Source organism: Pseudomonas sp. S07E 245 (assembly GCF_019599025.1).
Classification (GTDB): domain Bacteria; phylum Pseudomonadota; class Gammaproteobacteria; order Pseudomonadales; family Pseudomonadaceae; genus Aquipseudomonas; species Aquipseudomonas shirazensis.
In genome coordinates, this window is record NZ_CP080625.1 from 796,947 (window position 1) to 845,000 (window position 48,054).

General features: G+C 61.1%; 43 protein-coding genes, 1 rRNA gene and 1 pseudogene (2 of these 45 running past the window's edge). 24 read left to right on the forward strand and 21 right to left on the reverse strand.

From position 1 onward, the window contains the following. From K3F44_RS03640 to gloB, 7 genes are all read right to left on the reverse strand, one after another. On the reverse strand, positions 1-825 hold the 5' portion of the coding sequence (locus K3F44_RS03640) for an ABC transporter ATP-binding protein (RefSeq protein WP_220633356.1). Its footprint begins 786 nt before the window's first position; 825 of the gene's 1,611 nt are visible here — the first part of the coding sequence; its start codon is at positions 823-825; the stop codon falls past the left edge of the window. 1 nt (position 826) lies between these two features. After that, positions 827-1,846: an ABC transporter permease gene (locus K3F44_RS03645; RefSeq protein WP_101318217.1), complete on the reverse strand. Its 1,020-nt coding sequence runs from the start codon at positions 1,844-1,846 to the stop codon at positions 827-829. 3 nt (positions 1,847-1,849) lie between these two features. Beyond that, entirely contained in the window at positions 1,850-2,923 is a 1,074-nt protein-coding gene (locus K3F44_RS03650; protein ID WP_220633357.1) for a microcin C ABC transporter permease YejB, read from the reverse strand. Between the two features lies 1 nt (position 2,924). After that, positions 2,925-4,772 carry an extracellular solute-binding protein gene (locus K3F44_RS03655; RefSeq protein WP_220633358.1) on the reverse strand — a complete coding sequence of 616 codons (1,848 nt, stop codon included), beginning with the start codon at positions 4,770-4,772 and terminating at the stop codon, positions 2,925-2,927. Further along, positions 4,769-6,598, reverse strand: coding sequence for an extracellular solute-binding protein (locus K3F44_RS03660; RefSeq protein WP_101318223.1), 1,830 nt, complete (start codon positions 6,596-6,598; stop codon positions 4,769-4,771). The genes K3F44_RS03655 and K3F44_RS03660 overlap by 4 nt, the downstream gene beginning before the upstream one ends. Positions 6,599-6,720: 122 nt before the next feature. Next, the gene (locus K3F44_RS03665; protein WP_220633359.1) at positions 6,721-8,151 is read right to left on the reverse strand and encodes a lytic transglycosylase domain-containing protein; all 1,431 of its coding nucleotides are present in this window, start codon (positions 8,149-8,151) and stop codon (positions 6,721-6,723) included. Between the two features lie 100 nt (positions 8,152-8,251). After that, the gene (gloB, locus tag K3F44_RS03670; protein WP_220633360.1) at positions 8,252-9,031 is read right to left on the reverse strand and encodes a hydroxyacylglutathione hydrolase; all 780 of its coding nucleotides are present in this window, start codon (positions 9,029-9,031) and stop codon (positions 8,252-8,254) included. An 84-nt stretch (positions 9,032-9,115) separates the two neighbouring features. Here gloB and K3F44_RS03675 point away from each other — a divergent pair, with 84 nt between their 5' ends. Genes K3F44_RS03675 through dnaQ form a run of 3 tightly spaced genes read left to right on the forward strand, consistent with a single transcriptional unit; the run spans position 9,116 to position 11,170 of the window. Beyond that, positions 9,116-9,892 carry a class I SAM-dependent methyltransferase gene (locus tag K3F44_RS03675; protein WP_101318228.1) on the forward strand — a complete coding sequence of 259 codons (777 nt, stop codon included), beginning with the start codon at positions 9,116-9,118 and terminating at the stop codon, positions 9,890-9,892. Positions 9,893-9,915: 23 nt separating this feature from the next. Further along, the gene (rnhA, locus tag K3F44_RS03680; protein WP_101318230.1) at positions 9,916-10,368 is read left to right on the forward strand and encodes a ribonuclease HI; all 453 of its coding nucleotides are present in this window, start codon (positions 9,916-9,918) and stop codon (positions 10,366-10,368) included. Between the two features lie 58 nt (positions 10,369-10,426). After that, positions 10,427-11,170, forward strand: coding sequence for a DNA polymerase III subunit epsilon (gene dnaQ, locus K3F44_RS03685; protein ID WP_224785558.1), 744 nt, complete (start codon positions 10,427-10,429; stop codon positions 11,168-11,170). Between the two features lie 51 nt (positions 11,171-11,221). Here dnaQ and K3F44_RS03690 read toward each other — a convergent pair whose 3' ends face one another. Further along, on the reverse strand, positions 11,222-11,440 hold the full coding sequence (locus tag K3F44_RS03690; protein ID WP_101318276.1) for a hypothetical protein: 219 nt from the start codon (positions 11,438-11,440) through the stop codon (positions 11,222-11,224). Positions 11,441-11,597: 157 nt separating this feature from the next. Here K3F44_RS03690 and K3F44_RS03695 point away from each other — a divergent pair, with 157 nt between their 5' ends. After that, positions 11,598-12,158 (forward strand): NADPH-dependent FMN reductase, encoded by a 561-nt coding sequence (locus tag K3F44_RS03695; protein WP_101318278.1) that lies wholly within the window; start codon positions 11,598-11,600, stop codon positions 12,156-12,158. An 8-nt stretch (positions 12,159-12,166) separates the two neighbouring features. Here K3F44_RS03695 and phnX read toward each other — a convergent pair whose 3' ends face one another. Together phnX and K3F44_RS03705 are read right to left on the reverse strand one after the other, a co-directional pair. Continuing rightward, entirely contained in the window at positions 12,167-12,994 is an 828-nt protein-coding gene (phnX, locus tag K3F44_RS03700) for a phosphonoacetaldehyde hydrolase (RefSeq protein WP_101318280.1), read from the reverse strand. Between the two features lies 1 nt (position 12,995). Beyond that, entirely contained in the window at positions 12,996-14,126 is a 1,131-nt protein-coding gene (locus K3F44_RS03705; RefSeq protein ID WP_150569668.1) for a 2-aminoethylphosphonate--pyruvate transaminase, read from the reverse strand. A gap of 112 nt (positions 14,127-14,238) precedes the next feature. Here K3F44_RS03705 and K3F44_RS03710 point away from each other — a divergent pair, with 112 nt between their 5' ends. From K3F44_RS03710 to K3F44_RS03785, 16 genes are all read left to right on the forward strand, one after another. Then, positions 14,239-15,108 (forward strand): LysR substrate-binding domain-containing protein, encoded by an 870-nt coding sequence (locus K3F44_RS03710; protein ID WP_188035682.1) that lies wholly within the window; start codon positions 14,239-14,241, stop codon positions 15,106-15,108. Between the two features lie 96 nt (positions 15,109-15,204). Further along, entirely contained in the window at positions 15,205-16,227 is a 1,023-nt protein-coding gene (locus K3F44_RS03715) for an AraC family transcriptional regulator (RefSeq protein WP_150569666.1), read from the forward strand. Between the two features lie 439 nt (positions 16,228-16,666). Next, positions 16,667-21,205: an NEL-type E3 ubiquitin ligase domain-containing protein gene (locus K3F44_RS03720; RefSeq protein ID WP_220633361.1), complete on the forward strand. Its 4,539-nt coding sequence runs from the start codon at positions 16,667-16,669 to the stop codon at positions 21,203-21,205. A 169-nt stretch (positions 21,206-21,374) separates the two neighbouring features. Next, positions 21,375-22,142: an SDR family NAD(P)-dependent oxidoreductase gene (locus K3F44_RS03725; protein ID WP_150569664.1), complete on the forward strand. Its 768-nt coding sequence runs from the start codon at positions 21,375-21,377 to the stop codon at positions 22,140-22,142. A gap of 12 nt (positions 22,143-22,154) precedes the next feature. Next, the gene (locus tag K3F44_RS03730; RefSeq protein WP_181108347.1) at positions 22,155-23,348 is read left to right on the forward strand and encodes an acetyl-CoA C-acyltransferase; all 1,194 of its coding nucleotides are present in this window, start codon (positions 22,155-22,157) and stop codon (positions 23,346-23,348) included. An 8-nt stretch (positions 23,349-23,356) separates the two neighbouring features. After that, positions 23,357-24,484, forward strand: a complete 1,128-nt coding sequence (locus K3F44_RS03735) for an acyl-CoA dehydrogenase (protein WP_101318294.1) — start codon at positions 23,357-23,359, stop codon at positions 24,482-24,484. Positions 24,485-24,497: 13 nt separating this feature from the next. After that, positions 24,498-25,271 carry an enoyl-CoA hydratase gene (locus K3F44_RS03740; protein WP_101318296.1) on the forward strand — a complete coding sequence of 258 codons (774 nt, stop codon included), beginning with the start codon at positions 24,498-24,500 and terminating at the stop codon, positions 25,269-25,271. Positions 25,272-25,460: 189 nt separating this feature from the next. Continuing rightward, positions 25,461-26,981: an aldehyde dehydrogenase family protein gene (locus tag K3F44_RS03745; RefSeq protein ID WP_150569662.1), complete on the forward strand. Its 1,521-nt coding sequence runs from the start codon at positions 25,461-25,463 to the stop codon at positions 26,979-26,981. A 102-nt stretch (positions 26,982-27,083) separates the two neighbouring features. Further along, complete coding sequence (gene pqqA, locus K3F44_RS03750) at positions 27,084-27,155, forward strand: pyrroloquinoline quinone precursor peptide PqqA (protein ID WP_009394664.1); 72 nt, start codon at positions 27,084-27,086, stop codon at positions 27,153-27,155. A 128-nt stretch (positions 27,156-27,283) separates the two neighbouring features. Then, positions 27,284-28,447, forward strand: coding sequence for an alcohol dehydrogenase-like regulatory protein ErcA (ercA, locus tag K3F44_RS03755; protein ID WP_150569661.1), 1,164 nt, complete (start codon positions 27,284-27,286; stop codon positions 28,445-28,447). Then, positions 28,431-30,098: a NahK/ErcS family hybrid sensor histidine kinase/response regulator gene (locus K3F44_RS03760; RefSeq protein ID WP_103436797.1), complete on the forward strand. Its 1,668-nt coding sequence runs from the start codon at positions 28,431-28,433 to the stop codon at positions 30,096-30,098. The genes ercA and K3F44_RS03760 overlap by 17 nt, the downstream gene beginning before the upstream one ends. 207 nt (positions 30,099-30,305) lie before the next feature. Next, complete coding sequence (locus tag K3F44_RS03765) at positions 30,306-30,710, forward strand: TraR/DksA family transcriptional regulator (RefSeq protein WP_101318304.1); 405 nt, start codon at positions 30,306-30,308, stop codon at positions 30,708-30,710. Positions 30,711-31,287: 577 nt separating this feature from the next. Further along, positions 31,288-32,514: a methyl-accepting chemotaxis protein gene (locus tag K3F44_RS03770; protein WP_409077665.1), complete on the forward strand. Its 1,227-nt coding sequence runs from the start codon at positions 31,288-31,290 to the stop codon at positions 32,512-32,514. A gap of 117 nt (positions 32,515-32,631) precedes the next feature. Next, positions 32,632-32,826 (forward strand): hypothetical protein, encoded by a 195-nt coding sequence (locus tag K3F44_RS03775; RefSeq protein WP_150569658.1) that lies wholly within the window; start codon positions 32,632-32,634, stop codon positions 32,824-32,826. A 509-nt stretch (positions 32,827-33,335) separates the two neighbouring features. Continuing rightward, complete coding sequence (locus K3F44_RS03780) at positions 33,336-33,803, forward strand: hypothetical protein (RefSeq protein WP_150569657.1); 468 nt, start codon at positions 33,336-33,338, stop codon at positions 33,801-33,803. Further along, entirely contained in the window at positions 33,800-34,009 is a 210-nt protein-coding gene (locus K3F44_RS03785; protein ID WP_101318310.1) for a hypothetical protein, read from the forward strand. Before K3F44_RS03780 ends, K3F44_RS03785 begins: the two co-directional genes overlap by 4 nt. Positions 34,010-34,033: 24 nt before the next feature. On the opposite strand, the gene K3F44_RS03790 is transcribed toward K3F44_RS03785, so the two are convergent. The 7 genes from K3F44_RS03790 to K3F44_RS03820 form a co-directional block, all read right to left on the reverse strand. Then, positions 34,034-34,399: a Na+/H+ antiporter subunit G gene (locus tag K3F44_RS03790; protein ID WP_220633363.1), complete on the reverse strand. Its 366-nt coding sequence runs from the start codon at positions 34,397-34,399 to the stop codon at positions 34,034-34,036. Further along, a complete protein-coding gene (locus K3F44_RS03795) occupies positions 34,396-34,674 on the reverse strand; it encodes a K+/H+ antiporter subunit F (RefSeq protein ID WP_220633364.1) in 279 nt (92 codons plus the stop codon). Before K3F44_RS03795 ends, K3F44_RS03790 begins: the two co-directional genes overlap by 4 nt. Further along, on the reverse strand, positions 34,671-35,159 hold the full coding sequence (locus K3F44_RS03800) for a Na+/H+ antiporter subunit E (protein WP_150569654.1): 489 nt from the start codon (positions 35,157-35,159) through the stop codon (positions 34,671-34,673). The genes K3F44_RS03795 and K3F44_RS03800 overlap by 4 nt, the downstream gene beginning before the upstream one ends. Next, positions 35,156-36,835, reverse strand: coding sequence for a monovalent cation/H+ antiporter subunit D (locus K3F44_RS03805; protein WP_103436804.1), 1,680 nt, complete (start codon positions 36,833-36,835; stop codon positions 35,156-35,158). Before K3F44_RS03805 ends, K3F44_RS03800 begins: the two co-directional genes overlap by 4 nt. Continuing rightward, a complete protein-coding gene (locus tag K3F44_RS03810; RefSeq protein WP_043213881.1) occupies positions 36,832-37,176 on the reverse strand; it encodes a Na+/H+ antiporter subunit C in 345 nt (114 codons plus the stop codon). The genes K3F44_RS03805 and K3F44_RS03810 overlap by 4 nt, the downstream gene beginning before the upstream one ends. Beyond that, a complete protein-coding gene (locus K3F44_RS03815; protein ID WP_150569652.1) occupies positions 37,176-40,091 on the reverse strand; it encodes a monovalent cation/H+ antiporter subunit A in 2,916 nt (971 codons plus the stop codon). The genes K3F44_RS03810 and K3F44_RS03815 overlap by 1 nt, the downstream gene beginning before the upstream one ends. 150 nt (positions 40,092-40,241) lie before the next feature. Then, positions 40,242-41,186, reverse strand: coding sequence for a DMT family transporter (locus tag K3F44_RS03820; RefSeq protein ID WP_220633365.1), 945 nt, complete (start codon positions 41,184-41,186; stop codon positions 40,242-40,244). A gap of 81 nt (positions 41,187-41,267) precedes the next feature. Here K3F44_RS03820 and K3F44_RS03825 point away from each other — a divergent pair, with 81 nt between their 5' ends. Then, positions 41,268-41,831, forward strand: a complete 564-nt coding sequence (locus tag K3F44_RS03825) for a helix-turn-helix domain-containing protein (protein WP_150569826.1) — start codon at positions 41,268-41,270, stop codon at positions 41,829-41,831. A gap of 3 nt (positions 41,832-41,834) precedes the next feature. Here the strand turns inward: K3F44_RS03825 and K3F44_RS03830 are convergent, their stop codons facing one another. Beyond that, the gene (locus K3F44_RS03830; protein ID WP_220633366.1) at positions 41,835-42,392 is read right to left on the reverse strand and encodes a cysteine hydrolase family protein; all 558 of its coding nucleotides are present in this window, start codon (positions 42,390-42,392) and stop codon (positions 41,835-41,837) included. A gap of 75 nt (positions 42,393-42,467) precedes the next feature. Continuing rightward, positions 42,468-42,911: pseudogene (gene soxR / locus K3F44_RS03835) on the reverse strand (redox-sensitive transcriptional activator SoxR); the annotation flags it as partial. 151 nt (positions 42,912-43,062) lie between these two features. Between soxR and K3F44_RS03840 the strand changes: the two are divergent. Continuing rightward, on the forward strand, positions 43,063-43,404 hold the full coding sequence (locus tag K3F44_RS03840) for an antibiotic biosynthesis monooxygenase (RefSeq protein ID WP_401180122.1): 342 nt from the start codon (positions 43,063-43,065) through the stop codon (positions 43,402-43,404). A 97-nt stretch (positions 43,405-43,501) separates the two neighbouring features. Beyond that, complete coding sequence (locus tag K3F44_RS03845) at positions 43,502-45,310, forward strand: aminopeptidase P family protein (RefSeq protein ID WP_220633368.1); 1,809 nt, start codon at positions 43,502-43,504, stop codon at positions 45,308-45,310. Positions 45,311-45,361: 51 nt separating this feature from the next. On the opposite strand, the gene K3F44_RS03850 is transcribed toward K3F44_RS03845, so the two are convergent. Both K3F44_RS03850 and rhtA read right to left on the reverse strand, forming a co-directional pair. Next, complete coding sequence (locus tag K3F44_RS03850; protein WP_101318332.1) at positions 45,362-45,643, reverse strand: hypothetical protein; 282 nt, start codon at positions 45,641-45,643, stop codon at positions 45,362-45,364. Positions 45,644-45,830: 187 nt separating this feature from the next. After that, complete coding sequence (gene rhtA / locus K3F44_RS03855; RefSeq protein WP_101318334.1) at positions 45,831-46,718, reverse strand: threonine/homoserine exporter RhtA; 888 nt, start codon at positions 46,716-46,718, stop codon at positions 45,831-45,833. A gap of 594 nt (positions 46,719-47,312) precedes the next feature. On the opposite strand from rhtA, the gene K3F44_RS03860 reads away from it, so the two are divergent. Further along, positions 47,313-48,054, forward strand: a 16S ribosomal RNA gene (locus K3F44_RS03860); it runs 795 nt beyond the window's last position.

Consider the following 48,054-nt stretch of genomic DNA (forward strand, 5'->3'; position numbering starts at 1 on the left):
CAGCGGCGCCCCAAGCGGGTTGGCCGCAGGCTGGCCGCTGGGTTCGGCGTTGATCAACATCTGCGTATAGGGATGCTGCGGGGCGGTGAACAGCGTCGTGCACTCGGCCTGCTCGACGATCTTGCCTTGCTGCATCACGCAAACACGGTGGGCGATGCGCCTTACCAGGTTGAGGTCATGGCTGATCAGCAGCAGGGCCATGCCCAGTCGTGCCTGCAGCTCTTTGAGCAGATCAAGAATCTTCAGCTGTACGGTGACGTCGAGCGCAGTGGTCGGTTCATCGGCGATCAGCAGTTCCGGCTCGTTGGCCAGGGCCATGGCAATCATCACCCGCTGGCGCTGGCCGCCGGACAACTCATGCGGCAGCGCCTTGAGGCGCTTGTGCGGTTCAGGGATGCCGACCAGGCCGAGCAGTTCCAAGGTGCGCGCCGTCGCCTGCTTGCCGGTTAAACCCTTGTGCAGGAGCAGGATCTCGTTGATCTGCTTCTCGATACAGTGCAGCGGGTTGAGCGAGGTCATCGGCTCCTGGAAGATCATTGCGATGCGGTTGCCACGGATGCGCTGCATTGGCTTTTCGCCAAGCTTGAGCATGTCCTTGCCGCCATACTCGATGCTGCCACTGGGGTGGCGCGCAAGTGGGTAGGGCAACAGGCGCAGGATCGAGTGGGCAGTGACCGACTTGCCCGAGCCGCTTTCGCCGACCAAGGCCAGTGTCTCGCCCTTGCGGATGTCGAAACTGATGCCATCGACCACGCGGTTGACCTGGTCACCGCTGAGGAACTCGACCGCAAGATCACGGACTTCGATCAGGTTAGGTTCGCTCATGTCATTTCCTCGGGTCGAAGGCGTCGCGGGCGGATTCGCCGATAAACACCAGCAGGCTGAGCATCACGGCCAGCACGGCGAAGGCACTGATGCCCAGCCATGGTGCCTGCAGGTTGGATTTGCCCTGGGCAACCAGCTCACCCAACGACGGTGAACCGGCGGGCAGGCCAAAGCCGAGGAAGTCCAGCGCGGTCAGGGTACCGATGGCGCCGGTGAGGATGAACGGCATGAAGGTCATGGTCGAGATCATTGCGTTGGGCAGAATGTGCCGGTACATGATCGCGCCGTTGCGCATGCCCAGGGCGCGCGCCGCGCGCACATACTCCAGGTTACGCCCACGCAGGAATTCGGCGCGGACTACATCGACCAGGCTCATCCACGAGAACAGCAACATGATCCCCAGCAGCCACCAGAAGTTGGGCTGGACGAAACTGGCCAGAATGATCAGCAGGTACAGCACCGGCAAGCCTGACCATATCTCCAGGAAGCGCTGGCCGGCAAGGTCGACCCAGCCACCATAAAAGCCCTGCAGAGCCCCGGCAATGACGCCGATGATCGAGCTGAGGATGGTCAGGGTCAGGGCAAACAATACCGAAACGCGGAAGCCGTAGATCACCCGCGCCATGACATCGCGGCCCTGGTCATCGGTGCCCAGCCAGTTGTCCGCCGAGGGCGGCGCGGGCGCCGGTACCTTCAAGTCGTAGTTGATGCTCTGGTAGCTGAACGGGATCGGCGCCCACAGCACAAAACTGTCTTTCTTCTCCAGAAGATCGCGGATGTAAGGGCTCTTGTAGTTGGCTTCGAGCGGGAATTCACCGCCAAAGGTGGTCTCGGGGTAGCGCTTGAACGCCGGGAAGTACCACTCGCCGTCGTAGCGCACGGCAATCGGTTTGTCGTTGGCGATCAGCTCGGCGCCAAGGCTCAGGCCGAACAGGATCAGGAACAGCCACAGCGACCACCAGCCTCGGCGGTTGGCCTTGAAGCGCTCGAAGCGCCGTCGATTGAGCGGGGACAGGGCCATTGGTCAATTCTCCCGGCTGGCGAAGTCGATGCGCGGATCGACCAGGGTGTAGGTCAGGTCGCCGATCAGTTTCACCACCAGCCCGAGCAGGGTGAAGATGAACAGGGTGCCGAAGACCACCGGGTAATCGCGGTTGATCGCCGCTTCGAAACTCATCAGGCCAAGGCCGTCGAGTGAGAAGATCACCTCGATCAGCAACGAGCCGGTGAAGAAGATGCCGATGAATGCCGAAGGGAAGCCGGCGATCACCAGCAGCATGGCGTTACGGAACACATGCCCGTAGAGCACCCGCTGCCGGCTCAGGCCTTTGGCTTTGGCGGTGACCACATACTGCTTGTTGATCTCATCGAGGAAGCTGTTTTTGGTCAGTAGGGTCATGGTGGCGAAGTTGCCGATCACCAGTGCAGTGATCGGCAGCACCAGGTGCCAGAAGTAATCGAGGATCTTGCCAGTGGTGGACAGCTCGTCGAAGTTGTTCGAGGTCAGCCCGCGTAACGGGAACCAGTCGAAGTAACTGCCGCCGGCGAACAGCACGATCAGCAGAATGGCGAACAGAAACGCCGGGATGGCATAGCCGACCACGATCGCCGAGCTGGTCCAGACATCGAAGTGGCTGCCGTGGCGCACCGCCTTGGCGATCCCCAGCGGGATCGACACCAGGTACATGATCAGCGTGCTCCACAGCCCGAGCGAGATCGACACCGGCATCTTTTCGGCAATCAGGTCGATGACCTTGGCATCACGGAAGAAGCTGTCGCCGAAGTCGAGCTGGGCATAGTTCTTGACCATGATCCACAAACGCTCCGGGGCGGACTTGTCGAAGCCATACATGTGTTCGATTTCAGCGATCAGCACCGGGTCCAGGCCCTGTGCGCCGCGGTAGTTGGAGCCGGCCACCGAGACTTCGGCGCCGCCGCCGGCGATGCGGCTGGTCGCGCCGTCAAAGCCTTCGAGTTTGGCGATCATCTGCTCGACCGGGCCGCCGGGCGCGGCCTGGACGATGATGAAGTTGATCACCAGGATGCCGAACAGGGTCGGGATGATCAGCAGCAAGCGCCGCAGGATATAGGCGAGCATGTCAGTTGGCCTCGCTCGGCGTGGTCTCTGGCGCAGGCTGCGTGGTCACGGCCGGTTTCACATCAGGCTTGATCCACCAGGTGTCGATGCCGACATCGTACTTGGGCGAGACCTTGGGGTGGCCGATGTGGTTCCAGTAGGCCACCCGCCAGGTCTTGATGTGCCAGTTGGGGATCACGTAGTAGCCCCACTGCAACACGCGGTCGAGGGCGCGGGCGTGGTTGATCAGGCTCTGACGTGAGTCGGCGTTGATCAGTTGCTCGACCAGTTGGTCAATGGCCGGGTCGCGCAGGCCGATGAAGTTGCGGCTACCGGGGTTGTCGGCGGCGCCCGAAGTCCAGAACTCGCGCTGTTCGTTACCCGGCGAGCTGGACTGGGGGAAGCCGCTGACGATCATGTCGAAGTCGCGCGAACGCAGACGGTTGATGTACTGCGGCACCTCGACCCGGCGCAGGGTCAGCTCGATGCCGAGGTCTGCCAGGTTGCGTTTGAACGGCAACAGCACGCGTTCAAACTCCGTCTGTGCGAGCAGAAACTCGATCACCACCGGCTTGCCCTGGGCGTCGACCATCTTGTCGTCGACGATTTTCCAGCCCGCTTCCTGCAGAAACTTGTAGGCCTGACGTTGCTGCTCGCGGATCATGCCGCTGCCGTCGCTGACCGGATTCTTGAACACCTCGGTAAAGGCCTGCTCGGGAATCTTGCCGCGCAGCGGCTCGAGGATCTTCAGTTCATCCGGAGTGGCCGGCTGGTTGGCCGCCATGTCGGAGTTCTCGAAGTAACTGCTGGTGCGGGTGTAGGCACCGTTGAACAGCTGCTTGTTGGTCCACTCGTAGTCGAGCAGCAGGCTCAGCGCCTTGCGCACGCGCACGTCCTGGAACATTGGCTTGCGCAGGTTGAAGACAAAGCCCTGCATACCGGTCGGGTTGCCGTTGGGCAGCTCTTCCTTGATCAGGCGGCCTTCGCGTACGGCGGGCACGTTGTAGGCGTTTGCCCAGTTCTTTGCCGCCATCTCCAGGTTGTAGTCGAACTGGCCGGCCTTGAGCGCTTCAAGGGCAACGGTGCTGTCGCGGTAATAGTCAAAGGTCATGACGTCGAAATTGAACATGCCGCGGTTGATCGGCAGGTCCTTGGCCCAGTAGTCCTTGACCCGCTCGAAACGCACCGAGCGACCGGCCTTGACCTCGGCAACCCGGTAGGGACCGCTGCCCAAAGGAATTTCCAGGTTGCCACGGTTGAATTCGCGGTTTTCGTACCAGTGCTTTGGCAGTACCGGCAGTTGGCCAAGGATCAGCGGCAACTCACGGTTGTTCTTGTGCTTGAACTTGAACAGCACTTTCAGCGGGTCTTCGGCAATGACCTCGGCGACGTCACCGTAGTACACCTTGTACAGCGGGGCGCCTTGGCTGACCAACGTGTTGAAGGTCCAGACCACGTCATCGGCACGCATGGGGTGGCCGTCATGGAAACGTGCTTCCGGGCGCAGGTAGAAGCGCACCCAGCTGTTGTCCGGGGCCTTCTCTATCTTGCCGGCAACCAGGCCGTACTCGGTAAACGGCTCGTCCAGGCTCTGGCGCATCAGCGTGTCGTAGATGCTGCCGACGTTTTCTGCAGCCACGCCTTTGTTGATGAACGGGTTGAGGCTGTCGAAACCGCCGAAGCCGGACTGGCGAAAGGTGCCGCCTTTGGGCGCATCTGGGTTGACGTAGTCGAAGTGTTTGAAGCTGGCCGGATACTTGGGCGGCTCGTCATACAGGGTCAAGGCGTGCTGCGGGGCAGCCAGCACGGGAAGGCTCAGGCAGGCTAGCAGCAGGCTGCCGGCCAGTTGGCGCAGGCGGTGCGGCATCATTTGGCTTTCTCCGAAGTCTTGAGCCACCAGCTGTTCAGGCCCAGGGTGTAGGGCGGCGTGGTGACGAAGGCGAACCGATTGCGGTAGGCCAGGCGATGATTGTCCAGATACCAGTTGGGGATCATGTAGTAATGCCACGACAGCACCCGGTCCAGCGCACGCGCGGCGGCGACCTGGTCATCGCGGGTGCGGGCAGCGAGCAGGGTGTCGAGCAGGTGGTCGACCACCGGATCTTTTACCCCCGCATAGTTCTTGCTGCCCTTGGTCGAAGCCTGGCTGGAATGGAAGTACAGCCATTGCTCGAGGCCTGGGCTGAGGGTCTGGTTCAGGGTCATCAGGATCATGTCGAAATCAAACTGGTCCAGCCGTTGTTTGTACTGGGCGCGGTCTACCGTGCGCAAGCGCGCATCGATGCCAATGCTCGCCAGATTTTCGACATAAGGTTGCAGGATCCGTTCTAGATTGGGGTTCACCAGCAACAACTCCATCTGGAACTGCTTGCCCTTGGCGTCCACCAGGCGTTGGCCGTCCAGCTTCCAGCCGGCTTTGCCCAGCAGGGCAAGGGCCTCGCGCAAGGTCTGGCGGCTGACGCCGCTGCCGTCGGTATGGCTGACCTGGTAGGGCTCGGTGTACAGCTTGGCCGGCAGTTCGTCGCGGAACGGCGCCAGCAGCAGCCACTCCTTGCCGGTCGGCAGGCCGCTGGCAGCAAACTCGCTGTTTGGGTAATAACTGGTCGAGCGCCGATAGGCGCTGCTGAACAGGGCGCGGTTGGTCCACTCGAAATCCAGCATCAAACCCAGCGCCTGGCGTACTTGCGGGTCGCTGAACGTGGCGCGGCGGCTGTTCATGAACAGCCCTTGGGTCTGGGTCGGGATGCGGTGCGGGATCTGCGCCTTGATCACCTCGCCACGGCGCACTGCAGGGAAGTTGTAGCTGTTGGCCCAGTTCTTCGCCTGATGTTCGATGTAGATGTCGAACTCGCCGGCCTTGAACGCTTCGAAGGCGACCGTGGCGTCGCGGTAGAACTCATATTCGACGCGGTTGTAGTTGTACTTGCCGCGATTGACCGCCAGGTCCTTGCCCCAGTAATTCTTGACCCGCTTGAATACCAGGCGCCGCCCCGGCTGCACCTCGGTGATGCGATAGGGCCCGCTGCCCAGCGGTGGCTCGAAGGTGGTGGCCTTGAAGTCGCGCTTCTGCCAGTAATGCTTGGGCAGTACCGGCATCTCACCCAGACGCAGGATCAACAACGGGTTGCCGGCACGCTTGAACACGAAGCGAATGCGCAACGGCCCGAGAATGTCGACTCGCTGCACTTCCTGCAGGTTGGTGCGGTACAGCGGGTGGCCGTCCTTGAGCAGGGTGCGATAGGAGAACGCCACGTCCGCCGAGGTGATCGGCTTGCCGTCGTGAAAGCGTGCCTCTGGGCGCAGGTTGAACACCACCCAGCTGCGGTCTTCGCTGTACTCGACCGAGCGCGCAATCAGGCCGTAGCTTGAGGTTGGCTCATCGCCGGACGGATCGTACATCCCCGTACCGACCATAAGCGTCTCGTTCAGCTCGCTGACACCGTATTGCAGGAAGTTTGGCGTTGTGACCGGGCTCGACCCTTTGAAGGTGTAGGGGTTGAGCGTGTCGAACGTGCCAAATGCCATGGCCCGCAAGGTTCCGCCCTTGGGCGCTTGCGGGTTGACCCAATCGAAGTGGGTGAATGTGGCTGGGTATTTGAGCGTGCCGAACTGCGCGTAACCGTGGCTCTCGCTGACGGTGGCGGCGGCGGGGAAGCTCAAGGCCAGGCTGAAGGACAGCAGGAGGGGACGTATCAAATCGGCATCCGATCCAGAAGGCGTTGGGCTTTGGTCGGGCTACAGTAACAGCTTGGCGGGATTGGAAAAAGAGTGATGCGAGAGGGGGCTGCAAGCGGGGCTGGGTGACAGCCCCGGGAGGATCAATGGCCGAGGTAGACGGTCAGGGTCTGGCCTGGTTTGAGGGCATGCCCGCTGCGCGGATTCCAGCGCTTGAGGTGCTGCATTTCGACGTTGAAACGCTTGGCCACCAGGTACAGTGAATCGCCCTTGCGGACCTTGTACTGAGTCGAGCGCTGCTTGGCCGAAGCAACCCGGTTGGCGGCTGCAGAGGGCGCATTGCCACCGCGCATGGCCAGGACCTGGCCGGCCTTGAGGCGATTGCCGGAGATCTTGTTCCAGCGCTGGATATCCTTGACCGAAACCCGGTTGGCCTTGGCGATGCTGCCCAGGTTGTCACCGCGCTTGACTCGGTAGCTGCGCGTGACCGGTGCGCTGGCTTCGGCGACAGCGGCTTCGAACACGGCCTTGCGTGGTTGCAGGCTGAGCAACTGTTCAGGGTTCAGGTTGGACAGGCTGGCCGAGAGCAACTGCGCCTTGGCAGTCGGCACCAGCAGTTGTTGCGGGCCGTCGACCGTCATGCGCTTCTTGAATGCCGGGTTGAGCTGGATCAGCTCGTCTTCATCGATATCGGCAAAGGCTGCGACCCGCGACAGGTCGAGGCGGTCATTGATGGCGACGGCGGCAAAGTACGGTTCGTTGGCGATCGGGTTGAGGTTGACGCCATACGATTCAGGCGTTGATACCACCTGCGACAGGGCCAGCAGCTTGGGCACGTAGTCGCGGGTTTCCTGCGGCAGCGGCAGGTTCCAGTAATCAGTCGGCAGGCCGAGTTTTTCGTTGCGTTCGATAGCGCGGCTGACGGTGCCTTCACCGGCGTTGTAGGCCGCCAGGGCCAGCAGCCAGTCGCCGTTGAACATGTCGTGCAGACGGCTCAGATAATCCAGTGCAGCGTTGGTCGATGCTGTGACGTCGCGGCGGCCATCGTAGAAGTTGGTCTGGCGCAGATTGAAGTGGCGCCCGGTCGAGGGGATGAACTGCCACATGCCGGCCGCATGGGCACGGGAATACGCCATCGGGTTGTAGGCGCTCTCGATCGCTGGCAGCAGGGCCAGCTCCAGCGGCATGTCACGTTCTTCGAGGCGCTCGACGATGTAATGCAGGTACAGGCTGCCGCGCTCGCCGGCGGTTTCAACGAAACGCGGGTTGCTGGCGAACCACAGGCGCTGTTGCTCGATGCGCGGATTGACGTCGATGGTGTCCTGCAGCGCGAAGCCCTGGCGCATGCGTTCCCAGACATCCTGGGGCGCCTGCTGCTTGGGCTTGGCCATGATCAACGGGGCCGGCTTGTGCTTGATCCGGGCCTGATAGTTGTGCGCGCGAACGCTTTCGGATTCATCTACCTGACGGGTGCTCTGGCAGCCCACCAAAGTGGCAGCCAGGGCCAGCGCACTGATCTGTGCGAGGCGCGTCAAAGCGACGGATTGCGAGGTTCTGCGGCTACTGGAAGGCATCGGCTGGGGCAGGTATCCGGGTGAAAAAGTTGGGCGATTCTAGGAACCGCTTTTGCCCGGGTCAACCTTTGCCCCTCAATTACGATATATCTTGAGGTTATCAGAAGCCGTCTTTCCAAGACCTCAAGGCAGCAAAAACAGCAGCTTGGCCTTCGTTTGAATGTCCCTTCCATTCGTCTGCTTTTTGTTTAACGGATGTTTCTGCGGTACGCAAAAAAGGGTTGGTAAGGCGTTCCAGGCCAATGGTGGAAGGCAGCGTTATGCGCTCATCTGCGCGCAGTCTGGTCACCTCCTCAAAGCGCGCGAGCACATCCGAATTGCTCGGTTCGACGGCCTTGGCGAAGCGCAGGTTGCTCAGGGTGTATTCATGGGCGCAGTAGACCTCGGTGGCGTCAGGCAGGGCGGCGAGGCGCTCAAGCGAGTTGTGCATCTGCGCAGGCGTGCCCTCGAACAAACGGCCGCAACCGCCGGCAAACAGCGTGTCGCCACTGAACAGCACGGGTGTCGGCGTCTGTGCGGTATAAAAGGCGATGTGGCCAAGGGTGTGCCCGGGCATCGCCAGCACCTCGAAGGTCAGCCCCAACGCGGTGACCTGGGCATTGTCCTCGAGCGCCAGGTCACGGCCTGGGATCTGCTCGCTGGCCGGACCGCTGACCCGCGCCCCGGTGGCTCGCTTGAGCTCGGCAACGCCGCCGACATGATCGTGGTGATGGTGGGTGATGAGGATATCCTTCAGCTCCCAGCCTGGGTTGGCCGCAAGCCAGTCCAGCACCGGTTGGGCGTCACCAGGATCGACCACCGCACACTGGCGTTTGGCAGTATCCTGTAACAACCAGATGTAGTTATCAGAGAAAGCGGGTAGTGCATCGATCTGTATCATGTGCGGATCCGAATCATCTGCCGTGGGACATAAGGGCATCTTAGCCGCGATGGTGCGGCGGGAGAACCTTGGAGGGAAGACGCAATGACCGACCAAGCCTTTGCCCAGGCCGACCCTGAATGGGTCGAGCTGATCAGCCTGGCCCGCGAATGGTTTCAAGGCCCTGTTGGGCAGTTGATGCTGCGCGAAGAAGAAAAGTTGCTTGAAACTGAACTCGCGCGTTTTTTTGGTGGTTATCTGGTGCATTACGGGCCAGGGGCTGAGGCGCCGCCGCATGCCAAGCAGGTGCATCGCAATGTGCGCCTCGGTGCGCCGTTGCCAGGGGTTGAAATCGTCTGCGAAGAACAGGCCTGGCCGCTCGCCGAACATGCGGCGGACGTCGTGGTGCTGCAGCACGGGCTGGACTTCAGCCTGTCGCCTCACGGCCTGCTGCGCCAGGCCGCCAGTGCGGTGCGTCCGGGTGGCCATCTGCTGATCGTCGGTATCAACCCATGGAGCAGTTGGGGCATGCGCCACCTGTTCAGCAAAGGCGCCTTGCGCAAGGCACGTTGCATCCCGCCGTCGCGGGTCGGTGACTGGCTCAACCTGCTCGGCTTTGCGCTGGAGAAACGCCGCTTCGGCTGTTATCGTCCGCCGCTTGCTTCACCGGCCTGGCAGCAGCGCCTCACCGGGTGGGAGCGGGTAGCCGGTGGCTGGCAGATGTCAGGTGGCGGCGTCTACCTGCTGATAGCGCGCAAGATGGTAGTCGGCCTGCGGCCACTGCAACCGGCCCGGCGTGAGCCGATGGGCAAACTGCTGCCGCTGCCCCTGGCCAAGGTCAATCGCGACCCGGCCAACCGCGACCATCATCCGGGTCGATAAATTACAGCGAATTAAGGCAGTACATGAGCGAAGAAAGCATCGAGATGTTTACCGACGGCGCCTGCAAGGGCAATCCGGGCCCTGGCGGCTGGGGCGTGCTGATGGTGTACAAGGGCGTCGAAAAGGAACTCTGGGGTGGCGAGCTGGAGACCACCAACAACCGCATGGAGCTGATGGCGGCCATCGAGGGCCTCAAGGCGCTCAAGCGTGAATGCGAGGTTGTGCTGACCACCGACTCGCAGTACGTCATGAAAGGCATCAACGAGTGGATGGCCAACTGGAAGAAGCGCGGCTGGAAGACCGCGGCCAAGGAGCCGGTGAAAAACGCCGACCTGTGGCGCGAGCTAGACGAGCAGGTCAACCGGCACAAGGTCACCTGGAAGTGGGTGCGCGGGCATATCGGCCATCATGGCAACGAACGCGCCGACCAGTTGGCCAACCGCGGCGTCGACGAAGTTCGCGCGCGTCACAAGTAATCCGACGCTGGGGTATACTCCCGGCTCTTTTTTGTCGTAGCAGTTGGAGCCACCGCCCGTGGAGCAGCAGAACACCCGATACGTCGTCCTCGATACCGAAACTACCGGCATGCCGGTTGGCGAGGGTCATCGGATCATCGAAATCGGTTGCGTCGAAGTGCTGGGCCGGCGCCTGACCGGGCGCCATTTCCATGTTTATCTGCAGCCTGACCGCGAGAGTGACGAGGGCGCGATTGGCGTCCACGGCATCACCGACGCATTCCTGATCGGCAAGCCGCGCTTCGCTGAAGTGGCTGACGAGTTCTTCGACTTCATTCAGGGCGCGCAGCTGGTCATCCACAACGCGGCTTTCGACGTTGGCTTCATAAACAACGAATTCGCTCTGCTTGGCCAGCATGATCGCGCCGATATCTCCAAACACTGCGGCATCCTCGATACCCTGATGCTGGCGCGTTCGCGCCACCCAGGCCAGCGCAACAGCCTCGACGCCTTGTGCAAACGCTACGGTATCGACAACTCCGGACGTGAGCTGCACGGCGCGTTGCTCGACTCGGAATTGCTGGCGGATGTCTACCTGGCCATGACCGGTGGCCAGACCAGCCTGTCGCTGGCTGGGCATGGTGCTGATGGCGAGGAGGGAAGGGACAGTGACGGCAGTGAGATTCGCCGGATCGTCGGGCGTCAGCCGCAGCCTGTGTTGATGGCTTCTGCTGAAGAGCTGGAGGCGCATGCTCAGCGTCTCGCGGCGGTGGCCAAGTCTGCCGGCGGCCCGGCGCTGTGGCAGAGTCTGAGCGAGGCCTGATCAGGCCTGCATGCGGGCCCTCCGTGGCCTGCTGGTTGCCGCAAGGCTGAATCAGGGAATGCGGATGATCTCGACGCCACTCTGGGTCAGCTCGAAGCGATCTTCACCCAGGTGCCGAACGCGATCGCCAATAGCCAGTCGATAGCTGGTAATCGGTTCACCATGGGCACTGCCGTCGTCCTGAAAGGTCGATTCCTGGAATTCGTGCACGGGGTAGATTCGGCCTTCGGCGTCACGGGCGTGAAATTGGCCGACCAGTACTGCTGCCATTTTGGGGGGAAACCTCTGAAAAATTGGAGAAATGTCTGCAGTCATAGACCAGTGAAACCGCCGGGAAGTTTTCTTGCAATGGGAAAAAAACCTCGGCGGCGAAACACGGTCATCTATAACTACTAACTCCATCAACCAGCAGAGGTTGTAAAACGCCATGAGCCAGGTGTATTCGGTAGCAGTTGTAGTCGGCAGCTTGCGCAAGGATTCCTACAATCGCAAGGTGGCCAAGGCCCTGGGTGAGCTGGCGTCCTCCAGCCTCAGCTTGAAGATCATCGAGATCGGCGATTTGCCGCTGTACAACGAAGATGTAGAGAGTGCCGGTGCGCCGCAGCCCTGGCAGCGTTTTCGTGACGAGATCAAGCGTAGTGACGCGGTGCTGTTCGTCACACCGGAGTACAACCGCTCGCTGCCCGGTTGCTTGAAGAACGCCATTGACGTTGGCTCGCGGCCTTATGGGCAAAGTGCCTGGGGCGGCAAGCCAACGGCTGTGGTGAGCGTTTCGCCCGGTGCAGTGGGTGGCTTTGGCGCCAACCATGCGGTGCGCCAGTGCCTGGTGTTCCTCGATATGCCATGCATGCAGATGCCCGAGGCATATATCGGCGGGGCGGCGACCCTGTTCGATGATGCCGGCAAGCTCAATGACAAGACTCGGCCGTTCCTGCAGGCATTCATCGACAAGTTTGCAGCCTGGGTGAAGCTCAACCGCGCGGTATAACACCGCTCCTACGCGGACTGGGGCATTTCGCCTTTGGCCAGGCGCTGGTTGATATCGGCAACGACCTCGGGGAGGTCGTTGATGGTGTCGACCAGGTAGTGCGGTCGCGCGCTTTCAAACAGTGCGTGAATCCGCTGCCGTTCACGCGCGAGTGTGCCCGCATCCAGCGCCTGGTACTCCTCCCAGGTCAGCCCCAAGGCATTCCCTGAGCAGACCAGCGCCACTGTCCACATACCGGCGCGGCGGCCTTCGAGGATACCTGGCACGGTGTCATCAACCTTGACGCAAGCACCGACGTCATCGATGCCCAAGGCAATCACATTGGCCAGCGCCTGCGCCGGCCAAGGGCGGCCATTGGGCGTTTCATCGGTCGCTACCACATGGTCGGCAACATAGCCGTTGCACTTGGCCAACTCGACCACCTTGTCCATGACTACCTTGGGGTAACCCGAGCACGAGCCAATCTTCAGGCCATCTGCACGTAGCCCAGTCAGCGTTTGCAGTGCGCCGGGGATCAATGCCGAGTGCACGGCGATCTTGTCGATTTGCAGTGGCATGAAGCGTTGATAAATGGCGGTCACGTCGTCATCGCTTGGCGTGCGGCCAAATACCTTGCGGTAGCGTTCGGCAATTGCCGGCTGATCGCACAAGGTGCGGATATGGTCCCACTTGCCCATGCCCATCGGCCCGCGGGCCTCTTCAATGGACACTTCGACGTCGAACTCGGCGAACGCCTCAACAAAGATCTGCGTGGGCGCGAACGAGCCGAAGTCGACCACGGTGCCCGCCCAGTCAAGAATGGCGGCTTGCAGGCGGGTTGGGTTGGTGTAGTTCATGTCACAGAGCCTCGCTCAAGAGTTGACTGCTGGTGTGCACCTGCATTTCCCGCAGCACCTGGGCCACGGCATCGACTGCTGCCTGCATGCCCTGCGCACCGACGGCACCGATGCAGCCAACGCGGAAGGTTTCGACCTGGGTCAGCTTGCCCGGGTAGAGGATGAAGCCTTTGGCCTTGACCCGTTCGTAGAAGTCCTGAAATCGGTAGCGTGGATCATCCGGTGCATGGAAGGTGACGATGATCGGCGCCTGAATGGCAGCCGGGAGGAAGCTGCGCAGGCCGATCGCCGCCATACCGTCGAGCAACGTCCGGCAGTTGTCGGCGTAGCGCTGGTGTCTGGCCTGCAGGCCGCCTTCTTCGGTGTATTGCTTGAGTGCCTCGTGCAGGGCGGCGACCACGTGGGTAGGCGGGGTAAAACGCCACTGGCCGGTCTTGGCCATGTAGGCATGCTGGTCGTACAGGTCCATGGCCAGCGATTGGCAGTTACCCTCGGCGGCTGCCAAGGCGGTTTTTTCCGCGAACACGAAGCCCATCCCGGGGACGCCCTCAAGGCATTTGCCGGAAGCGGCGATCAGCGCTTCGAACGGCACTTCTCGAGCGTCGATCGGCAATGCGCCAAACGAGCTCATCGCATCGATGATCAGGTGTTTGCCATGGCTATGCACTACATCGGCGATGGCTTTGAGCGGGTTGAGGATGCCGGTGCTGGTCTCGCAGTGGATCAGCGCCACGTGGGTAAGTTCGGCATCTGCTGCCAGCAGCCGTTCGACATCGGCGGCGGTAGTGGGCTGGTCCTCGGCGGTTTCGAAGGTGCTGTAACGACGGCCAAGCACTTTGCAGATTTTGGCCAGGCGCTGACCGTAGGCGCCGTTGATCAGCACCAGCACCTTGCCGTCGCGCGGTACCAGTGTGCCGATGGCCGCTTCTACGGCGAAGGTGCCGCTGCCTTGCAACGGTACGCAGTGATGGCTGGCGCTGGCATCGAGAATGGCTAACAACTGTTCGCAGACGCTGGCGGTAAGTTGGTTGAAATCACGGTCCCAGGAACCCCAGTCCACCAGCATCGCTTGGCGGGTGCGCAGAGAGGTAGTGAGGGGGCCTGGGGTCAGCAGAATCGGGGCATTGCTCATTGCGTGAATCCTCGCAAGCGGTGGGCTGAGACTGCGAGATCAAGGTTGCAATTGGGCGTGCTATCAATCAAATTGTTTGTTGTTATGCCAGCCATAAGTCAGGCCGATAGCTATGAACCTGTTCCAGTTACGTGCGTTTGATGCTGTTGCCCGTGAAGGCAGCTTTACCCGCGCCGCAGCACGTCTGTTCATCAGCCAGCCGGCGGTGACCGGGCACGTCAAGGCGCTGGAGGAGCACTACCAGATCACCTTGCTGCGGCGTACCGCCCGACGGGTGGAACTGACTGAAGAAGGCACGCGGCTGGCGGCCATTACCCGCGCGATGTTCGGCCTGGCCGAAGAGGCGCAGACTATGCTTGAGGCCAACCGCCAGTTGTTGACCGGGCGCCTGGAGGTGGCCGCCGATGGGCCGCACCGGGTCATGCCAATGCTTGCCCAGTTACGCGCTCGTTATCCCGGTATCACCGTCAACCTGCGCTTGGGCAACGCTCAGGAAACGTTGGCGGCACTACTTAGCGAACATGCCGATGTCGCAGTGCTTACCGAAGTTGAGCCGCGCAAGGGGCTCTATCTGCGTAGCCTTGGCCAGTCGCAACTATGCGCATTGCTGCCGGTTGCGCACCGATGGGCGGCAACTGCAGCTGCTCAGGCGCTGCCGCTGGAGGCTCTGGACAAACAGATCATGGTGTTGCGCGAGCCTACTTCAATTACCCGCCGCACGTTTGACCGCGCCTGCGCTCAGGCGGGGCTGCAGCCGCGGGTGCTGCTTGAGCTGGACAGCCGCGAGGCGGTAACCGAGGCAGTTGCGGCGCAACTGGGTATTGGCATCGTCTCGTCGATGGAAGTCGCGCATGATCCGCGGGTGGTGGCTCGGCCGCTGGCCGGCGACGGGTTGCTTAATCAACACATGCTGGGTTGCCTCGAGCGGCGTCGTGAGTTGCGCTTGATCCAGGCCTTTATCGAACTTGCCGTTGCCCCCTGAGAGACCGGCAGGGTCAGTCAGTTACAGCTCAGAGTGGCAATCGACGGTTTTTTCTACTGCCGGTCTAAGACGCCAGCAGCCTGTTACGGACAGACAATGAGCGAGAAAGACACTATTTCCATGCAGCTGGTGCGCGAAGCGTTGCTGCAGACAAGCACAGACAAGATCGCCGACCATGCGTTGCTGGCGCGCGCGGGCATCGATGCCAAGCAATTGGGGCAAGCCGAGGCGCGGGTGCCTGCTCAGGCCTATGCACGTCTGTGGCGGCTGTTGGCACGTCGTTGCAATGATGAGTTTTTCGCGATGGATGCGCGTGGGCTGCGCCGTGGCAGTCTCGCTTTTGTCTGCCGAGCGAGCATGTTGCAGCCCACTGTCGGAGCGGGCCTGCACACCGTTCTGGATTTTCTTGCACTGATGCTTGAAGACTTGCGGCCGGCATTGGCTGGCGAGCACGGGTTGGCGGAGATCGTGATCCAGGAGCCGCTGCAGGCGCCTCGTCGCGCTTTTACCTATTTCACCTTGTGGATGATAGTGCATGGCGTAGCGTGCTGGCTGGCCGGGCGCCGTATCCCGATCCTGGCCATAGATTTGCGCTGCAGCGAACCGCCGTTCTGCGACGACTACCGCGTCATGTTCTCGCAGAGCCTGCACTTCGACCGACCGCGCACACGTATGGTGATTTCCAGTGAGTGCCTGCAATGGCCGGTCAAGCGCAGCGCGGATGACCTGCAACGTTTTCTTGGTGAAGCGCCCGGCAATATTCTGGTCAGGTATCGCGATCCGGACAGCCTGGCGCGGCGCATCCGCAGTGACCTGTTGCGGCTGCCGCCAGCTGACTGGCTGGATGCCGACAGCCTGGCGCGGCAACTGCATCTGTCCGCTTCGACCTTGCGTCGGCGTCTGGCGGAAGAAGGACAGACATACCAAGGCTTGAAGGACAGTGCGCGGCGCGAGCTGGCAACAGCCTGGCTGACCGATCCGGGCGTCGCGCTGGATGAAGTCGCCGAACGCTTGGGCTTTGCTGATTCCAGCTCTTTTTATAAAGCGTTTCGCAAATGGTTTGGCTGCAATCCGGGACATTACCGGACGCTGATCCTAGGCCGCCACTCCAGTCCCTGATTTCCCCTGCAATTTCGAGGCGCCACGCCCCATGGTTGCTGGATTCCGACTTCAGGATCCAGTCCCAGGCCGCATGCCATCCTCCCTGCAAAAATCGAACAAGCGACTGATCAGTTCATCGGGACTATCCTTGCGGACTGGCTGAGGCGGGCTTCTTACGAGGGCACTGCTCTGGTCTATCCGGCCGTGCAGGCCACTGGGTCAGGCGTGCAGGTTGTGAGCAGAGACCACGCACGTATCGTCGAGGTTTGCCGTCAGGTAGATGTAGGCAAAGGCTACCAGACTCATCTGGATGAGGTACTGGAGGCACGCGAAGTTGACGGGTCTTGACCTGGGCGCATTGAAAAGGCATGAAGCGTGAGCCCGATAACGCTTCCCGCTGCCTACACAGCATAGCTGGCGTCACCTTGGAGGCCCTCTTATTCAAGGATCGCCAACCATGCCCCTGACACCGCCCACCCCAGCTGACGTCGCTGAACTGCGCATGGCCAATGCCACCGATGAGTTTATTGGTGACATCCTCCCGGTATGGCTCAAGCAGGCCTCTGCCGGCCAGATCAATCGGTTACGTGACCGTTTCAACCGGTATCGGCAAAGCCAGCAGCGATTGCGCGCGGCAACCCTGGACTTGATTCCGTTGCACGCTTTCGCGCAAGACCAGTTCAGCGCTTTATTGGCCGACAGGCTGCCTGCCGGGACCAAGCTGGAGGAGCTGCAATGGCTGGAGGTCCGCCGTAAATTCGGCCGTGTACCAGGCGCGCTCTGGCCATTCTATGTCCCTGATGTGGTTCGTGCACCGGGTCTTTTGCGTTTGATGCAGAACTTCCTTACCGAAGACAGCCTGCTGCAGGGCAGCGGCCTGGCTGCTGTGGGCAGTGAAGCAGTGCTTTCGGGTGATCCAGTGTCACTGGCAGCGGCCTGTCGCACGTTGGATGTGGGCGCTCAGTATCAGCGCCAGTTAGCCAAGGTGTTCAGTGCTTCGACCTGCGACATGTTGGTGGCGGACAAGCGCGCAGGGTTGGCGTTGGCAGCGGAAATCGCTGCGCTGAAGGGCGATGTCAGCGCTGCTGAGCAGATCGCCCTGGAGGAGGTTGCCCGCGGCCATTACGATGCCAATCAGCAGGGGTTGCGCGGTTTCCCAGGGTTGTTGAGCATTCTTGGTTGCACCACAAGCGATGCCGTGGTCATCCAGATGCGCGATAGCTTGGGTGAGGATCAGGGCCTCGTGCTCTATCTTCCCAGTGATCCGGGGCGCGCTCTACAGCGCTTCGAGGACTGGCACGCACTGGCCAGGGAACTGGTCCGTCAGTTGCGCGCGCCGGCCGATCGACAGCGGCTCAGTCAGCTGATTTCGCTCAGCGAGCGACCTGCATTTCTCACCACGCTTGCCAAGCGGCTCGACGACTCGGTGCCTGACCTGACGTTGCAGCGCATCACTCCCCAGCGCAATGTGTTCATCGAACTGGTCGATCTGCAGGTGCAGCGCGTGCACGAGGACGCGCGGCTGCTGTTGGTACCCACTGCAGAAGCAGACCGCGCGGCGCGCGCGCAGCGTCTGCAGAGCTGGCAAGCGGCAGGTCTGGGGCTGGTCAACCTGGCAGGATTGTTCATTCCGGGAGTTGGCGCATTACTATTGGGACTGTTGGTGGTGCAAACCTTGTCCGAAGTCTATGAGGGGGCGGTCGACTGGCTGCATGGCCACCAGCATGAAGCGCTGGATCACATGCTGGGCGTGGCCGAAAGCCTGGCGGTAACTGCGGCGATTGCTGGCGGGGCCGCCGTGGTGGCACGCGGGTTTACTCGCAGCGCTTATGTTGGCGCGCTGGAGCCGGTGCGTCTTGGCAACGGAGATATGCGCTTGTGGTGTGCGGATTTGACCAAGTACCGAACGCAGCCGGATGACAGCGGACTCCAGGCCGACGGCCTGTATGGCAACGCAGAACGCCGCTGGATGAGGCACGAGGGGCATTACTACGAGGTGCACCGAGCGACCCCCGAGGGGCCGTGGCGCCTGCGTCATCCACAGCGTGAGGGCGCATATGGCCCGGTGGTCGAGTTCAACGGCGAACGTGGCTGGCGGTTGCGTCTGGAGCGTCCGCTCGAGTGGGACGACAACGCCCTCATGCTTGAGCGGTTGTGGCCGCTGGATCCGCCTGTGGATGGCGTCCAGGCAGCGCGGATCATGCAGGTTGCCAGAGTCGACCAGGATGAGCTGCGTGGCTTGCTGGTGGCCAATCGACCCTTGCCGGTAAACCTGCGTGAAACCCTGCGCCGCTTCGATGCGGATGCTCGCACCCAGCGCTTCTTTGCCAGCCTGGAGGGAGCCACCAGGGTCAAAAGCGATGCGCAGGTCCAGGCCTGGTGTTTGGCCCAGCCCGGCTTGGTGGGGCTCGACGCCGACGCCATGCGCGAGGCCTTGCTCAGCCAGCAGGCAACACTGCGTCAACGCCTGTTCGAGCACCTCAGCAGGGTCGAGCTGCCCACCAACGACGGCTTGCTCGATAGGGTACGGCGGGATTTTCCGGGTCTGCCCGGCGCCTATGCACTCACTGCTGTGCAAGACGCCAGCCAGACGCAACGGGAAATCGCGATTCGTGAGGACCGGCTGCCGTTGCAGATCGCCACGCGGGCCCGCGCCTTGCTCGCTCTGGCGCGGATCAACCGGGCCGTAGAGGGGTTGTATCTGGCCAATGGGGTGGTCAGCTACAGTGGGGAGCTGGCCATCGCCCTGCTGCGGCGCACACCTAACTGGCCAGTTGCGGTCAATCTGGAACTGCGCGAGGGAAGCGAGAATGGCCGCCTGCTGGCGATCCTTGACCCACAAGGCGAACCGGCAGCCAGGACAGTGCTGGTGGTGCGCAATGGCCGGGTGCGTCTTTATGACAGCCAAGGGCTGGAACGTGAAGAAGAAGTCAGTGAACCTGCAGGCTTCTTCGAAGCGATAAGCGCATTGCTCTCGGCCGCACAGCTTGAGCGCTTGCCCGATCCGCAGGCACAACCCACCGAGCGCCTGCGCGCTGCGGCGACTTCACACTTGCCCGCCAGTAACAGCGCCCTGCGCGGCCTGCTTGGCTGGCCGGCCCAGGCGCCGTGGTTCAACCCCGGGCGACGCCTGGCAGATGGGCGTGTCGGCCACCTGCTGAGCGGCCGTGGCCAGGGGCTGCTGCAATCCCCCTCTCAGGTCCTGCGGGCACGCGTGCGGGCGCTGCATCCAGGATTCACGGATGCTGAAATCTCCGAGTACCTGCAGAGGCTGCTGCAGTCACCCGTGTCGCCGATGATGCTGCTGCTGCAACAGGAGGAGGCCTATGCGGCACTCGATTCCAGTCTCAACCAGTGGCAAAGCGCCGAACTTGACGAGTCAAGAAGTCGTCTGCGTGGGCAATTTGGCGACAGCCTGCGCCGGGCCTGGCGGCTGGAGGGTGACGCCATGGAGGTGCGCGACGATGCCCAAGCGAACATGCGTCTGGATTTGAGCGGCTTCCCTATCCGCACGCTGCCGGTGTTTCCGTCGACTGTAGAGTTCAGTCATGTTGCCGAGCTGATAATGACCGATCTACAGGTCGACACTGTGCCGGTGAATTTTCTACGGGCGTTTCCGCGGCTGCGTAGCCTTGGTTTCAACAGTAATCAGTTGCTGAGTCTGCCACGCGGGTTGGCTTATCTGGTCGATCTGGAAGTGCTGCGTCTTGCCCACAACCGCATTCGTCTGACAGCCGACGACCTGACCGTAATCAGCAGCCTCCCGCGCCTTGCCCACTTGGACCTCAGCTACAACCCCATCGGTTTCCTGCAGTTGCACTTCAATCATATCTCCCATTTGCGCGAACTGCGGCTGCGTCATTGCCGGCTTGGCGTGTGGCCGTTCGGGCTGGGGGTGTGTGGTTCCCTTGAACATGTCGACCTGCGCGACAATCAAGTGCTGGCATTGCCCGACGATATCATGATGATGCCGTTGTCCTACCGGCGTGCTTTTCTGCTTGACCGCAACCCCATCCCAAGCGAAGAGGTCGTGCGTTTATACAGCGTTCAGGATTATCAGCGCCGGCATGCGATTGCCGAGCCCGAGCAGGAGTTGGCTGAGCCGCAGAGCAGCGGCAGCGCCGCCTGGATCTCGAGCGTGGCAGCAGAGGATCGCGCGGCGCGCCTGGCCCAGTGGAACACCCTGGCCGCCATGCCAGACAGCTCACGTTTGTTCGAGCTGCTGGAACAACTGCGATCGACGTCCGACTTCGCAAACCATCATCAGTACCTCGCAGAACAGGTCTGGACGGTAGTGGCTGCGTTGGAGGGCGACGCGCAGCTGCGCGAAACAATCTTCGCCAACATGCAGGACAGTCAGACCTGCGCCGACGGTATAGCCGAGCGTTTCAGCGATGTGCAATTGCAGATTCTGATTGGTCAGGCAAATCGCGATGGGGCGTTGCATGAGCGTGGCAGCCGCCTGATCGATCTGAATCGGCGATTGTTTCGCCTGGAGCGGTTGGATCGTTTTGCTCGTGCCGACATTGCCGAGCGAATCAGATCGCAGCGCGGTGTGGACGAGATTGAGGTGCTGCTTTACTACCGCGTTGAACTGGCTGCCGATCTGGATCTGCCCCTGCAACCGCGCAGCATGCAGTACGCCAGGACAGCTGCGGTCGGTCCGGATCAGCTCGCCGCTGCCTTGAGCGTAGTGCGTGCGGCACAAACCCAGGAAGCGCTTGCCCTCAGCCTGAGTCAGCGGGACTTCTGGCAAGCCTACCTGCGGGAGCGCCATGAAACCACGTTCGATGCGCTCATCGCCGAATATGCAGCGCAAGGCGAGCAACTGGATCAGGAGCGTGAGCAACTGACCAGCCAGGACTACACCCAGCGCTGGCAGGATTTGCTTGATGCCCGTGAAGCTGCACTGCAGGCCTTGAGCCTTGAACTGACCCGTGAAGCGCTGGAGCAGGACGCGACGCGCCTGAGCAGTACCTCGCCGGCTCAGGAGTGACCGTTCAGACCAGTCAACCGAGTTGACGCTTTTGGCCATTGCCGGCTGGGCATAGCGGCGCGAACATCGTCGGACCGCACATCAACAATAACCAAGCAGTCCGACGATGCGCATTGCCTGCCCGGTCCATACCGGGCTTCTTGCGGTCGAACCAGCAAGGAACCTACCCATGCATGTACAAGGCAAAAATTTCATTGTTACCGGTGCAGCCTCCGGGCTCGGCGCTGCCACCGCGCAGTCGCTGGTCCAGGCTGGCGCTCGAGTAATGCTGGTCGACCTCAATGCCGAGGCGGTTTCGGCCAAGGCCAGTGAGCTCGGCGACAATGCCCGCTTCACGGTTGCTGATATCTGTGATGAGCAGGCCGCCCAGGCTGCAGTCGCTGCGGCAGTCGCTGCCTTTGGCAGCCTGCACGGGCTGATCAACTGCGCCGGTATCGTCGGCGCTGAAAAAATCCTCGGCAAGCAAGGGCCGCATGGCCTGGCGAGTTTTGCCAAGGTCATCAACGTCAATCTGCTCGGCAGCTTCAATATGCTGCGCCTGGCCGCTGCGGCTATTGCCGATACCGCGGCGGATGCAGATGGCGAGCGCGGTGTGATCATCAATACCGCGTCGGTGGCTGCCTATGATGGGCAAATCGGCCAGGCCGCCTACGCCGCATCCAAGGGGGCGGTTGCCAGCCTGACGCTGCCGGCAGCACGCGAACTTGCACGTTTTGGTATCCGCGTGATGACCATTGCCCCAGGCATCTTTGAAACGCCGATGATGGCCGGCATGACTCAGGAGGTGCGCGACTCGCTGGCCGCCGGCGTGCCGTTCCCACCGCGCCTCGGTCGCCCCCAAGAGTACGCCGCGTTGGCCCTGCACATCATTGAAAACAGCATGCTCAACGGTGAGGTGATCCGCCTCGACGGCGCCCTGCGCATGGCTGCCCGCTAAGGAGAAGCACAGATGACCCTCGCCAACGATCCAATTGTCATTGTGAGTGCCGTGCGCACGCCCATGGGCGGCTTGCAGGGCGATCTGAAGAGCCTGACTGCACCGCAACTGGGCGCCGCGGCAATTCGTGCCGCCGTCGAGCGAGCCGGTGTCGAGCCGGCCAGTGTCGACCAGTTGTTGTTTGGTTGCGTACTGCCAGCCGGCCTGGGTCAGGCCCCGGCGCGTCAGGCTGCCTTGGGTGCAGGGCTGGATAAAAGTACCACCTGCACCACGCTGAACAAGATGTGTGGCTCAGGGATGCAGGCCACCATCATGGCCCACGATCTGCTGCTGGCCGGCAGCGCCGATGTGGTGGTGGCTGGCGGCATGGAAAGCATGAGCAATGCACCGTACCTGCTGGACAAGGCCCGCAGTGGCTACCGCATGGGCCATGGTCGGATGCTCGACCACATGTTCCTCGACGGCCTCGAAGATGCCTACGACAAAGGCCGCCTGATGGGCACCTTCGCCGAAGACTGTGCCCAGGCCGGTGGCTTTAGCCGCGAGGCCCAGGATGCCTTCGCCATCGCCTCGCTGACCCGCGCGCAAACAGCGATCAAAGAGGGCCGTTTCGCTGCTGAAATCGTTGCCGTTGAAGTGACCGAAGGCAAGCAGACGCGGCTGATCAGCGACGACGAACAGCCGCCCAAGGCGCGTCTGGACAAGATCCCGCAGTTGCGCCCGGCATTTCGCGAGGGCGGCAGCGTGACCGCAGCCAACTCAAGCTCGATCTCCGATGGCGCGGCGGCACTGGTGCTGATGCGTCGCTCGCAGGCAGAGCAACGCGGCCTCACCCCGCTGGCGGTAATCCACGGCCATGCAGCGTTCGCCGATGCACCGGCACTGTTCCCCACTGCCCCCATCGGTGCCATCGACAAGTTGCTCAAACGCACCGGCTGGAGCTTGGCCGAAGTGGATCTGTTCGAGATCAACGAGGCCTTCGCCGTGGTCACTCTGGCAGCCATGCAGCAACTCGATCTGCCCCATGACAAGGTCAATGTCCACGGCGGCGCCTGCGCGCTCGGCCACCCGATCGGTGCCTCTGGCGCGCGGATTCTGGTGACCCTGCTATCGGCTCTGCGCCAGAACAACCTGCGCCGTGGTGTGGCTGCGATCTGCATTGGCGGTGGCGAAGCGACTGCGATGGCCGTTGAATGTCTGTACTGAGGTGAACCATGCTGGTAACTGACGAGCAACAACAAATTGCCGATGCGGTACGAGATTTCGCCCAGGAGCGGCTCAAACCGTTTGCCGAACAGTGGGACAAGGAGCACCGCTTCCCCCGTGAGGCGATTGCCGAGATGGCCGAGCTTGGTCTGTTCGGCATGCTGGTGCCCGAGCAATGGGGCGGCAGCGATACCGGCTACGTCGCCTACGCCATGGCGCTGGAAGAAATCGCCGCCGGCGATGGCGCCTGCTCGACGATCATGAGCGTGCACAACTCGGTGGGCTGCGTGCCAATCCTGAAGTTCGGCAGCGAGCAACAGAAGCAGCAGTTTTTGCAACCGCTGGCCAGCGGCGCCATGCTGGGCGCTTTTGCCCTGACCGAACCGCAGGCCGGCTCTGACGCCAGTAGCCTGAAAACCAGAGCACGGCTGGATGGCGACCACTATGTACTCAACGGCAGCAAGCAGTTCATTACCTCCGGCCAAAATGCCGGGGTGGTGATCGTGTTTGCTGTCACCGACCCGGCTGCCGGCAAGCGTGGTATCAGTGCGTTCATCGTGCCTACCGATGCGCCTGGATACCAGGTTACTCGGGTCGAGGAAAAGCTCGGTCAGCATGCCTCCGACACTTGCCAGATCGTCTTCGACGATGTGCGCATACCGCTGGCCAATCGTCTGGGCGAGGAGGGTCAGGGCTACAAGATTGCCCTGGCCAACCTCGAAGGCGGGCGCATCGGTATTGCCTCGCAAGCGGTCGGCATGGCTCGCGCGGCTTTCGAGGTAGCGCGTGACTACGCCCGCGAGCGGCAAAGCTTCGGCAAGCCACTAATCGAGCACCAGGCCGTGGCGTTTCGCCTGGCCGACATGGCCACCCGCGTCGCCGTCGCCCGGCAGATGGTGCTGCACGCCGCAGCGTTGCGCGACGCCGGCCGGCCGGCGTTGCAGGAGGCTTCGATGGCCAAGCTGTTCGCCTCCGAAATGGCCGAAAAGGTCTGCTCGGATGCCTTGCAGACGCTCGGCGGTTATGGCTATCTGAGCGACTTCCCGCTGGAGCGGATCTACCGCGACGTGCGTGTCTGCCAGATTTACGAAGGCACCAGCGACATTCAGCGCATGGTCATTGCGCGCAACCTTTGAAGGAGCAACCTGCATGGCATTCGAAACCATACTGCTGGACATCCACGGCAAGGTCGGCCTGATCACCCTTAACCGGCCGCAGGCGCTGAACGCCCTTAACGCGCAGATCATCGCCGAGATCAACCAGGCGCTGGACCAGTTGGAGCAAGACCCACAGATCGGCTGCGTGGTCCTCACCGGTTCAGCCAAGGCCTTTGCTGCGGGTGCCGACATCAAGGAAATGGCCGAGCTCAGCTACCCGCAGATCTACCTTGACGATCTGTTCAGCGAGTCCGATCGGATCGCCAACCGGCGCAAGCCGATCATCGCCGCGGTGTCTGGTTTTGCCCTGGGCGGTGGCTGTGAGCTGGCGATGATGTGCGACTTCATTCTCGCCGCCGACAACGCCAAGTTCGGTCAGCCAGAAGTCAACCTCGGCGTGTTGCCGGGCATGGGTGGCACCCAACGCCTGACCCGCGCCGTGGGCAAGGCCAAAGCCATGGAACTGTGTCTGAGCGGTCGCTTGATGGGCGCCGAGGAAGCTGAACGCGCAGGGCTGGTGGCACGCGTCATCCCTCAGGCCGAGTTGCTTGAAGAAGCCTTGAAGGTGGCGGCAAGCATCGCCGCCAAGTCGATCCCGATCAGCATGATGGTCAAGGAGAGCGTCAACCGTGCCTTTGAAGTCACCCTCAGCGAAGGTGTGCGCTTCGAGCGTCGGGTGTTCCATGCAGCCTTTGCGACTCACGACCAGAAAGAAGGCATGGCCGCGTTTATCGGCAAGCGCGAGGCGCAGTTCAAGGACGCCTGAAAACGGCGCGCGGTCGCAGGCACGGCGCATGCCTGCAACCGCTCCCACTCAGTACCAAGGATCCGCCGCCGACCTGCGACCAAGGAAGCACAGCGTTTGGCCCTTCGCATCATTCAAGCAGGCCTTCGCACTGCCTAGTATCGGCTCATTGCCTGTCGCGCCGACGGGCCATGGACAGTCGAGGCTTTCATGATTTACGCCGCTCCCGGCACCGCCGGAGCCCTGGTGCAGTTCAAGCTGCGCTACGGCAACTACATCAACGGTCAGTTCGTGCCGCCGATCAAGGGCGAGTACTTCACCAACACCTCGCCAGTCAATGGCCAGCCGATTGCCGAATTCCCGCGCTCAGGCGCCGAGGACATCGACGCTGCACTGGATGCAGCGCACGCAGTAGCCGAGTCTTGGGGGCATACGTCGGTACAGGACCGTGCGTTGATTCTGCTGAAGATCGCCGACCGCATCGAAGCGCACCTCGAACAGCTGGCGATCACCGAGAGCTGGGACAACGGCAAGCCAATCCGCGAAACGCTCAACGCCGATGTGCCGTTGGCCGCCGACCATTTCCGCTACTTCGCCGGGTGCATCCGAGCTCAGGAAGGCGGCGCGGCCGAGATCAACCAGAACACCGTGGCCTACCACCTGCATGAGCCGTTGGGGGTGGTCGGGCAGATCATTCCGTGGAACTTCCCGCTGCTGATGGCCGCCTGGAAACTCGCACCGGCGCTGGCTGCCGGTAACTGCGTAATCCTCAAGCCTGCCGAGCAGACGCCTCAATCGATCACTCTGCTTGCAGAGCTGGTAGGCGATCTGCTGCCCGCCGGTGTGCTCAATATCGTCCACGGCTATGGCCGCGAAGCGGGCGAGGCGCTGGCCACCAGCAAACGCATCGCCAAGATCGCCTTTACCGGTTCCACCCCGGTGGGCTCGCACATCATGAAGTGCGCTGCCGAGAACATCATTCCGTCCACTGTGGAACTGGGTGGCAAGTCGCCGAACATCTTCTTCGAAGATATTCTCCAGGCCGAACCGGCCTTTATCGAAAAAGCCGCCGAAGGGCTGGTGCTGGCGTTCTTCAACCAGGGCGAAGTGTGCACCTGCCCATCGCGGGCGCTGGTGCAGGAATCGATCTATCCGCAGTTCATGCAGGTAGTGCTGGAGAAGATCCGCAAGATCAAGCGTGGCAACCCGCTCGACACCGAGACCATGGTCGGCGCGCAGGCTTCGCAGCAACAGTTTGACCGGATTCTTACCTACCTCGAAGTTGCCGAGCAGGAAGGCGCCGAGCTGCTCACCGGCGGTCAGGTCGAGCGGCTTGAAGGTGAGCTCGCTGGCGGTTACTACCTGCAGCCGACCCTGCTCAAGGGCCACAACGGCATGCGCGTGTTCCAGGAGGAAATCTTCGGCCCGGTAGTCAGCGTGACCACCTTCAAGGATGAGGCCGAGGCTCTGGCAATTGCCAACGATACCGAGTTCGGCCTGGGCGCCGGGGTCTGGACGCGTGATATCAACCGCGCCTATCGCATGGGCCGCGGGATCAAGGCTGGGCGAGTCTGGACCAACTGCTACCACCTGTATCCAGCGCATGCGGCGTTCGGTGGCTACAAGAAGTCTGGCGTGGGCCGCGAAACGCACAAGATGATGCTCGACCACTATCAGCAGACCAAGAACCTGCTGGTCAGCTACGACATCAACCCGCTCGGGTTCTTCTGAGCCTGCGGTAACAACCGGTTCTAAAGTAGCAATGGCATTACACCGGAAACGGTGTATCAATAGACGCACCGCAATCCTGTGGTGCCAGAAGAGGATGAACCCATGTGGAAAAAGCCCGCGTTCACTGATCTGCGTATTGGTTTTGAAGTCACGATGTATTTCGCCAACCGCTGAATCTTCTGGGGCCGCTACGCGGCCCTTTCCGCGATAGCAGGCCGCTGCGAGGGCGCGCCGATCCGATTGCAAACCCTTCAGGATGCTTTAGGCTGAGCTTCACCTTCAAAAAGAACAATAGGCGTTGCATGAGCGCGAATCCGAGCCAGTTGCGCAAGTTCGTTTCCCCGGAAATCATTTTTGGTGCCGGCTGCAGGCATCACGTTGCCAACTATGCGCGGACCTTCGGCGCGCGCAAGGTACTGCTGGTCAGTGACCCCGGCGTGCTGGCTGCCGGCTGGGTCGCCGACGTCGAGGCCAGTCTTCAGGGGCAGGGTATCGACTACTGCCTGCTTACCGATGTCTCGCCCAATCCTCGCGTTGAAGAAGTCATGGCCGGCGCCGAGCGCTACCGCAGCGAACAGTGCGACGTGATCGTCGCCGTCGGTGGCGGCAGCCCTATGGACTGCGCCAAGGGCATCGGCATCGTCGTCGCCCATGGCCGGCATATCCTCGAATTCGAAGGGGTCGACACCATTCGCGTGCCGAGCCCGCCGCTTATTTTGATCCCTACAACAGCAGGCACCTCAGCGGATGTGTCGCAGTTCGTGATCATTTCCAACCAGCAGCAACGGATGAAGTTTTCCATCGTCAGCAAGGCTGTGGTGCCAGACGTGTCGTTGATCGATCCGGAAACAACCCTGAGCATGGACCCGTTTTTATCCGCCTGCACCGGCATTGACGCCTTGGTGCATGCCATCGAGGCGTTCGTGTCGACCGGCCATGGCCCGCTGACCGACCCACATGCGCTGGAGGCGATGCGCCTGATCAACGGCAATCTGGTACAGATGATCGCCAGCCCCAACGATATTGTCCTGCGCGAAAAGGTCATGCTCGGCAGCATGCAGGCGGGGCTGGCGTTTTCCAATGCCATTCTTGGCGCCGTGCACGCCATGTCGCACAGCCTTGGCGGGTTTCTCGACCTGCCCCATGGGTTATGCAATGCGGTGCTGGTCGAGCATGTGGTGGCGTTCAATTACAGTGCGGCGCCAGAGCGCTTCAAAATGATTGCGCAGACGCTGGGGATTGATTGTCGTGGGCTCAATCATGAACAGGTGCGCAAGCGTCTGGTCGATCACCTGATCGCGTTGAAGCATGCGGTGGGGTTTCACGAAACCCTTGGCCTGCATGGCGTCGGCAGCAGCGATATCCCGTTCCTGTCGCGCCATGCGATGGGCGATCCGTGCATTCTGACCAACCCGCGCAGCTCGAGCCTGCGAGATGTCGAGGTGGTCTATGGCGAGGCCCTCTGAGCCAGGCGCCGATGCCCTGGCCGGATTATTGGGGTTGTCCAACCACACGGTGCGCAAGAGCCACTACCCTGAGCTGGCGGTGCGCCTGGAAGAGCTCGAGGCGGAGCGCAATCGCTACACCTGGCTGTTCGAGCACGCCGTGCACGGCATCTTTCAGGCCAGCCTGGAAGACGGCATGCGCGCAGCCAATCCGGCGCTGGCGCGCATGCTCGGCTACGACCACGCGCAGGCGTTGCTGTTCTCGCGCAGCGATCTGGCCAGCTTGCTGTTCGATCGGGGCACCGATGAGTTGGCCGAGATCGTCGCCACCCTCCAGCGCGAGCGCGCTTTGCTGGCCTATGAGACCCGCCTGCGCCGCCGTGATGGCAGCAGCGTCGATGTACTCATGAACCTGCTGTCGCGTCCGGACGAACCCGGCGTGGTCGAAGGTTTCGTGGCGGATATCACCGAGCGCAAGCAGGCTCAGGCACGCCTGCAGCAGCTCAATGACCAGCTTGAACAGCGGGTTGCCGAGCGCACCAATGAGCTGATCGAGGCGCGCGACGCCGCGCAGGCTGCCAACCTGAGCAAGGACAAGTATCTTGCTGCGGCCAGCCACGATTTGCTGCAGCCGTTGAATGCCGCCAGGTTGTTGATTTCGACCTTGCGCGAACGCGACCTGGCTGCAGCCGAAGGCCTGCTGGTCGAGCGTGCGCACCAGGCACTGGAAGGCGCTGAAGACTTGCTCAGCGACCTGCTGGATATCTCCCGCCTGGATCACGCGACCATCCAGCCCGATTTCGACTGTTATCGACTTGATGATCTGCTGTTACCGCTGGAGTCGGAGTTTCAGCCGGTTGCCGAGGCTGCCGGGCTGTCGCTGCGGGTGCGTGGTGGTCCGCCGGTGATACGCACCGATTTGCGCCTGCTGACGCGGATACTGCGCAACTTTCTCAGCAATGCCTGCCGTTACACCGAGCAGGGGCGGGTGCTGCTGGGCTGGCGGCGGCGCGGTGACAAGCTGAGCATCGAAGTCTGGGACAGCGGCCGTGGCATCGCCGCCGAGCGCTTGCAGTCAATCTTTCTCGAATTCAACCAGCTGGATGTCGGCCGGGCTGCCGACCGCAAAGGTGTCGGGCTGGGGCTGGCAATCGTCGAGCGGATCGCACGTATCCTTGAGTGCAAGATCGGCGTACGTTCCTGGCCGGACCGCGGTTCGGTGTTCAGCATCGAGGTGCCTATCTCCAGTCAGGAGCCGGCGCCAGCGAGCCTGCCGATTACGCAGGCTAGTGTCGGCGACCCTTTGCCTGGGCGGCGCCTGCTGGTGCTGGACAACGAGCTGAGTATCCGCCAGAGCATGGCGGCACTGCTCGGCCAGTGGGGCTGCGAGGTGTTGACCGCAGGGGATCTGCATGAATCGCTGCAAGTCCTGCAGGGGCGGCCACCGGAACTGGTGCTGGCGGATTTTCACCTTGATCAAGGCCTGACGGGTTGCCATGTTGTTCGCGACCTCAGGGCGCACTTTGCCTGCACGATTCCGGCGGTGATGATTACGGCTGATCGCAGCGAGCAGAGCCGGAGGGCCATGCAGCGGCTGAAGGCACCGCTGCTGAACAAACCGGTCAAGCCAGGCAAGCTGCGCGCTGTGCTCAGCCAATTGCTGGCACAGTGACTGTGGCTGGAGCAGGGGATACTAGTGCACCTTGTACATCATTTCAGACAATTGCCCGGTAATCCCTGTTGCCCGTTGCGCCTTGGCGCCTTAGACTGCCGCCCCCTGTAAAAGAGTGCCGGTTGGCGCTTGAAGAATTCTGTTGCGCAGGCACTGGCCTGAGCGACACCCGAATCGCCCAATGCACATTTTTTCATAGAGAAATCGATGACCAAGGAACAGTTGCTGGCCATGTCGGCCGATGACTACATGAACGCTGCTCAGCTGGAGTTCTTCACCCAGCTGCTGCAAGCGATGAAGGTAGAAACCCACGAGCGCATCGAACAGAGCCGCATCACCATCGAGAGCCTGGATACCCCTTCGGATCCTGCCGACGTGGCGTCGGTCGAGGAAGAGCGTCACTGGCTAGTCAACGGTATCGAGCGCGATCAGCGCCTGCTGCCGCAGCTGGAGATGGCCCTCGGTCGTATTGGCGACGGTGATTTTGGCTGGTGCGAAGACAGCGGCGAGGCGATTGGCCTGCAGCGTCTGCTGATCAGCCCGACCACCAAGTACTGCATCGAAGCGCAAGAGCGCCACGAACAGATCGGTCGCCACCAGCGCCAGATCTGATCGATCGCAGCATGCATGGCCCCACGGAGCGATCCCTGGGGCTTTTTGCATTTGTTCGGCGCTACTATGGTTGCGGGGCGCCTTGATGGTTGCTCTGCATCAAGTCTGTGCTCGTTAAGCCGAAGGAAGTATAGATAGTGGCGTTATAGTGGCGTTTAATGGGGGGCAATAATGCCCTAGCGGATGGACCCTCAACATGATGCGTGACGGATCTGTGCCCACCTGTGACATGCCGCAACCCGCAAAACGCCCGGTCCTGCCAGGAATTGCCGTGTTGCAGGGGGCAGCGCTGGCTGCCGTGCTGGCCGCCATGGCGTTTGCTCAGTTGGCGTTCTATCTGGCCCTGCCGCTGGCATTGTTGGTGCTCTGGTTACCGGGCTGGCGCCGCAAGGCAGCCCAGCCAGGAAACGTCGCGCCGTCTTCACCGGCGCACAATGAGCTGACCCAAACCCTGGCGCGCAGCACCAGCCGTAACGCCTTGTCTGCCGCCTCCATGGCTTTTTCGGTACAACAGTTGGCCACTCGGTTGCAGTCACAGCTGGGCGCCGCCGATCAGATCGTTGACAGTGCACAGATCATGATCGGTACCGAGAAAGCCACCTCTCAGCTCAGCCAGCAGGCGTTGCAGGCGGCCCGTTCAGCACATTCCAGCAGCGCGGCAGGGCAGCAGGTACTGGCCGAGTCGATCCAGCGCATGCACCAGTTAAGCGCCCGGGCCACGGCCAGCCGCGAGTTGATCGAAGCCCTGCACCAGCGCAGCGAAGATATCGCTCGGGTCACCTTGGTGATCCAGGCCATCGCCAGCCAGACCAACCTGCTCGCGCTCAACGCGGCGATCGAGGCGGCCAGGGCAGGCGAGCACGGGCGTGGTTTTGCAGTGGTTGCCGATGAAGTGCGCGGCCTGGCCGGGCGAACCGCAGCCGCTACCGGCGAAGTGGGTGCGATGGTCGCCGATATTCAGGCCCGCACCGCTGAGGTGGTCGAGCAGATTCGTAGTCTGGCCGGGGATTTGAGTGCTGACCTGGTTCAGGTCGAGCAAACAGGCGAGCAATTGACCTTGATCGCCAAGCTGGCGGCCTCTGTGGAGCTGCAGGTTGACGAGATCGCCGAGGGCACCCAGATCAACCAGCAACAACTGGATAACCTGTTCCAGGCGGTTGGGCAGGTGCGCACTGATCTGGAGCTCAGCGATGGGCAAACGCGCAGTCTTGCCCAGGCAGCGGTGCATATGGAACGACAAGCGGAGGCGCTTAGCGAGCGGCTGGCCGAAGTTGGCCTGGATGACTATCACCAGCGCATTTTTGCGCTTGCCGAGCAGGGCGCGCGGAGTATCGCTGCCCGCTTTGAGCAGGATATCGAGCAAGGTCTGATTAGCGAAGAAGCGCTGTTCGACCGGCGCTACCAACCCATCCCGAGCATGCAGCCGCCGCGCTTCACCACCCGCTTTGACCAGTACACTGATGCGGTGCTGCCGCAATTGCAGGAGCCGCTGCTGGCCCAGCATGAGGGGCTGGTCTACGCGATTGCCTGCACTGGCGAGGGCTATGTACCGACGCACAACGCGGCGTTCAACCTGCCCTTGACCGGCGACCCGCTGCATGACACCGCGCACAACCGCAGCAAGCGCAAGTTCGACGACCGCACCGGTATCCGCTGTGGCAACCATCAGCAGCGGTTGCTGTTGCAAACCTACAGCCGCGATACCGGTGAACTCATGCATGACCTGTCGGTGCCGCTGTTCATCAACGGTAGACACTGGGGCGGCCTGCGTCTGGGCTACAAGCCCGAGCCTGATCTGAACTGAGCGGAGTTTATTGCCGCTGATGCAATACAGATGTACCAGGGCCGCGCTGTTTGTAGTTTCGGTTGATGCGTATTATGGCTACATCGTTAGGTTGCTAATTAAATTCCGGAGGGGATGATGAATAGCCAGATCGATGTCGCAGTGATGATCGGCTCCGGTGTGCCGGCAGCATTGCAGGCGCGTGGCCTGCGGGTCTGCTGGGTCGTGCTGGTGAATGGCGAACGTCGTGGTACCGCGTTTGCCAGTCGCCGTGAGGCGCTGGAATGTCGAGCTGCCTGGCAGGCCCAGCTCGGCCGAACACAGGCAGCCTGAAAGCCTTTTCAGCTCTCCAGAAAGCGCGCCAGTTCACACGCATCGCTGTGCCGGCGCCGAAAACCTCTTACCCGGCCGGTAGCGCTGTCGGTTACGTGAAAAAAGGCGATGCCGGCAGCCACGACCCGAAATCTGGGTCGGTCTGCAGCGCTGGTCAGGCAATAAATGTCGCTTGGGCCTCGACGGATTTCAGTATTTTCGTGCATATTTCTCCCGTGTAACGCGCAGAGGGTTGCCTTGGGCCGTCAGGCCTGGGACCTGTCGCTATCTATTGCATGTCTACCGGCAGTGTTGAAGTCAGCATTTACGCCTGCGTTGTGGGAAAATTGCCGAAATGTGGTGTGCGGATCTGGCTGGCACAGCGGGGGTTAAAAATCCTGCCTGCTGCGTAGTCGTTATGTACGGGCCGCTCGTGCTCTATTTCATTAGTCTTTCAGCAGCGATCTGAAATGGCTGCGCCGCCGATCAATTCGGGTGTGGCGCTTGTAACCCTGTTTGAGGATTTGAGATTGGCAGTCAGTACTCTTGATACCCATGCGTTATTTGCATTGGGCGACTTGCGTGGCAAGTTGGCCCAGTTGTTTCACGGGCGTTTCGTTTATGTCACCGAGCAAAGCCCCGACGGTTTGTACATGGCCGAAATCGACACCGACAGCTCATTGGTGGTGGATGACAAACAGCGGCTTGAGCTGAAGGTAGGCGATCACTTCCGCGCCGCAGTTCTGCCCAGTCGCGAAGGTGGCAAGCTGGAGCTGCGTTTTCGCGAGATCAAGCTGAATATCTACGGCGGCGACTATGCCTTCGTCAAGGTGGCGGAAGGTGAGGGCATCGTGTTTCGTAACGGCCAGGGCGTGATGTTGGTCTTTGCCGCCCAGCAACAAGTGCAGGAAGGCCTGGGCAAGCTGCTCAAGGCTGTGACCGGCAAGGTCGCCAAGTGGCGCAAGGGCGAGCTGACCACATTCAAGGCCAGTGAGTGAGTGACGATAGCTTGTCTGCCCAGGGACGGGCGGAGTTTCACCGCCAGTTCGAATCACAGGCGCAGGCGCATGCCGAGCGGCTGCTGGCCCAGCGCGCAGTGATGGGCAGCGCCTGGCTGAGTTGGGTTGCCGGCCAGTTGTATGAGATTACGCCCGCGCCCTTGGCTGCAATGGTCCGGCGCGAACTGCAGCGCTTGAATCGCTAAGCCCAGGCTGGCTTGGCGGGTATCTCAATTGCCCTGGTTATTGCCGCCGCTGATTTCAGCAGGTACGTCTTCGCCTGCCGCACGTTTACGAAACAGCGCTGCGCGGGCCAGTAGCAAGGTGGTAACCGGCACGGTTATCGACAGCAGAATTGGGATCAGCCAGGCATGCACGATTGGCCCCTGCTTCAACCATGAAAAATACAGGATCGATGCCAGGCTCACGCACCAGGTGCCGATAGTTGAAGCCAGTGCAGGCGGGTGCATGCGTTGGAAGTAGTCTTTCAGCCGCACCAGGCCGATCGCACCAATCAGCGCGAACAGGCTGCCTGTCAGCAGTAATGCTGCGGTCGTGAGTTCGAGCCAGAACGGCAGTTGTAGAGCTTCGGTCATTCTATTACCTCACCGCGCAGGAGGAATTTGGCCAGGGCGAATGAGCCTACGAAGCCGAACAAGGCAATCAGCAGTGCGCCTTCGAAATAGGTATCGCTGGCATAGCGAATGCCCAGTACGAGCATCATCAACATGGCCAGGATGTACAGGTAATCCAGCGCCAGGACCCGGTCCTGAGCGGAAGGGCCGCGGAACAACCTGATCAAGGCCAGCGCCATGGCGATGGTGAAGATGAACAAGCTGGCGAGAATGGCGTTGGCGAGCAGGCCTGTCATTCGAATATCTCCATCAGCGGGCGTTCATAGGTGTGCTTGAAGTGTTCGATGAACTGCGCCTCATCACGCAGATCGAACACGTGCAGCAGCAGCATGCTGCGGTCCAGGGCAAGTTCTGACCAGACCGTGCCGGGCACCACCGTAGTGATCATCGACAGAGCGGCCAGGCCGTGTACATCGCGCAGTGCCAGTGGAATGTGGACGAATGCCGATCGTGGCGGCCGGCGCTTTGCCGACAGTACGCTGCGGGCAACGTGCAGGTTGGAGGTGATGACATCCAGGCCAACACGGCCGATCAGTTTGGCAACCACCCACGGCCGTTTCACGTGCGCATGTTGCGGGCGCAGTGGGGCCAGCAGGATGGGCGCGAGAATCGCCAGCAAGGCGCCGAGCAGAAGATTGCCTGGGCTGACCGAGAGATTCAGCAACAGCCACAACGCGAACAGCGCAATGGACAGCAGCGGAGCGGGTAACAGACGGTTCATGGCTGCACCTCGGTGTTGAAGGAGGTTGGGCCAGGAATCGGCATCGAGCTCATGACTGCCTCGATGTAGGCTTGCGGTGCCTGCAGGCTTGCAGCGGTGTCCTGGGTATAGCGCAGCAGCGGTTCGGCCCTGACGCTTAGGAACAGGCACAGGCCGAGCAGAATAGCGATCGGCAGGCACTCGTAGCGGCGCAGCAGCGGCGAAGGGCGCTCTTCGGGCTTCCAGAAGCGCTGGATGCCAACCCGGCCAAAGGCGATCAGTGACGCCATGCCGGAAAGCACCAATAACGCGACCAGGCACCAGCCTGCCGCCGACAGTGGCTGCTCCGGCGCAACGCCCAAGCCCAGCGGGTTGAACAGCGCGCTGATCAGGCTCAGCTTGCCGATAAAGCCCGACAGCGGCGGCATGCCGATGATCAACAGCGCGCAGGCAATAAAGCTCAAACCCAGGAATGCCATGGTCCACGGAATGATCTGACCGATTACCGCCTTCTGCTGATCGTCCAGGTTGATGCCCTTGGGTGGATGCAGAGACTCCAGCAGAGGCGGCGACAGGCCTTCGTCATCATCCAGCGGCGTCTCGTTGGCCGAGCGCGAGCGCTCGATCAATTCCGCCAGCAGGAACAACGCGCACAGGGCCAGGGTCGAGCTGACCAAATAGAACAGCGCGCTGCCGGTCAGAATTGGCTGGCCGAAACCTATCGCTGCCATCAAGGTGCCGGCTGAAACGAGAATGCTCAGCGCTGCCATGCGCTCCAGGCGCTGTGCGGCCAGAATCGACACGGCGGCGACCGCCAGGGTTGCCAGGCCGCCGTAGACCAGCCATTCGCCGCCAAAGTGCGCCGATGCGCCGGCTTGCCCGGAAAATAGCAACGTCCACAGCCGCAGCACGGCGTACAGGCCGACCTTGGTCATGATTGCGAATAGCGCGGCAACCGGTGCGCTCGCCGAGGAGTAGGCCGGTACCAGCCAGAAATTCAGCGGCCAGATCCCTGCCTTGGCCAGGAAGGCCATCGCCAGAATGGCTGCGCCGGCGTGCAGCAGGCCACGATCAGCCTCAGGTACCAGCGGGATCTTCAAGGCCAGGTCGGCCATGTTCAGCGTGCCGGTGACGCCATAGAGCATGGCTGCACCGACCAGAAACAGCGAAGAGGCGAACAGGTTGATGGCGATGTAGTGCAAGCCGGCTTTGACTCGAGCGCGACCTGAACCGTGCAGGAGCAGGCCATACGACGCTGCCAGCAGCACCTCGAAGAAGACGAACAGGTTGAACAGGTCGGCGGTGAGGAATGCGCCGTACAGGCCCATCAGCTGGATCTGGAACAACGCATGAAAACTCGCCCCGGCGCCGTCCCAGCGCGCCCGGGCGAACAGCAGGGCGCTGACGCCGATCACGCCGGTCAGGCTTAGCATCAATGCCGAGAGGTGGTCGACCACCAGCACGATGCCAAATGGGGCTGACCAGTTACCGGGCAAATAGACACCGATCGACTCGGCTTGGCCTTGGCTGCGCACCCAGTTCAGCAGGGTCAGCGCAATCGCCAGGCCGATGATGCTCGACAGCAGGTTGAGGTGGGCCTTGATCCGGCGATGTTTCTCACCCAGCAGCAACATTATCGCCGCTGTCACCAGCGGCAACAGGATTGGTGCGACGATCAATTGATTCATCCAGCTCATTCTTCACGCTCCCGGCCATCGACGTGGTCAGTGCCGGTCAGCCCGCGCGAGGCCAGCAGCACAACCAGGAACAACGCGGTCATGGCAAAGCTGATGACGATCGCGGTCAACACCAATGCTTGTGGCAATGGGTCTGTGTAGTGCAGCAAGTCTTGCGTCACGCCTTCCTTGATGATCGGCTCTTTGCCGATGAACAGGCTGCCCATGCTGAAGATGAACAGGTTGACCCCGTAGGACAGCAGGCACAGCCCCATGATCACCTGATAGGTACGTGGCCGCAGGATCAGCCAGACCCCGGACGCGGCCAAGACACCGATGGCTACTGCAATTACTTCTTCCATCAGGCGGCTCCTGTCTGGCTGGATTTCTGTGCGCTGCCTGGGCGATAGGCGCGCACTGATTGGTGGGCCAAGGCCGTCAGAATCAGCAAGGTCGAACCTACCACCACGCTGTAAACGCCGATGTCGAAGAACAGTGCACTGGCCACGTGCACGTCACCCAGCAACGGCAGGTGCAGGTGCGCGGTATGGGTGGTCAGGAACGGATAACCCAGCAGCATCGCGCCAGCGCCGGTAAGCGTTGCGCAGAGCAGGCCGGTACCCATCCAGCGCAGCGGCCGCAGGCTCATCTGCGCCTCCACCCATTGGGTGCCCGCCACCATGTACTGCAGGATGAACGCCACCGACATCACCAGGCCGGCGACGAAGCCACCCCCAGGTTGGTTGTGACCGCGCATGAACAGGTACATCGACACCATCAGGGCCACCGGCAGCAACAGCCGCACCAACGCCGCGGGCACCATCATGAAGCCCATTGCCGTGTCGGTGGCATGCCGCGGATTGATCAGGTCGGTAACCACATCCGGGGCCAGCTGGCGCTGCTGCGCCGGCAGTTGCATGCTTTCCTTGGGTGGGCGGAAGCGGCGCAGCAGGGCGAATACGGTCAACGCCACGGCAACCAGCACGGTGATCTCGCCGAGGGTATCGAAGCCGCGGAAGTCCACCAGCATCACGTTGACCACATTGGTCCCGCCGCCCTGGGGTAGTGCACGGCTCAAGTAGAACGAGGAGATATCGTTGGGCGTAGGCCGGGTCAGCATCGAGTAGGACAGCAGAGCCATTCCGCCACCGACCAACACGGCCAACAGCAGGTCACGCAGGCGGCGCAAGCGTGCTCGTTCCAGACTGCCGGGCAGAGGTGAGACACCTTCGATACGGCGTGGCAGCCAGCGCAGACCGAGCAGGATCAGTACCGTGGTAACGACTTCAACCGCCAGCTGAGTCAGGGCCAGGTCAGGCGCGGAGAACCAGACAAAGGTGATGCAGGTCATCAGGCCGCAGACGCTGACCATGGTCAGTGCCGCCAGACGATGATATTTGGCCTGCCAGGCAGCCCCGATGGCGCAGGCAATAGCAATCAGCCACAAGGCTACAAACACCCCGGAGCCAGGTATCTTGGGTCGATCACCCCAGCTCAGGCCGCTATACAGCAGCGGCGTCAGGCCAGCGATAAACGCCGCCAGCACGAGCATGAACAGTTGTTTCTGCAAGCGTCGGGTAGTCAACGCTGCCTCCACGTGACGCGCGATCAGCATCAACCGGACCAGCCCATGTTCGAACAGGCGCTTGCCATTGAAGCGTTCGATCAGTGGCGGATACGGAAACCTGCCTAGGCGCAGTTGCTTGCGCAACAGCAGGTACAGCACCACGCCACCGCACATGGCCACCAGGCTCATGATCAGTGGCGCATTCCAGCCGTGCCAGATGGCCAGGCTGTACTCGGGCAGCGTGCCGCCGACCACCGGTAGCGCCGCTGCGGCGAGCAGGGGGCCGACCGATTGGGCCGGGAAGATCCCCACCACCAGGCAGGTCAGCACCAGCAGCTCGACCGGTGCCCGCATCCAGCGCGGTGGTTCGTGTGGGGTATGCGGCAGGTCCTGGGCAGGTGGGCCGAAGAATACGTCTACGGTAAAGCGCAGGGCGTAGGCAACGCTGAAGGTGCCCGCCAGGGTGGCGATGACTGGCAGCGTGGCTTCAACCCAGGCGGTAGAGGAAATGAACACCGTTTCGGCGAAGAACATTTCCTTGGACAAGAAGCCGTTCATCAATGGCACGCCGGCCATCGACGCACTGGCAACCATGGCCAGGGTCGCGGTGTAAGGGATCAGCCGCATCAGCCCGCTGAGACGGCGGATATCGCGCGTTCCGCTCTCATGGTCGATGATGCCCGCGGCCATGAACAGCGACGCCTTGAAGGTCGCGTGGTTGAGGATGTGGAACACTGCTGCGACCGCCGCCAGCGGGCTGTTCAGGCCGAGCAGCAAGGTGATCAGGCCCAGGTGACTGATGGTCGAGTAGGCAAGCAGGCCCTTGAGGTCATTTTGAAACATCGCTGCGAAGGCGCCCAGAAGCAGGGTAATGGCACCCGCGCCGCCGACAATCCAGAACCATTCCTCGGTGCCAGCCAGAGTTGGCCACAGCCGAGCCATGAGGAACACGCCTGCCTTGACCATGGTTGCCGAGTGCAGATACGCCGAAACCGGAGTCGGCGCCGCCATGGCGTGGGGCAGCCAGAACTGGAATGGAAACTGCGCACTCTTGCTCAGCGCGCCAATCAGTATCAGCGGCAGCAATACCGGATACAGCGCATGCTGGCGCACGGTTTCCCCGGCAGCGAGCACTTTGTCCAGGTCATAGCTGCCGACCACATGGCCGAGCAGCAGGGCACCCACTAGCAGGCACAGGCCCCCGGCGCCGGTCACCATCAGCGCCATATAAGCGCCGCGGCGTGCATCAGCGCGGTGGTGCCAGTAACCGATCAGCAGGAACGAGAACAGACTGGTCAGTTCCCAGAAGAACACCAGCTGGATCAGATTGCCGGAAATCACCAGCCCGAGCATTGCGCCCATGAACGCCAGGAAAAACGCGAAGAAGCGCGGCACCGGGTCTTGCGGCGACATGTAGTAGCGCGCATATAGCGACACCAGCGTGCCTATGCCCAGTACCAGCAGCGAGAACAGCCAGGCGAAGCCGTCCATGCGCAGCACCAGATTCAAGCCCAGGCTTGGCAGCCACAGAAACTCCTCGCGGATTACTCCGCCGTGAGCGATCTGAGGGTAGAGCAGCGCTACCTGAACCGTGCCGATGAGGGCCACCAGCCCGGCGAGAATCGACTCGGCGTTCCTAGCGTTGTGCGGCAGGACGGCCGCCAGGCAACTGCCAACGAAGGGCAGAAGCAATAGCACTATCAATGACATAGCGACCTAATCTGGAGGAGTTTGGTAAGGATAATACGTGCCGAACGGTTGATCACCAACACGCAAGCTGTGCCAGAATCCTACAAATGGGGTGTGACAAGCAGTTTTTTTATAACAGCTTTTTACAAAGCATAGCTGTTCTTTTCTCGGTTACTGGCTGGTTTCGCCGTCCACTGGCGCGTTATTTGCCTGCTGAGAACGATCACTGCGGCGGATCTTCAGTTCGCTGACGACCACGGCGATCACGATCAGCAACCCGCCAAGCAAGGCCATCCCGGGCAGACGCTCGCCGGCGAGGCGCCCGACTACGCCCGCCCACACCGGTTCGCCCGCATAGATCAGGGTTGCACGAGTGGGCGAAACCGATTTTTGCGCCCAGTTCATGGCCACCTGAATGATTGCGCTCATCAGGCCAAGGCCGAGGGCGCTGGCCAGCAGTAGCCAGGAAAAATCAGGCAATGATTCTCTGGTCGGCAGGATCATCGCAAATGACAGCAGCGAGGCAGTGGCCAATTGCACCACCGTCACCCTGCGTACATCGACCTGGCCGGCATAGCGGCTGATCAGAATGATCTCTGCGGCGATTGCCACGGCGCTGACCAAAGTCAGCAGTTCGCCTTCACTGAAGTGCAGGCCCGCACTGCTGGGGCCGGCGAGCAGCATCAGGCCGACAAATGCCAGGCAAATGCCGATGCTTGGCATCAAACCGGGGCGTCTGCCCAGCACCAGCCACTGCAATAGTGGTACGAACGGTACGTAGAGCGCGGTGATGAATGCCGACTGGCTGCTGTTGATCGTCTGCAGGCCCATCGTCTGCAAACCGTAACCGAGCATGATGGTGATGCCGATCAAAACGCCGGCCTTGAGTTCGAGCATGGTCAGGCCCGCCAATGCTCTTGCTGAGACCAGGCCCACGAACACGGCTGCCGCAGCGAAGCGCAGGCCGACAAAGAACATCGGGCCGCTGACGCTCATGACGTTGTGCACGATGAGAAAAGTGCCGCCCCACAGCATGGTAATGAACACTAGCACCAGCTCTGCCTTGCTCAGGCGGAAACTGACAGTGGTCTTGGACTGACTGGGGGCTTGGTTCATGGTTGCACGCTCGACAGGGGCGGCGCACAATCGCCGCAAAGTGGGCAGTATACTGCGCAAGGCATACCGATGAGCAATATAGTGCACAAATCCTCGACGCACCGCGCTTCCGTGCTTCAGCACGTCAGTCAGAACATTCGCCAATTGCGTGGCGCGGCGGGTCTCAGCCAGAGTGCCCTGGCCGAGCGCTCCGGAGTCAGTCGGCGCATGCTGGTAGCCATCGAAGGTGGTGAGAAGAACGTCAGCCTGACCACCCTGGACTTGATCGCCGAGGCCTTGGGAGTCGCGTTCAGCCAGTTGATTCAGGCTCCGGAGCAGCGCGATCCGAGCCGTATTGAAGAGCTGGCATGGGCCGGCGAGCATCCCGGCAGCAAAGCCTTGTTACTGGGGAGTAGCCCGGCGCGGCGCGAGGTGGAGTTATGGGAGTGGACGCTGGCCCCTGGCGAATCCTACGCCAGCGAGGCAGATGCCGAAGGCTGGAGCGAGCAGATCTACATCGCCGAGGGTTGCTTGACGCTGATTATCGAAGGTCAGGCCCAGCAGTTGGCGACGGGTCAGTTCCACATCTTTGCCAGCAACCGCCGCTATGCCTATCGCAATGACGGCGAGCTGCCCGTGCGGTTCGTGCGCAATGTGGTGATCTGAAGCTCACTGCTGGTAGGTCGCCAGGCATTCTTCAGTGTTTTGCACCGTTGCGTAAGCGAATGCCAGTGAGGCCATGAACGCTGCATGCACCTGAGCGGCTGGCACTTCCTGGCCATTGAATTCCAGCGCTCGTGTGGCGCACGCATCATGGGCGACTGTGACGCTGTAGCCAAAATCGGCGGCAGCGCGCACTGCAGCATCGATGCACATGTGGCTCATGCTGCCGACAATCGTCATGGCTTGCACTGCATGCTCATCAAGCAGTTCTTTCAGGCCGGTCTCCTGGAAGGCATTGACCTGTTGTTTGAGCAGCAACGGCTCATCACCGAGGGGAGCAGCCTTGGGGTGAATTTCGGCTCCGGCTGAGCCCGGCGCAAAGAATGGCGCGTCGGCGCTGGCAAATTCATGGCGAACATGCACGATCAGGTCGCCGCGCTTGCGCGCTGCATTGAGCAGCAACGCTGCGTTGTCGGCGGCCGCATCAGCGCCGTCGAGGGACCACTTGCCTCCTGGAAAGTAGTCTTTCTGGATATCGATAACGATCAGTGCTTGTTTGCTCATGCTGCCTCCTGCGGCGGGTGCCAGGTTGAACACTAGTTATAGATGCGAATTGCCTGGCAGGTGCGATACCGAAACTTACAGCAATGTTGTTAGCGGCTCTGACGGATGCGGCCCAGGGCCGCCAAGCGCCAGATGATCGTGATTGTTGCGCAGCGGGCACTCCTTCAGCGACATGCAGCCGCAGCCTATGCAGCCGTCCAGTTGGTCGCGCAGCAGAGTCAACTCTGCGATGCGCTGGCTGAGATCGTCTCGCCACCCGGCCGACAGGCGCTGCCAGTCAGCTGCATTCGGGGTATGGTCCAGCGGCAGGCTGGATAGCGCTTTGGCGATGGTGGCTAGCGGGATGCCCAGACGCTGGGCCATCTTGATCACCGCCACCCGGCGCAGCATCGCACGCGGGTAGCGGCGTTGATTGCCGGCGTTGCGGCTGCTTTGGATCAACCCCTTGGTTTCGTAGAAGTGCAGGGCGGTAACCGCGACACCGCTGCGGCTGGCCAATTGGCCAACGCTGAGCTGGCGCTCGGCTTCCCTAGTAGGGGGGCAGGCATGCTAATTAATCCTTGACCTTGACTTAACTCGAGGTTTTACCCTGCCGGCCATGATGACTGCAAGTACTGCATAAAGGAGATAGCCTGTGGCCGCTGCGATGCATTCCCTATGGTTTACCCAAATGATCGAATATGAAGTGCCGGCTAGCCGTCAGGCTGCTCTGGCCAACGCGCTGGTGTTGCGCAGCGAGCAACTGGCCACGCGCTGGCCGGCGTTGCTGAGGGTAAGCGTTCAAGCCAGCGATGACGGCAGTCGGGTCCTGCAACATTTGCAGTGGCAGACCCGTGAACAGTGGCAAGCGGCCTGCGGCTATTTCACTGATGAGCCATTCCTCGAGCTGCTTCAGCAGCATCAGGCCAGAAGTGTCAACTTCGCCGCGTACCAAGCTGTGCGAAGTCTGGTACGCGGTAATGATGGCGGCCTGCATTGTGAGGTTGGCGCGGTCGCTGATAGCCAACGCTAATCATCTGTTACCTGTGCCGATTGCGAGTGACGGGAGGCTGCTCCATTATCAACGGCTTGATCGCCGATGAAGTCGCTATCGCAGGAGTGTGCATGACATGAATAGCCAGTCCCAGTTGCAGCAGAACGTGCCGACGCGTCTCGCCCGTGTGCGCGAGGTCATGGCCAGCGAAGGCGTGGACGCGCTGTTGGTGCCATCGGCAGACCCGCACCTGTCCGAGTACCTGCCGGGCCACTGGCAGGGTCGTCAGTGGCTGTCTGGTTTTCATGGTTCGGTGGGTACATTGGTGGTTCTGGCGGACTTCGCTGGGTTGTGGGTAGACAGCCGTTACTGGGAGCAGGCTGCAAACGAACTCGCCGGCAGCGGCATAGAATTGATGAAGCTGATGCCAGGTAGTGCGGGCCCGTTCGATTGGCTCGGCAGCAATCTTCAGCCGCAGGCGACGGTTGCCGTTGACGGCGCTGTGCTGTCCTTGACCGCGTCTCGGCAACTTCAGCAGAGTTTGCAGGCCAACGGAATACGGTTGGTGACTAACAAGGATTTGCTTGATCAGGTCTGGGGGACACGCCCGGCGCTGCCGGCTGCTCCAATCTACGAGCACTTGCCGCCCCAGGCCACAGCCACCCGAGCGGAAAAACTGGCCGCGCTGCGCAGCACCTTGAGCCGCAAAGGTGCCGATTGGCATTTCATTGCCACTCTGGATGATATCGCCTGGTTGTTCAATCTGCGTGGCAGTGATGTTTCCTATAACCCGGTGTTCGTCGCATTTGCATGGATTGGTCAGCAGCAGGCGGTGCTGTTCGTCGACCTGAACAAAGTCGATGCCCAGCTGCGTCAGGCGCTGACGGCCGACGGTGTCGAGCTGCAGGACTACCACCAGGCAGGGCGCTTGCTCGCCTCGATTAAGGATGGCAGCACTGTGTTGATCGATCCGGCTCGGGTCACCTGTGGCCTGGTTGGTCGGCTCGGGGCTCAGGTGAAGCTGCTCGAGCAGATCAACCCGACGTCGTTGAGCAAGTCGCGCAAGAGCGATGCTGAACTGGCGCATGTTCGTCAGGTCATGGAGCAGGACGGGGCGGCGCTCTGCGAGTTTTTTGCCTGGTTCGAGGCCAACCTTGGCAAGCAACAGATCACCGAGTTGACCATCGACGAGCGCCTGACTGCAGCGCGAGCGCAGCGACCTGGCTATGTTTCACTGAGCTTCTCGACCATTGCCGCTTTCAATGCCAATGGCGCCATGCCGCACTACCGTGCTACCGAGCAGTCCCATGCGGTAATCAAGGGCGACGGGCTGCTGTTGATCGATTCGGGCGGCCAGTACCTGGGCGGCACTACCGACATTACCCGGATGGTCCCGGTAGGTCAGCCGACCCGGGCACAGCGTGAGGATTGCACTCGCGTGCTCAAAGGCATGATCGCGTTGTCGCGAGCGAGTTTCCCGCGCGGCATCTTGTCTCCGTTGCTGGATGCAATTGCGCGGGCGCCGCTCTGGGCTGATCAGGTCGATTACGGCCATGGCACTGGCCACGGCGTCGGCTACTTCATGAATGTGCATGAAGGGCCGCAGGTCATTGCCTATCAGGCCCAAGCGTTGCCGCAAACGGCGATGCAGGAGGGCATGATCAGTTCGATCGAGCCTGGCACCTATCGCCCAGGCAAGTGGGGCGTACGGATCGAAAACCTGGTGGTCAATCGCGCTGCGGGCAAGAGCGAGTTCGGCGACTTCCTTGCGTTCGAGACTTTGACCCTATGTCCGATCGATATACGTTGCCTGCTGGTCGAACGGCTCAATGATGAGGAAAGGCGCTGGCTCAACCAGTATCACGCCCATGTCTGCGAGCGGCTGGCACCTCTGCTGGCGGGTTCTGCACTGCAGTGGTTGCGAGATCGTACGGTGGCTGTCTGAGTCTGCGCTCCAACGTAAAAAGGGCAGCCATTTGGCTACCCTTCAGCGTTATTACTTGCAGATGACGATCATGCTGCGGCTGGTATAGCCAGCCGGGTTGATTCCGAACAGGTAGTCACCCGGTTCTTCATCAGTATCGCCCGAGCGGGCCACTACTCTATAGCCGCGAGTGCTGCACGCACTGGCCGCCTTCGCATTGCACTTTTCCCACGAAGAGGAAAGGCCGGAGCAATTGATGTGTAAACCCTTTTTCCCGCGCTTGACTTCGGTCTGTGCGGTGGCGGCACACCCTGCGATGGCCATTACAGCCAGGATGAGCAAAATACGTTTCATGCCTGTCCTTAAATGTGGGGGCGACTGCATGCCTGCTCCCATCGTCCTCGCCTGATTCTTCCTGAATTTACCTCAGCGTCCGTGTTCGGCACAGTAGATAGCGTAGAGATTATGATTTTGTGACAGCTTAATCAGGCCTGCGGGTCGGTACAACCGCTAAACACGGTAAATGAAAATATTTCTCAATTCAGTCAGCGACGACCGCCGGTGTACGTTCCTTGCGCATTGTCAGGGTGGCTCCAGCAGAAGCGGTGATGATCGCAGCGATAGCCAGCCACTGCCCAGAGCTGAGCTTCTCGCCGAGGAATAGTAAGCCCGACAGCGCACCAAAGGCTGGCTCGATACTCATCAAAGTCCCGAACGTGCGCGCTGGCATTCGGGTCAATGCAACCATCTCCAGGCTGTAGGGGAGGGCCGTTGATAACACTGCCACGCCCAGGGCGATAGGCAGCAGTGCCGGGTTGAGGAGTGCGGTGCCTGCATGAATGACACCGATCGGCGCAACGAACAAGGCGGCGATCACGACACCGAGTGCGGCTGTCTGCACGCCGTGCTCGGCGCCGGCCTTTTGCCCATAAAGGATGTACAGCGCCCAGCACACGCCGGCACCAAGTGCGTAGCTGGCGCCAACCAGGTCAACAGCGCTTGTGCTTTGTCCAACTGGTATGAGCAAGAGCAGGCCTGCAATTGCCAGCGCAATCCAGAGAAAGTCGATGGCGCGGCGCGAGGCAAAAATGGCCACCGCTAGTGGACCTGTGAATTCCAGTGCCACGGCGATGCCCAGTGGCACTGTGCGCAGCGACATATAGAAGAGCAGGTTCATCCCGCCCAATGCCATCCCGTAGATCAGCACATTGCGCCAGGTGCTGCTGTCCATGCGTGCGCGCCATGGGCGCAGGATGAGCAGCATGATCACGCTGGCAAAAACCAGGCGCAGGGTGGTGGTGCCCTGGGCGCCGATCAAGGGGAACATTCCCTTGGCCAGGGATGCGCCTGACTGGATGGATGCCATGGCTATTAATAGCAGGCCAATCGGGAACAACGTGGTGGCCATGCTGCGGGGCGTGGTGCTCATGATTCGGCAGGGATCCTGTGGTGGGCGCGATGCGCACTATAGTGCGCAGGTTGCTCGATTTGTCGCAAGCACGCTGTGCGGAGTGATCTTTTATGTCAGGCGATGAATTAACGCTTGACGCATTCCTGTGAGTCCTTATAATGCGCCCCACTTCCAGCGTAGTTGGAGCGGAAAACTCCTTGAGATTCAATGAGTTAGAAGTTTCAGGGGTGCTGCAAGAGCTTCGATCGAAAGATCGGCAGCGGTGAAAAAAGGCAGTTGACAGCAGGTTGTAACGCTGTAGAATTCGCCTCCCGCTACGAGAGATCGCAAGCGAGTCAAGTGTTTGAAGTTGAACGAGTTTCTCGCAAAATACTTCGAAATAAACGCTTGACAGGCACGGAGGAAAGCGTAGAATGCGCGCCTCGGTTGAGACGAAATGCTCAGCCAACCGCTCTTTAACAAATTGAATCAAGCAATTCGTGTGGGTGCTTGTGAGTACGGTTTGATAGTCGCCAAGATTATCAGCATCACAAGTGGCCACATGAGAAATCATAGTAGTCATTTGAGATTGCTGAGCCAAGTTTAGGGTTTCTTAAAAATCCAAGCAGTATTGAACTGAAGAGTTTGATCATGGCTCAGATTGAACGCTGGCGGCAGGCCTAACACATGCAAGTCGAGCGGATGAGAAGAGCTTGCTCTTCGATTCAGCGGCGGACGGGTGAGTAATGCCTAGGAATCTGCCTGGTAGTGGGGGACAACGTTTCGAAAGGAACGCTAATACCGCATACGTCCTACGGGAGAAAGCAGGGGACCTTCGGGCCTTGCGCTATCAGATGAGCCTAGGTCGGATTAGCTAGTTGGTGGGGTAATGGCTCACCAAGGCGACGATCCGTAACTGGTCTGAGAGGATGATCAGTCACACTGGAACTGAGACACGGTCCAGACTCCTACGGGAGGCAGCAGTGGGGAATATTGGACAATGGGCGAAAGCCTGATCCAGCCATGCCGCGTGTGTGAAGAAGGTCTTCGGATTGTAAAGCACTTTAAGTTGGGAGGAAGGGCAGTAAGCGAATACCTTGCTGTTTTGACGTTACCGACAGAATAAGCACCGGCTAACTCTGTGCCAGCAGCCGCGGTAATACAGAGGGTGCAAGCGTTAATCGGAATTACTGGGCGTAAAGCGCGCGTAGGTGGTTTGTTAAGTTGGATGTGAAAGCCCCGGGCTCAACCTGGGAACTGCATCCAAAACTGGCAAGCTAGAGTACAGTAGAGGGTGGTGGAATTTCCTGTGTAGCGGTGAAATGCGTAGATATAGGAAGGAACACCAGTGGCGAAGGCGACCACCTGGACTGAT

What these genes read in the sequence shown, in the direction of transcription:
- K3F44_RS03775 (WP_150569658.1), top strand. Translation starts at nt 32,632, where the DNA reads ATGAATAGCCAGATCGATGTCGCAGTGATGATCGGCTCCGGTGTGCCG.
- K3F44_RS03810 (WP_043213881.1), bottom strand. Translation starts at nt 37,176, where the DNA reads ATGGAAGAAGTAATTGCAGTAGCCATCGGTGTCTTGGCCGCGTCCGGG.
- K3F44_RS03655 (WP_220633358.1), bottom strand. Translation starts at nt 4,772, where the DNA reads ATGATGCCGCACCGCCTGCGCCAACTGGCCGGCAGCCTGCTGCTAGCC.
- K3F44_RS03710 (WP_188035682.1), top strand. Translation starts at nt 14,239, where the DNA reads ATGAACCTGTTCCAGTTACGTGCGTTTGATGCTGTTGCCCGTGAAGGC.
- K3F44_RS03720 (WP_220633361.1), top strand. Translation starts at nt 16,667, where the DNA reads ATGCCCCTGACACCGCCCACCCCAGCTGACGTCGCTGAACTGCGCATG.
- K3F44_RS03815 (WP_150569652.1), bottom strand. Translation starts at nt 40,091, where the DNA reads ATGTCATTGATAGTGCTATTGCTTCTGCCCTTCGTTGGCAGTTGCCTG.
- K3F44_RS03715 (WP_150569666.1), top strand. Translation starts at nt 15,205, where the DNA reads ATGAGCGAGAAAGACACTATTTCCATGCAGCTGGTGCGCGAAGCGTTG.
- K3F44_RS03765 (WP_101318304.1), top strand. Translation starts at nt 30,306, where the DNA reads ATGACCAAGGAACAGTTGCTGGCCATGTCGGCCGATGACTACATGAAC.
- K3F44_RS03645 (WP_101318217.1), bottom strand. Translation starts at nt 1,846, where the DNA reads ATGGCCCTGTCCCCGCTCAATCGACGGCGCTTCGAGCGCTTCAAGGCC.
- K3F44_RS03770 (WP_409077665.1), top strand. Translation starts at nt 31,288, where the DNA reads ATGATCGGTACCGAGAAAGCCACCTCTCAGCTCAGCCAGCAGGCGTTG.
- K3F44_RS03725 (WP_150569664.1), top strand. Translation starts at nt 21,375, where the DNA reads ATGCATGTACAAGGCAAAAATTTCATTGTTACCGGTGCAGCCTCCGGG.
- gloB (WP_220633360.1), bottom strand. Translation starts at nt 9,031, where the DNA reads ATGATACAGATCGATGCACTACCCGCTTTCTCTGATAACTACATCTGG.
- K3F44_RS03840 (WP_401180122.1), top strand. Translation starts at nt 43,063, where the DNA reads ATGATCGAATATGAAGTGCCGGCTAGCCGTCAGGCTGCTCTGGCCAAC.
- K3F44_RS03745 (WP_150569662.1), top strand. Translation starts at nt 25,461, where the DNA reads ATGATTTACGCCGCTCCCGGCACCGCCGGAGCCCTGGTGCAGTTCAAG.
- K3F44_RS03740 (WP_101318296.1), top strand. Translation starts at nt 24,498, where the DNA reads ATGGCATTCGAAACCATACTGCTGGACATCCACGGCAAGGTCGGCCTG.
- K3F44_RS03805 (WP_103436804.1), bottom strand. Translation starts at nt 36,835, where the DNA reads ATGAGCTGGATGAATCAATTGATCGTCGCACCAATCCTGTTGCCGCTG.
- K3F44_RS03695 (WP_101318278.1), top strand. Translation starts at nt 11,598, where the DNA reads ATGAGCCAGGTGTATTCGGTAGCAGTTGTAGTCGGCAGCTTGCGCAAG.
- K3F44_RS03830 (WP_220633366.1), bottom strand. Translation starts at nt 42,392, where the DNA reads ATGAGCAAACAAGCACTGATCGTTATCGATATCCAGAAAGACTACTTT.
- K3F44_RS03690 (WP_101318276.1), bottom strand. Translation starts at nt 11,440, where the DNA reads ATGGCAGCAGTACTGGTCGGCCAATTTCACGCCCGTGACGCCGAAGGC.
- K3F44_RS03820 (WP_220633365.1), bottom strand. Translation starts at nt 41,186, where the DNA reads ATGAACCAAGCCCCCAGTCAGTCCAAGACCACTGTCAGTTTCCGCCTG.
- K3F44_RS03705 (WP_150569668.1), bottom strand. Translation starts at nt 14,126, where the DNA reads ATGAGCAATGCCCCGATTCTGCTGACCCCAGGCCCCCTCACTACCTCT.
- ercA (WP_150569661.1), top strand. Translation starts at nt 27,284, where the DNA reads ATGAGCGCGAATCCGAGCCAGTTGCGCAAGTTCGTTTCCCCGGAAATC.
- K3F44_RS03735 (WP_101318294.1), top strand. Translation starts at nt 23,357, where the DNA reads ATGCTGGTAACTGACGAGCAACAACAAATTGCCGATGCGGTACGAGAT.
- K3F44_RS03730 (WP_181108347.1), top strand. Translation starts at nt 22,155, where the DNA reads ATGACCCTCGCCAACGATCCAATTGTCATTGTGAGTGCCGTGCGCACG.
- K3F44_RS03845 (WP_220633368.1), top strand. Translation starts at nt 43,502, where the DNA reads ATGAATAGCCAGTCCCAGTTGCAGCAGAACGTGCCGACGCGTCTCGCC.
- rhtA (WP_101318334.1), bottom strand. Translation starts at nt 46,718, where the DNA reads ATGAGCACCACGCCCCGCAGCATGGCCACCACGTTGTTCCCGATTGGC.
- rnhA (WP_101318230.1), top strand. Translation starts at nt 9,916, where the DNA reads ATGAGCGAAGAAAGCATCGAGATGTTTACCGACGGCGCCTGCAAGGGC.
- K3F44_RS03795 (WP_220633364.1), bottom strand. Translation starts at nt 34,674, where the DNA reads ATGACAGGCCTGCTCGCCAACGCCATTCTCGCCAGCTTGTTCATCTTC.
- K3F44_RS03665 (WP_220633359.1), bottom strand. Translation starts at nt 8,151, where the DNA reads ATGCCTTCCAGTAGCCGCAGAACCTCGCAATCCGTCGCTTTGACGCGC.
- K3F44_RS03790 (WP_220633363.1), bottom strand. Translation starts at nt 34,399, where the DNA reads ATGACCGAAGCTCTACAACTGCCGTTCTGGCTCGAACTCACGACCGCA.
- K3F44_RS03760 (WP_103436797.1), top strand. Translation starts at nt 28,431, where the DNA reads ATGGCGAGGCCCTCTGAGCCAGGCGCCGATGCCCTGGCCGGATTATTG.
- K3F44_RS03675 (WP_101318228.1), top strand. Translation starts at nt 9,116, where the DNA reads ATGACCGACCAAGCCTTTGCCCAGGCCGACCCTGAATGGGTCGAGCTG.
- phnX (WP_101318280.1), bottom strand. Translation starts at nt 12,994, where the DNA reads ATGAACTACACCAACCCAACCCGCCTGCAAGCCGCCATTCTTGACTGG.
- K3F44_RS03800 (WP_150569654.1), bottom strand. Translation starts at nt 35,159, where the DNA reads ATGAACCGTCTGTTACCCGCTCCGCTGCTGTCCATTGCGCTGTTCGCG.
- K3F44_RS03650 (WP_220633357.1), bottom strand. Translation starts at nt 2,923, where the DNA reads ATGCTCGCCTATATCCTGCGGCGCTTGCTGCTGATCATCCCGACCCTG.
- K3F44_RS03850 (WP_101318332.1), bottom strand. Translation starts at nt 45,643, where the DNA reads ATGAAACGTATTTTGCTCATCCTGGCTGTAATGGCCATCGCAGGGTGT.